The organism is Paenibacillus sp. JJ1683, assembly GCF_053006485.1.
The window spans coordinates 5491200-5548870 of record NZ_CM129820.1; the positions used below are offsets into that span (position 1 = coordinate 5491200).

45 protein-coding genes and 1 pseudogene (2 of these 46 cut by a window edge) are annotated in these 57671 nt (G+C 46.1%); 20 read left to right on the top strand and 26 right to left on the bottom strand.

All coding sequences use genetic code 11. The features are described 5' to 3' along the window. The 4 genes from ACUC6J_RS23700 to ACUC6J_RS23715 all read right to left on the bottom strand — a co-directional run. Window positions 1-940 carry the 5' portion of an ABC transporter substrate-binding protein gene (locus tag ACUC6J_RS23700; RefSeq protein ID WP_318300783.1) on the bottom strand. 728 nt of this gene lie to the left of the window's left edge, so the window shows 940 of its 1668 coding nt (coding positions 1-940); its start codon is at window positions 938-940; its stop codon lies beyond the left edge, outside the window. A 124-nt stretch (window positions 941-1064) separates the two neighbouring features. Beyond that, window positions 1065-2831 (bottom strand): sensor histidine kinase, encoded by a 1767-nt coding sequence (locus ACUC6J_RS23705; RefSeq protein WP_447249514.1) that lies wholly within the window; start codon window positions 2829-2831, stop codon window positions 1065-1067. Then, window positions 2828-4459: a response regulator transcription factor gene (locus ACUC6J_RS23710; protein ID WP_447249515.1), complete on the bottom strand. Its 1632-nt coding sequence runs from the start codon at window positions 4457-4459 to the stop codon at window positions 2828-2830. The genes ACUC6J_RS23705 and ACUC6J_RS23710 overlap by 4 nt, the downstream gene beginning before the upstream one ends. Before the next feature lie 391 nt (window positions 4460-4850). Continuing rightward, window positions 4851-5192, bottom strand: coding sequence for a cupin domain-containing protein (locus tag ACUC6J_RS23715; RefSeq protein WP_019688945.1), 342 nt, complete (start codon window positions 5190-5192; stop codon window positions 4851-4853). Window positions 5193-5407: 215 nt separating this feature from the next. On the opposite strand from ACUC6J_RS23715, the gene ACUC6J_RS23720 reads away from it, so the two are divergent. The 5 genes from ACUC6J_RS23720 to ACUC6J_RS23740 all read left to right on the top strand — a co-directional run bounded on the left by ACUC6J_RS23720 (window position 5408) and on the right by ACUC6J_RS23740 (window position 9396). Beyond that, a complete protein-coding gene (locus tag ACUC6J_RS23720) occupies window positions 5408-6643 on the top strand; it encodes an FprA family A-type flavoprotein (RefSeq protein WP_090888984.1) in 1236 nt (411 codons plus the stop codon). A gap of 33 nt (window positions 6644-6676) precedes the next feature. After that, window positions 6677-7870, top strand: coding sequence for an NAD(P)/FAD-dependent oxidoreductase (locus tag ACUC6J_RS23725; protein ID WP_447249516.1), 1194 nt, complete (start codon window positions 6677-6679; stop codon window positions 7868-7870). 2 nt (window positions 7871-7872) lie between these two features. Then, on the top strand, window positions 7873-8043 hold the full coding sequence (gene rd, locus ACUC6J_RS23730; RefSeq protein WP_016822672.1) for a rubredoxin: 171 nt from the start codon (window positions 7873-7875) through the stop codon (window positions 8041-8043). Between the two features lie 61 nt (window positions 8044-8104). Further along, entirely contained in the window at window positions 8105-8809 is a 705-nt protein-coding gene (locus ACUC6J_RS23735) for a Crp/Fnr family transcriptional regulator (RefSeq protein ID WP_044786998.1), read from the top strand. A 320-nt stretch (window positions 8810-9129) separates the two neighbouring features. Beyond that, window positions 9130-9396 carry a hypothetical protein gene (locus ACUC6J_RS23740; RefSeq protein WP_447249517.1) on the top strand — a complete coding sequence of 89 codons (267 nt, stop codon included), beginning with the start codon at window positions 9130-9132 and terminating at the stop codon, window positions 9394-9396. 80 nt (window positions 9397-9476) lie between these two features. On the opposite strand, the gene ACUC6J_RS23745 is transcribed toward ACUC6J_RS23740, so the two are convergent. The 4 genes from ACUC6J_RS23745 to ACUC6J_RS23760 form a co-directional block, all read right to left on the bottom strand. Beyond that, window positions 9477-11150 carry a glycosyltransferase 87 family protein gene (locus tag ACUC6J_RS23745; RefSeq protein WP_447250315.1) on the bottom strand — a complete coding sequence of 558 codons (1674 nt, stop codon included), beginning with the start codon at window positions 11148-11150 and terminating at the stop codon, window positions 9477-9479. Between the two features lie 271 nt (window positions 11151-11421). After that, window positions 11422-12132 (bottom strand): MBL fold metallo-hydrolase, encoded by a 711-nt coding sequence (locus ACUC6J_RS23750; RefSeq protein ID WP_447249518.1) that lies wholly within the window; start codon window positions 12130-12132, stop codon window positions 11422-11424. A gap of 225 nt (window positions 12133-12357) precedes the next feature. Next, window positions 12358-12996, bottom strand: coding sequence for an SDR family oxidoreductase (locus tag ACUC6J_RS23755; RefSeq protein WP_447249519.1), 639 nt, complete (start codon window positions 12994-12996; stop codon window positions 12358-12360). Between the two features lie 100 nt (window positions 12997-13096). Beyond that, the gene (locus tag ACUC6J_RS23760; RefSeq protein WP_044786969.1) at window positions 13097-13699 is read right to left on the bottom strand and encodes a TetR/AcrR family transcriptional regulator; all 603 of its coding nucleotides are present in this window, start codon (window positions 13697-13699) and stop codon (window positions 13097-13099) included. Window positions 13700-13938: 239 nt separating this feature from the next. Here ACUC6J_RS23760 and ACUC6J_RS23765 point away from each other — a divergent pair, with 239 nt between their 5' ends. The 5 genes from ACUC6J_RS23765 (at window position 13939) to ACUC6J_RS23785 (ending at window position 17511) form a co-directional block, all read left to right on the top strand. Further along, the gene (locus tag ACUC6J_RS23765; RefSeq protein ID WP_447249520.1) at window positions 13939-14679 is read left to right on the top strand and encodes an ATP-binding cassette domain-containing protein; all 741 of its coding nucleotides are present in this window, start codon (window positions 13939-13941) and stop codon (window positions 14677-14679) included. Further along, window positions 14676-15437, top strand: a complete 762-nt coding sequence (locus ACUC6J_RS23770; protein ID WP_016822665.1) for an ABC transporter permease — start codon at window positions 14676-14678, stop codon at window positions 15435-15437. The genes ACUC6J_RS23765 and ACUC6J_RS23770 overlap by 4 nt, the downstream gene beginning before the upstream one ends. A gap of 135 nt (window positions 15438-15572) precedes the next feature. Then, window positions 15573-15920 (top strand): KGG domain-containing protein, encoded by a 348-nt coding sequence (locus ACUC6J_RS23775; protein ID WP_013373683.1) that lies wholly within the window; start codon window positions 15573-15575, stop codon window positions 15918-15920. A gap of 302 nt (window positions 15921-16222) precedes the next feature. Further along, the gene (locus ACUC6J_RS23780; protein ID WP_447249521.1) at window positions 16223-16519 is read left to right on the top strand and encodes a hypothetical protein; all 297 of its coding nucleotides are present in this window, start codon (window positions 16223-16225) and stop codon (window positions 16517-16519) included. Window positions 16520-16608: 89 nt separating this feature from the next. Further along, the gene (locus ACUC6J_RS23785; RefSeq protein ID WP_447249522.1) at window positions 16609-17511 is read left to right on the top strand and encodes a helix-turn-helix domain-containing protein; all 903 of its coding nucleotides are present in this window, start codon (window positions 16609-16611) and stop codon (window positions 17509-17511) included. Between the two features lie 331 nt (window positions 17512-17842). On the opposite strand, the gene ACUC6J_RS23790 is transcribed toward ACUC6J_RS23785, so the two are convergent. From ACUC6J_RS23790 to ACUC6J_RS23820, 7 genes and pseudogenes are all read right to left on the bottom strand, one after another. Then, complete coding sequence (locus ACUC6J_RS23790; RefSeq protein ID WP_340865925.1) at window positions 17843-18346, bottom strand: hypothetical protein; 504 nt, start codon at window positions 18344-18346, stop codon at window positions 17843-17845. A gap of 76 nt (window positions 18347-18422) precedes the next feature. Further along, on the bottom strand, window positions 18423-18896 hold the full coding sequence (locus ACUC6J_RS23795; protein WP_447249523.1) for a copper amine oxidase N-terminal domain-containing protein: 474 nt from the start codon (window positions 18894-18896) through the stop codon (window positions 18423-18425). Window positions 18897-19490: 594 nt separating this feature from the next. After that, window positions 19491-19997 carry a hypothetical protein gene (locus tag ACUC6J_RS23800; protein WP_117288836.1) on the bottom strand — a complete coding sequence of 169 codons (507 nt, stop codon included), beginning with the start codon at window positions 19995-19997 and terminating at the stop codon, window positions 19491-19493. A 99-nt stretch (window positions 19998-20096) separates the two neighbouring features. Continuing rightward, window positions 20097-20927 (bottom strand): hypothetical protein, encoded by an 831-nt coding sequence (locus ACUC6J_RS23805; RefSeq protein WP_447249524.1) that lies wholly within the window; start codon window positions 20925-20927, stop codon window positions 20097-20099. Between the two features lie 1098 nt (window positions 20928-22025). Beyond that, entirely contained in the window at window positions 22026-22214 is a 189-nt protein-coding gene (locus tag ACUC6J_RS23810) for an Lrp/AsnC family transcriptional regulator (RefSeq protein ID WP_310591840.1), read from the bottom strand. Window positions 22215-22360: 146 nt separating this feature from the next. Beyond that, window positions 22361-22883: pseudogene (locus ACUC6J_RS23815) on the bottom strand (SDR family oxidoreductase); the annotation flags it as partial. 84 nt (window positions 22884-22967) lie between these two features. Beyond that, entirely contained in the window at window positions 22968-23912 is a 945-nt protein-coding gene (locus ACUC6J_RS23820) for an AraC family transcriptional regulator (protein ID WP_447249525.1), read from the bottom strand. Window positions 23913-24078: 166 nt separating this feature from the next. On the opposite strand from ACUC6J_RS23820, the gene ACUC6J_RS23825 reads away from it, so the two are divergent. The 3 genes from ACUC6J_RS23825 to ACUC6J_RS23835 all read left to right on the top strand — a co-directional run bounded on the left by ACUC6J_RS23825 (window position 24079) and on the right by ACUC6J_RS23835 (window position 32449). Next, a complete protein-coding gene (locus ACUC6J_RS23825) occupies window positions 24079-26277 on the top strand; it encodes a glycoside hydrolase family 52 protein (RefSeq protein WP_447249526.1) in 2199 nt (732 codons plus the stop codon). A 41-nt stretch (window positions 26278-26318) separates the two neighbouring features. Next, the gene (locus ACUC6J_RS23830; RefSeq protein ID WP_447249527.1) at window positions 26319-28577 is read left to right on the top strand and encodes an alpha-glucuronidase family glycosyl hydrolase; all 2259 of its coding nucleotides are present in this window, start codon (window positions 26319-26321) and stop codon (window positions 28575-28577) included. Between the two features lie 281 nt (window positions 28578-28858). Next, window positions 28859-32449 (top strand): family 14 glycosylhydrolase, encoded by a 3591-nt coding sequence (locus tag ACUC6J_RS23835; protein ID WP_447249528.1) that lies wholly within the window; start codon window positions 28859-28861, stop codon window positions 32447-32449. Between the two features lie 180 nt (window positions 32450-32629). Here the strand turns inward: ACUC6J_RS23835 and ACUC6J_RS23840 are convergent, their stop codons facing one another. The 5 genes from ACUC6J_RS23840 to ACUC6J_RS23860 all read right to left on the bottom strand — a co-directional run bounded on the left by ACUC6J_RS23840 (window position 32630) and on the right by ACUC6J_RS23860 (window position 39259). Continuing rightward, window positions 32630-32743, bottom strand: coding sequence for a putative holin-like toxin (locus ACUC6J_RS23840; RefSeq protein ID WP_016822651.1), 114 nt, complete (start codon window positions 32741-32743; stop codon window positions 32630-32632). Between the two features lie 257 nt (window positions 32744-33000). Further along, the gene (locus ACUC6J_RS23845; RefSeq protein ID WP_447249529.1) at window positions 33001-34029 is read right to left on the bottom strand and encodes an NADH:flavin oxidoreductase/NADH oxidase; all 1029 of its coding nucleotides are present in this window, start codon (window positions 34027-34029) and stop codon (window positions 33001-33003) included. Between the two features lie 320 nt (window positions 34030-34349). After that, the gene (locus ACUC6J_RS23850; protein WP_019688965.1) at window positions 34350-35654 is read right to left on the bottom strand and encodes an ABC transporter substrate-binding protein; all 1305 of its coding nucleotides are present in this window, start codon (window positions 35652-35654) and stop codon (window positions 34350-34352) included. A 106-nt stretch (window positions 35655-35760) separates the two neighbouring features. Further along, window positions 35761-37407, bottom strand: coding sequence for a response regulator transcription factor (locus tag ACUC6J_RS23855; protein WP_447249530.1), 1647 nt, complete (start codon window positions 37405-37407; stop codon window positions 35761-35763). Beyond that, window positions 37400-39259, bottom strand: coding sequence for a cache domain-containing sensor histidine kinase (locus ACUC6J_RS23860; RefSeq protein ID WP_447249531.1), 1860 nt, complete (start codon window positions 39257-39259; stop codon window positions 37400-37402). The genes ACUC6J_RS23855 and ACUC6J_RS23860 overlap by 8 nt, the downstream gene beginning before the upstream one ends. A 122-nt stretch (window positions 39260-39381) precedes the next feature. Here ACUC6J_RS23860 and ACUC6J_RS23865 point away from each other — a divergent pair, with 122 nt between their 5' ends. The 3 genes from ACUC6J_RS23865 (at window position 39382) to ACUC6J_RS23875 (ending at window position 42552) form a co-directional block, all read left to right on the top strand. Continuing rightward, the gene (locus ACUC6J_RS23865) at window positions 39382-40278 is read left to right on the top strand and encodes a carbohydrate ABC transporter permease (RefSeq protein WP_016822645.1); all 897 of its coding nucleotides are present in this window, start codon (window positions 39382-39384) and stop codon (window positions 40276-40278) included. After that, complete coding sequence (locus ACUC6J_RS23870) at window positions 40278-41108, top strand: carbohydrate ABC transporter permease (protein WP_447249532.1); 831 nt, start codon at window positions 40278-40280, stop codon at window positions 41106-41108. The genes ACUC6J_RS23865 and ACUC6J_RS23870 overlap by 1 nt, the downstream gene beginning before the upstream one ends. Window positions 41109-41361: 253 nt before the next feature. Beyond that, window positions 41362-42552 carry a GTP-binding protein gene (locus ACUC6J_RS23875; protein ID WP_447250316.1) on the top strand — a complete coding sequence of 397 codons (1191 nt, stop codon included), beginning with the start codon at window positions 41362-41364 and terminating at the stop codon, window positions 42550-42552. 57 nt (window positions 42553-42609) lie between these two features. On the opposite strand, the gene lepB is transcribed toward ACUC6J_RS23875, so the two are convergent. Further along, the gene (lepB, locus tag ACUC6J_RS23880; protein WP_025366156.1) at window positions 42610-43230 is read right to left on the bottom strand and encodes a signal peptidase I; all 621 of its coding nucleotides are present in this window, start codon (window positions 43228-43230) and stop codon (window positions 42610-42612) included. Window positions 43231-43562: 332 nt separating this feature from the next. Here lepB and ACUC6J_RS23885 point away from each other — a divergent pair, with 332 nt between their 5' ends. From ACUC6J_RS23885 to ACUC6J_RS23895, 3 genes are all read left to right on the top strand, one after another. Then, window positions 43563-44912: a right-handed parallel beta-helix repeat-containing protein gene (locus ACUC6J_RS23885; RefSeq protein ID WP_019688971.1), complete on the top strand. Its 1350-nt coding sequence runs from the start codon at window positions 43563-43565 to the stop codon at window positions 44910-44912. A 111-nt stretch (window positions 44913-45023) separates the two neighbouring features. Continuing rightward, entirely contained in the window at window positions 45024-46556 is a 1533-nt protein-coding gene (locus tag ACUC6J_RS23890; protein WP_019688972.1) for an MFS transporter, read from the top strand. A 47-nt stretch (window positions 46557-46603) separates the two neighbouring features. Next, complete coding sequence (locus ACUC6J_RS23895) at window positions 46604-47731, top strand: glycoside hydrolase family 88/105 protein (protein WP_016822640.1); 1128 nt, start codon at window positions 46604-46606, stop codon at window positions 47729-47731. A 74-nt stretch (window positions 47732-47805) separates the two neighbouring features. Here ACUC6J_RS23895 and ACUC6J_RS23900 read toward each other — a convergent pair whose 3' ends face one another. From ACUC6J_RS23900 to ACUC6J_RS23915, 4 genes are all read right to left on the bottom strand, one after another. Continuing rightward, on the bottom strand, window positions 47806-48762 hold the full coding sequence (locus ACUC6J_RS23900) for a polysaccharide deacetylase family protein (protein ID WP_019688973.1): 957 nt from the start codon (window positions 48760-48762) through the stop codon (window positions 47806-47808). Between the two features lie 201 nt (window positions 48763-48963). Then, complete coding sequence (locus ACUC6J_RS23905) at window positions 48964-51018, bottom strand: acyltransferase family protein (protein WP_447249533.1); 2055 nt, start codon at window positions 51016-51018, stop codon at window positions 48964-48966. Between the two features lie 166 nt (window positions 51019-51184). Further along, window positions 51185-52534 (bottom strand): sodium-dependent transporter, encoded by a 1350-nt coding sequence (locus ACUC6J_RS23910; RefSeq protein ID WP_016822637.1) that lies wholly within the window; start codon window positions 52532-52534, stop codon window positions 51185-51187. 162 nt (window positions 52535-52696) lie between these two features. After that, complete coding sequence (locus tag ACUC6J_RS23915) at window positions 52697-55249, bottom strand: DUF2339 domain-containing protein (protein WP_447249534.1); 2553 nt, start codon at window positions 55247-55249, stop codon at window positions 52697-52699. A gap of 598 nt (window positions 55250-55847) precedes the next feature. Between ACUC6J_RS23915 and serS the strand changes: the two genes are divergently transcribed. Next, window positions 55848-57137: a serine--tRNA ligase gene (serS, locus tag ACUC6J_RS23920; protein ID WP_447249535.1), complete on the top strand. Its 1290-nt coding sequence runs from the start codon at window positions 55848-55850 to the stop codon at window positions 57135-57137. A 108-nt stretch (window positions 57138-57245) separates the two neighbouring features. Here the strand turns inward: serS and hmpA are convergent, their stop codons facing one another. Then, window positions 57246-57671, bottom strand: partial view of an NO-inducible flavohemoprotein gene (hmpA, locus tag ACUC6J_RS23925; RefSeq protein ID WP_447249536.1) — the 3' end only. It continues 804 nt past the right edge of the window; the window shows 426 of its 1230 coding nt (coding positions 805-1230); its start codon lies beyond the right edge, outside the window; its stop codon occupies window positions 57246-57248.

The following is a 57671-nucleotide window of genomic DNA, read 5'->3' on the forward strand; positions in this document are numbered from 1 at the left end:
GCTTGGAAGCCTCCTGCAGGTTATTTAGAGACTGCCCTGCCTGCCAGCGATAATCGAAAAAGCCCAGCACCTTACCCGAGGTTAGCTTCGCCAAATATTGATCGTAATTGTCTACAAAGGAGGATTTATCGAATAGGCCCTCTGCGTTAAGCTGATTCAGTTCCTGGAGATACCGCTTTGTGATTTCCTCATCTCCATAATCCGTCGCCTGGTGTGTTTTCATATCAATAATCGTGCCGCCATCATTGGGATAGCCTGCCAGATGCATCGGTGCATTCGTAAGCGCATAAAACCTATCCTGCGTGGTTAACGCCAAGTACCCGGTTAATCCCTCGTCTGCATGCTTTTTCGCATAGTTTCGAATCAGAGCCAAGTACTCATCTAAAGTTTTTATTTTTGGGTATCCCGCCTCCTTCAACACTCTACGCTGTATCCAAAAAGCTCCCTGCTCTATATTAGGAGCAGACAAATAATCACCGACCACCGCACTGAACGGCAGGAAATAGATATTCCCATCCTCCGCTTTCATCAGATTGTAGTACGGCCCATATACACGCTTGATATTTGGCCCATATTTATCGATCAAATCATTCAGGGGAATAAAAGCCCCGGCATCCAGCAGTTTATCAATCGTGCCATCAGGTACAATCACGTCTGGATAGTCATTACTGGCAATAAACGTGCCGATTTTCGTATTCGAATCCCCTACCAAATGCTCCAGCTTCCAGTTCACGCCGGTCTGATCTTCCAGTATTTTTCCGATCCGCGTTTCATTGGTATTAATGTCTCTTCCCGCCGTGGCATTAAAATACGTGAATGTGACCTTCTCCTTGCTATCTCCCGACGCAGGCTCCTTACCCGAGCTCCCTGAGCAAGCAGCGATCATAGATGCCATCATAACCATTACCAGACTGATGATTCCGAACCTTTTGCTTGTCATGCCAGACCTTCCCCTTTCGGCCTCTTTTGTCGATTGTGTGTGAATACCAAATTGTAAGCACTTTCATTTTATAAAATGCCGTTCATTTTGTTCACCTGTCAATCTATAGGTGTTACTTAGGAAACTATAGGTCCCGATCCGCCGGAATCATTATACGAATTTCTGTACCCTCGCCGGGTGCGCTGCGAATGACCAGCTTAAAGCGGTTGCCGTAGTAAAGTTTTAGACGATAGATGACATTTTGCAGACCTATACGCTCACCCATTTCTTCCTGCCTTTGCATGTAGCCATATAAGCGCTGCACCTGTTCCGCAGACATGCCCACCCCATCATCCCGAACCGTTAGCATCAGTCGTTCTTCCTCATGCTCAAAAAGAATCTCAATGCGTCCCCCATGCTTTAGCGGCTCAATGCCGTGGATACTTGCATTTTCAACCAGCGTCAGTACGACCATTTTGGGAATCAAATTGTCCAGGTCTTCGGAGCGTGCCTGTACATCGTACTGTATTCGCTCACCAAAGCGATATTGTTGGATTTCCAGAAAACAACGGATCAACTCCAGCTCGTCCCGCAAAGTAACCCGATCCTTGTTCCACACCAGCGAATTGCGGAAAATCCGTGCCATATTATGAATAATGCGGGCTGTCTCATCCTCATGCTTCATCAGGCTTCGCATACGAATCGTCTCCAGCGCATTGAACAGAAAATGGGGGTTGATCTGGCTGTGAAGTGCATTCAACTGGGCGTGCCTACGCTGAATCTCCAGATTTTTTCGCTGAATATCGGCCATATAGACATCGTTAATCAGTCGTTTTATTTTTAGCGTCATCCGGTTAAATTCACCTGTGAGCTGTCCGATTTCATCACTCGACTCCATACCCGGAATGAGTTCAAAATGCTGATTTTTCACCTTCTTCACATGTTTCAGAATGCGATGAAGCCGCACGTTCAGCGAACGTGTAATCCAGATAATGATCAAGGTGGGCAGCAGCATATTCACACAGGTTAACAAGAGCGCAAAATTGCGAGGCTCCTGCATTTCATACAACACTTCATCGCTGGATACCGCAGCCACAATGCTCCAGCCGTTCAGATTATTCGTAAGCACATAATGAGTCTTGAATTCCATGGTGTCATTGGGTAGCTTGAGGGTGCTATAGGCCACGCTCTTATGATTTATATCAACCTTGGGGTCATTTGTATATTCGACTTCTCCCCGTTCGTTAAGCAGAAAGAGACTCCCCTGCAAGTTCAAGTTATTGAAAATCTCCCGAATGGATGACATTCGCAGCTCTATTTTCAGTATTTTTTCACGACCATTTTGGGAATAAAAATAGTTCATCCGTCGAATCAGGCTGAAGGGGTGTAGCTGCTCAGCGGTACTGTCGTCAGTACGGACAAATATAGGCTTGGACTGGCGTCCAGGCGGGATTTGGGTATACCAGGGGAAGCTTTTGACCCTCTCATCTATAAAGCTGATTCCCCCGGAATCCATTAGTGTTGGATTATCAGTATAAATCGTAATTCCACCTACGGATTGGTACACAGGACTGTAAGTATTGTTTAAGATACGACGTAAGTAAGAGTCATAGACAGCAATATAGTCAGCAGGGTGGGGATATGTTTCTTCCAGCACCTCATTGAGTCGATAATCGGTATAAAAGATAGACGAGATTTCCATCGCATCTTCAAATTCCCGGTAAAATTCAATTTTAATTTGTTCCAGTGCGCGCGTAATATCCTGAATACGCTGTTCTTTCACATTTTGCGAGGTAACATGGTAAAAGATCAGATTGGTCAGCACGATAGGTGTAAAAACACAGAGGAAATAAAGCAGCAGCATTTTATCTCGCAGCCGTATATGATCCAGGATAGTTCTCAGCCTCTTCATTCGCCGGACCTCTCTGGCTCGTACCCAGCACTTAGGCTATTGCGGTATTCACTTGGCGTGACGTGCGCCAGCTTTTCAAACTGAGTCACAAAATAGTCTGAACTGCCGAAGCCCACTCGCTCCGCAATTTCATAAATACGCAGGTCCGTCTGCCGCAGCAGGCGTTTCGCCTCCTGAACGCGCAACTTCAGCAGGAATTCGTTAAAGTACACCCCGTATGTTTTTCTGAACAATTGACCGAGGTATACCGGATTCATGTAAAAGTGAGCCGCAATACTTTTCAGGCTTATATTCTCGGCAGCATGCTGCTCAATATAAGCACGGATGTGCTGGATTCCTCCCTGCTGACATTCCTTGCGCAGCGTCCCAATATATTTTCCACTTTCTTCGGCAAAGGCTGTAAACAATCGTTGGAGTTCACCCAACGACAGATTCATATCCTGCCAGTTTATCATCGGTTTCAGTGACTGAAGTGAGCGCTCATTTCCCTGCATGTTTTGAATGACCCGCACGATACTAAGAACGCATTGATGCAGACTCATTTTCATAGCCTCAGGAGCATAATACTCTTCCCGAAAGCTGCTAAATAAATAACCTACGGTCGCGCGTAGCTCTTCCAATTGGAGTTCCTCGATCTGCTCTGTCAAGCTATCCAGTACGTCCTGACGAATGGTCCTATAGTGGAGGGATGGCATTTCATCCTGTAAATAGACAACAATACCGCTAGGGTCATGAATGTATTTATGAAGCACTGCTTCCTTTGCACTGGCAAAGGACTGCTGGATATCCCGCAACCGATTCACAGGACTTCCCGCATAAACGAATACCCGAATTCCCAACTGGTTTTTTAGTGACTCCATCCCCTCTATCTCCTGTTGTAGCGCTTTCATAAACAATTCTACTTTGGCTCCAAAACCCTCTAAAAAGAAGTCCGGTACGATAAGACCAACCCGGTTACGATGCTCATGGACATAGAGAGGGTACTTGCCGTCCATTAAACGATGAAGCGCTTGCTCTATAAGCTCCCTGAACTGGAAAAGCGATAGCATGACACCATCGTCACCAGAGCGCCAAGGATGCTGATCATTCAGCTCAACAAGTACATAGTACATACACGTGGCTTCTCCAAGTCGCAGCTGCTGCTCCCAATGTGTCACCACTGCATCATCCACTGGGTTCATCATCATCGTCTCTAACAGCCCGCCTGTAAGGTGGTGTTGATATCGCTGCGCGTTCTGTTGCTCACGGTGCAATCTTTCACTCAGCTTGCGCAGTGTAGCCGAAAAGTCCTCATCATCAACCGGCTTGAGTATAAAATCATGCACTCCATAGCGGAGTGCCTGCTGTGCATAAGTAAAATCACTGTAACCACTCATGATAATAAAAGCAGGATGTTGGGTACCCCGTTCGAGTACGGATCGAATCAGCTCTAATCCATCCAGCACAGGCATACGAATATCGGTAATGATCAGATCCGGGTGAAGACGACTGATTAGCTCCAGCGCATCCTCACCATTATCAGCTTCTCCCACGATTTCAAAGCCACAGGTTTCCCAATCCACAAGTTGAATTAGCCCTTTGCGGGTGAATATTTCATCATCCACCACAATGGCTCGATGCAGCTTCATAACCTGCCTCCTCCTTTCAATGAAACGTTATTTTATTAGGGTTGACTACTTCGCGGGCCTTGCACGATATCCCAGCTGGAGAAATATGGCCTTTGCAACGTATTGTGGCACTTCGAGAGCAGTTTGTACAGACGGGATTTCATCATAAGGTCGCTCCAAAGCGTGAAAACTATTGCCCCCAGCTGCTTCCTCGCCGAACACAACCGTGACCTACAGTGGCTTGTTGATGAACAGACATCCAGCGTTGTCACAGATACAGTCATCCAGCTCAGAGGGGAATGTATAGTCTATTTCGGGGTGTGGCTCTCCAATAAGAAAGCCGCTTGGTCATTTAAACCAAGCGGCTTTCTTATATTTGGATTGCGTTTTCTCTTCTTGTTATTTCTATACTTTATACATTTTGTGCGTAGCTTTCACTTGGCGTTTTGGTCAACACCACATGCAGGCTGGAGTTCGCTCCCGCACCACCACGATAGGAAAAGTGCTCATCTCCGGTAATATGGATCATATCCCCTTGGACAACTTCCGTTTCTTCACCATTTACAGTTACAGTACCGCTTCCTTCAAGAACGAGCAAATATACATTCGCTCCTGGATGATTATGTGTTGGCAGCTCAGCATGAGGGGTGAAGTTGAGAATAAAAATAACATTGTCGGCTTCCTTATGCACAATTCGTTTTGTAAATGCAGCTTCTTTATATTCTTGAAATTGAATAAGGTTTGATTTTTTCATGTGGATTCACTCTCCTGTTTGTAATTGGATTGGGCCTATATAGTCTTATTGTATTTGATTATTACGCTCGTCTTGTGATTGCGATCACAAACATAAATTTAAGTCATAAATACTTTGAAATATTCAAAAATTTGATTTCAATCATCTTTTTCACCATCACATCTAGCTAGAATTAAATTATGTTAGACAAACCAAAACAACAGGAGGTTATTCCTATGAAACCAGGATTTAAGCTGGCAAAGAATATATATTGGGTAGGAAAAATCGATAATCGTGAGGTACCCTTTCATCGGCTTACCCTATCTAAGGGTACAACCTATAATGCATACTTACTAAAAACCGGAAAACCAACCATTATAGATACCGTAGATATGGCGTTCGGTAGAGAATTTGCCGAAGCTGTAGCGGAATTGATCGACCCGTTGGATATTCAATATATAATCGTCAATCACACGGAACCGGATCACTCTGGCGGGTTGGCGGCCCTTGCTTCCAAGGCAGCAAACGCCACCATTGTCTGCACTGAGATTGCCGTTCCAGAAATTCAGCAGATGTACAAGCTCCAGCATCGGAACTTCCTCGTAATCAAGGATGGGGATCAACTCGATATTGGAGGCAAGACACTGCTATTTAAGGAAACACCTTACCTCCATACGGAGGAAACCATGATTACGTATTGCGTGGAAGATAAAATCTTGTTCCCTTGCGATATTTTCAGCACACACGTAGCTGTAGAGCATCTATTTGCCGATGAGGCCGGCTTTGATATTACCGAGGATTTTATCGGATACTACCAGGCTATTATTCATCCACATCGCAGATATGTGCGTACATTAATCGAAGCTGTATCTGACTTGGATATTGAGATGATTGCTCCTTCCCACGGCTTCGCGATCCGACATGATATTGCCAAATTTATTGATTTGTACGCATCGATGAGCACCGAAACCAAGGATGATAAAAAAGTAGCGATTGTTTATGCCACCTTAAAAAATAATACTAAAAAAATGGCAAACATCCTGAGAGATTGCTTTTTGGAGAACCAAATCAAGGTGGAGCTATGGGATGTAGATAAGGCGGATAAAACCGAGATATTAAAAAGTATTGCCTCAGCGGATGCTGTTTTCGTCGGTAGCTCTACCAAATATGCTGACATGACAGGCAAATTGGAAGAGTTGCTGCAACAAATGCAAAAGATGAATTTGGAAGGTAAGCTTGCTGCCGCCTTTGGTTCCTACGGCTGGAGCGGTGAAGCCATTGAGGTCGTACAAGATTACTTGAACGGTACTAATATGAAAGTCCAGAGTACTTCAGATGTAATCAAGTCAACGGGTATGACGCATGTGGAATTTCCGGTACGCATTCGCTTCTCTCCTACAGAAGATGAAAAAGTGAAAAAAATAAAAAATGCTGCTGAATTTGTCTCAGATCTGCTGCTTAGTGTTATTTAGCGCAGAAAGCTAGAGGAATAGGAGAGATGCCGAATGGATAACCAACATTACGTTATAATCGGAGGCGGCGTGGCCGCTATCAACGCGGCAAAAGCAATTAGAGATCATGATGAGTTAGCCGAAATTTCGATTTACGGGGAAGAATCCTCCCTTCCGTATAACAGAGTCAAGCTTTCCAAGGCGCTATTTACTGACTTGCATAGCGACAAAATCCTGATCAAAAAAGAAAAATGGTTTGCCAATCAGCGGATTAAGGTTTATTCCGGCATAAAGATCACCGCGATACACGCAGAGGACTGCACCATCGAAACAATAAATGGACAAACCGTTGCTTATGACAAGCTGTTGCTGTGTACAGGAGCCCATAACCGTAAGCTTGTGCTGGACGGGGCTTCACTAAGGAACGTTCACAACATTCGGTTTCGACAAGATGCAGACAGACTTAAAGCGGAATTGCGAGAGGGAGACCGGATATGTATCGTCGGGGGCGGTATTCAGGGTGTAGAAACCGCCTGGTCCTTCCAGCAAGCCGGATATGCCGTCACCATTCTGGAAGCTTCGCAACGGCTGATGCCCCGTCAGCTAGATGAAAAGGCATCCGCTATTTTGACCCGCCGAGTAATCGAACAGGGCACCCAGGTATGCCTTGGACAAGGCGTAAAGCGTATTACCGGCACGGAGCATGTAGAGGGCGTAGAACTGCAGGACGGCACTGTTATTCCCTGTGAACATGTCGTGTATTCTATCGGCATTGTACCTAATACGGAGCTTGCTCGCCAAATCGGTCTTGATATCAGACAAGGCATTCAGGTGAATGCGCAGATGGAGACCAGCTTCCCCAATATATATGCGGCAGGTGATGTAGCCGAGTTCCACAATAGAGTAGATGGATTATGGGAAAGTGCTATGGAGCAAGGGAAAATAGCAGGCACTAATATGGCGGGTGCCTCCGCAGCTTACCAGCGTCCCATTCCTGCCACCCTGTCCAACAGCTATGAATGCCCCTTGTTTTCCATCGGTCTGGTAGATGAACAGGCCTGCGACAACAGCCTGACCCGTGAAAATCAAGTTTCTTATACACGTATGTTCATACAAAACGGCTCTATCTGTGGCGCGATTGGCTTCGGAGATGCTCTTGCTTCACTTCCATATAAAGCAGCCATTACCCAAGGACTCAGTCCGGACGCACCAGAGCTTACAAAAATTTTAGATGACAAGGAGAATTAACAATGAAAAAATATGTATGTCAGCCCTGTGGATACGTTTATGATCCTGCTATAGGTGACCCTGATGAAGACGTGATGCCAGGTACAGCGTTCGAAGACCTTCCAGAGGACTGGGTTTGTCCAGTCTGCGGTGAGGATCAAAGCCATTTTGCCCCTATAGATGATACAAAATAACAAGAACACACTATACTTTTTAGTTTCCGGTTGATGAATGGAGTGAATGAATGTGAATGAAATGTCCTGCCCCTGCCAGTGCGAACAGGAGCCCTGTGCCCGCAAAGTGCCTATCTTTTCCTCTTTATCCTGCGAAGATTTATGCAAGGTTAGCTCCATGATCCGGCACCGAAAATATCAGAAAGGCGAGGCCTTGATTGTCGAGGAACAGGCATCGGATACGCTGTACATTATTAAAAGCGGGCATGTCAAGCTGCTGAAGATGACACCTCAGGGGAAAGAGCAAATTCTGCACATTCTGACTACTGGCGATTTTTTTGGTGAGTTGAACATATTTAATAACGACGAGCTGAGTAATTTTAGTGCGTACGCCTTAAAGGATACTGATATTTGTATGCTCACCAAGGATGATATGGAGGAGTTGATCCGCAACAATCCCGATATCTCTTTGAGACTGCTTAAAACGATTACCAAACGCTTGGCACATACTGAAAACCTGGCTCAAAGTCTGGCTACCAAAGACCCGGAAATCCGTATTGCCTACATGATTCTCGAACTCGGACATAAATACGGCAAGCCAGACGGCTCCAATATTAAAATAAATCTCCCCCTTTCACGCGAAGAGATGGCTAATTATGTGGGTGTGACACGTGAAACCATCAGCCGCAAGTTCGGAAAATTTGAACAACTGGGGATTATTCATATCAAAGGTACACGAGAGATTACCATCTGCGATGTACAGAAACTGAACGAATATATGGATTGAGACACATAGATATCAGGTTACTCTGGCATGAGGACAAAAAAACCGCCCCTGCAAAACAACAATAGAAACCGTAGGCCTGTTTTTGCGTAGTAATACAAAGTTTATGAGCCTGAAATCAAGCCAAGATTTCTGTTCTTCACGCTCTTTATAAAATAAGCAAAATGGAGAGGAATAGATATGGCGGATCACCAAACCGGCAAAGATATTTTTCGAGAATGTTGCTCTAGGATTGCTGCGGCCTGTGAGCCTTGCGGATTCAAATACTATAAATCCAGGAGAAGCATGGTGCTAATCTCGACGAGGTGCTTGAACAAGCCATCTTGACCGGATGGTTTTTGCCACAGTCGAATCCCATGGAGTTTTATGTGCTGGATGTTCTGAATCTGGTGGTTGATTTCGGATCGCCGGAACAGGTAACCGCATGTGCGCACCGATACATCCGCCATTTACCGGAGGAAATGCAGGACACATTCAGGAAAGAATATGAAGCCTACCAAAGGGATGGACAGGCTGCAAGCACGATAGCATTCCGCAAATTGATCCCTCTTATGGTGGAGAGAAATATTTCCTTACCCGCAGTGAAATGAAAGGATATTGGCACGCCGTATTGAGACTATGCCTTCATCGCTGAAGATGGGCGATCACCTGTGTGGTGACCGCCCATCTCTCATTCTGCGGATAAAGAAGCTATATTGGTGGCCTTGGGAAGCGCAGCCTGATTTGTAGCCGGTCTGGAACAATCCCACACTATCTTGACCAAATATACAAACAACAGCACGTTTAGCAATGATGTCACACACAAAATAATACCGTAATGATCCTGAGAATTGGAGCTATAGAAAATATCAAAGGTGTTCAGGAAAATCGTAAGACTGAATCCACCCGCAAGCCACAAAAATCTGCGATCTCGCAAATACAGGTACGCCAGTACAGCTAACGCGGCCGCAGGGAACAGGTACCGTTCATGCATGCTGGAAGCGAAGGTAAATACACCTGCAATGAGTACCAGTGCAGCTGCTGCTGCGAACTGTGGTTTCCGACTGCGGATATACATCCACCATGTAAACAAAGTCACCAGCACAATGCAGATCATACCCCATGTATGGTAACTGAACAGGAACAGCGTTGTAGTGTCCTGCGTATAATTGCCACCAATGAGTGCGAAGAAGTTATACGCGTTCACCGAAGCATATGGATATTCGCCAACTGTCCCCTTATATAAATCAAGCAGCCATAATGGCTCCTGCCCCCATGAAAATGGCAATATAACCAGAATAGTTGTCACAACGGCGCCGCCAATGGACAACAGCCAAGGCTGTATTTTGCGCTGTCTCAGCAGCTCGAAGAACAGAACCGGCCCATAAATAATCCCCTGTGGCTTCATTAATACCGCTATCGTAAACAATACAGCGGACCAGCCAATTCGGTTTTCCACCAGCAGCACAATCATGCCTACAATCAGCATGGTAAAGAATGAATCTACCTGCCCCCAGAAGGTCGAATTGATAAATACAGCCGGGTTAAACACGTAGAATATGGCCAATCCGAGGCTCACTCCATAGCCGACCCGTTTGCTTGCCAACCGGTACAGCATGTACGCTGTCACGATATCGGCTAATATATTCGGAAGCCGCAGCAATACAGACATATAAGGACTAAAAGCATCCGTAGAGCCGATTTTACCGATCACATATAAAATATAAATATAGAACGGTGGATAGTCACTGGAACCATTCGTGTAAAAGCCTGACAAGCTATTCGCTGCTGTCGTAGCCCAGTTTCGGAATAGCATTAAGTCCATGTGACCCGAGATCCATGGGGCGATCGCCATTCTTAAAAAGAACCCCACACCCAGCACAGTCCATAGCATCAGTCCCCGGTTACGTTCCCCGAGCTTCCATTCTTGAGCCCGAAAACGGTACGCAATAAACACGAACGCACCGAAGAACAAAGCGGCGAAAATCACCATCGGAGTAGCATAGGCAGATGAAGAATTTCCATTTCTTCCACCACCCATACCACCGCCAGGACCTCCCATGCCCATTCCAGATCCTTTACCGGACATACTACCGGAACCTTTATGCTGTCCGTCTCTAGCAACACCACTGCCGCCCGATGCAGACGTATCATTCCCGGCCGTTGTGCCTTTGTCACTTGATATCGATGGATTCTCAGTGGAAGAATTGGTCGCCTGACCTGTCGTTCCCTGATTCTTGCCGTCAGAGCTGTTCGTCGCATCCGTAGATGCTGAGGACAAATTCTGCTGGTCCTGTCCTACATTTCCTGTTCCACGGTTCCCCGCAGTCTGACCGTCAGAGGAACGTTGCCCCGGCCCTCCCATACCTCCGCCTGGTCCTCCTCCAAACCCGCCGGATGGACCTTGCCTCACTGCCGCAGACTGAGACGCGGAACTACCTGAGTAACTCCATAACGACACGATACTAACGGCAGCACACAATATGAGACTAAATAGAAGTATATATTTCAGACCGTTCGCTTTCCAAACGTTCAAATCCGATGCACCTCTCTCTGTTTCTATTTTCCTCATATTGTATCTGCCTTAGCTTAGGACTTTGTGAGTTCTGGCTGAATGTTGGCTGAATACGGAATCATCACACTGAACATTGCTGTTCCATCTCCATGATCGCTCTTTCCAGCTGAGATTGTGGATGCTTCAGCATGTTGCCATGACCGGCTGCTAATAGAGACGGATTGTAAGATGCCAGTTTTTTGGCGCTTGCCAGCGAAATTTCCTTATCCCAGGTAGCTAGTGCCGGAAAAGGAAACAGCGGCTTGAGCCTTCCCGCCACCGCAACACCGCCCCGAATCTGGAAAGCATCACCTGCAATCAACGCACGGGTACGGGTATCCAAAAATCCCATCGAGCCCGGCGTATGCCCCGGTGCGCTGATCGCCAGCAGCGAGCCCACGTTATCCCCATCCTCCAGTAAAACATCAGGCTGGGCAAGGATATTCTTCGGCACGCTACCCCGAATAGGAGTGTCCGGTTCGCCTGCCTCCAACGATACATCACCCTTCAGCAGCCGAGCATCCCGCCTTGAAATGAATACTTGTGCCTCAGGATACCTTGCCTTCAGCTTATCCAACGCACCTACATGATCCCCATGCGCATGGGTAAGTACAATGCGTACAATCGGCTGCCCAATCCGCTCCGCAGCCTGTTCAATACCCTGAGCACTGTATGGCAATCCGGCATCGATCAGGGTAAGCCCCTCTTTCTCCTCCACCAAATAACAGTTCACCGGGAACAGCCGGGGCATAAACGTCAATTGATACAGGTGCTGCACCTGAACGATACGCATTTTGTCTCATCTCCTCGTTTTGATTTTAAACTAATTCTGTTAGTATTATAATTAACATAATTAGTTTTAAGCAAATTTTTTCGTAATATGCCCATCGGAACGTTGGTTTTTTTGTTATACGCAGCGCTAAAGGAAAGGATTATACAAAGCAAAAAGCAGACCCGGAATCCTGCCTCTGGGTCTGCCTTTGTCCTTATTATGCACATATCTTTCAATTCATCAGCTCTACCGGATGGCCTCAGCAATAGGCGTACTGCCGGACACCAAATCAATCGCACGATGATACGTCTGTTTTTCCTCCAGTGCTGCTACCACCGTTGCCGCTACATCCTCACGTGAGATGGTATGGCTGGTGAGATCCCCACCAGTAGCAACCTTGCCAGTACCCTCATCATCTGTCAGCCCGCCTGGACGAAGAATCGTGTAATCCAGATTGCTCGCTTCCAGCAAGCGATCTGCATAATGCTTTGCCACATAATACGGCTTAATCGATTCGGGCCACTGCTCCCGGTTCTCCGCATGTAGAGCGCTGACCATAATAAAGCGCCGGATACCCGCTTGCTCAGCGGCCTCCATCGCCTTGACTGCTCCATCAAGGTCGATGAGCAGTGTTTTATCCGCTCCTGTTTTGCCGCCGGAGCCTGCCGTGAACACGACAGCATCGCTGCCTTTTATAGCTGCAGCAATTTCATCAACTGTCCCTTCAAGGTCAGCTACTACCGTTTCTGCTCCCAAACGTTCAAGCGCTTCGGCCTGATCCGGTTTGCGAATCAACGCCTTTACGCGATGCAATTCATGTTGCCCCAGTAGGCGAACGAGATGTCTGCCTACTTTTCCATTGGCACCAATCACCAATACGTTCACTCTTATCCCTCCTGTATTCACGGTCTCTCATCTACTTTATACTGATATATTTTACCCTTTGAGTCCAGGACGCAATCATATGGGCTATATCAGATTGAACTCAGTTTTTTTCTGAATGCTCCACATCTCGCTTATGCTGTAACACGCGAAGACCTGCCCAAAAGGTGTCCATCATCACTTCGATACTCCGATCCACATCCACAGGTAAACCAAAACCACCCTTTTGTTCAAGCGAGGCAAAACCATGCAGAAGACTACGGAATCCCCTCGCTGCATGAATGCAATCTGCTTCGTTGAAACCGTAGCCACTGGATAGCACGGTAATGACAAGTTCCGCTACGCGATCCGCTGCATGTCTCAGCTCGGTATCATTTCGGTCGGTTGTATACAGCATCGCTTCATACAAACCAGGTCGCTCGCGCGCATACTGCATATACGCTCTCCCCATAGCAGTCAGCGCATCTTCGCCTGCTCTGCCTACGGCTGCGCTCATCAATGCCTCCTCTAACTTTTCGAGGCTGTGTAATGCCAGCACTTGACGCAATCCGTTCAACCCGTCCACATGGTTGTACAAAGATGGAGGACGAATATGCAGCTTTTGCGCCAGCGTAGTGAGCGTGACATCTCCCATCCCTCGTTCATTGGCAATATCCTCAGCAGCCTTCAGGATATCTTGTAGCTTTACTCCATGTCTAGGTGACATCATCCTGTCCCCTTTCGTTGAATTCCTATGTAAGGTGATTTTCGTACTATACAGACTAAATTCTTATTTCATCTTAACTAATCCTGTTAGTTTATACAAAGAAAGTACCGTTTGCAACAGTTCCAACCTCCGGATTTTTTAAGAGAAGAGCCTATAGGATATTACTGATATAATACAAAGAGATTATAGAGCGGATCTGATATCTTTTCCGATTCCCTGCAAAGGAGCTAACTATATCTATGGAACCCAAGCCACTTCCAGCTATTGAATTCAATCACATCACCAAATATTTCACCGGATCGGGGCAGCAACGTGCTGTCCTGAACGGGATTACAGCAAAGGTCCCTCGCGGAAAAATCACGACACTGGTCGGTCCGTCAGGCTCTGGTAAAAGCACACTGCTTTCATTGTGCAATCTCTTGCTAACATCGGATGAAGGAGAAATCAGCGTCCTCGGCAAGCCTATAACCGAGTGGGAGATCCCTGAACTGAGACGAAAGGTAGCATTGGTTTTTCAAGATGCTCCCATGCTTCAGGGGACGGTCCTCTACAATCTCCAGACTGTAGAGCGGCTGCATGGTACGGTACTGGAAGATCCGGTTGGCCTGTTAGAGCGCGTAGGGCTTACCCGTGACCTGCTGGAACAGAAGGCGCAGGAGTTGTCCGGTGGACAAAGACAGCGCTTGGCCTTGGCACGGACGCTCGCGAACCGTCCGAATATTTTACTACTGGATGAGATTACTTCTGCGCTGGACCCCGCCTCAGTCAAAGAGGTTGAGGAACTGCTGCTTCAAATGAACAAAGAAGAGGGAACAACAATGATCTGGATTACACATCATATGGAACAAGCCCGCAGGGTAGGCCACGAAACATGGCTGATGATCAACGGAAGACTGGTAGAGCAAGCGGATACGGAGACATTTTTCAATAATCCACAGCATAGTGAAACCCGCAAATTTGTAGCAGGAGAATGGGTATGACGATTGTTGCCTTGATTCTCTCTCTTGGTTTTGTATTTATCGCCATCGTCATGTCCAAGTCCTTCAAACTCGGTTTGGACCGAGACATTATTATTGCCACGATCAGAGCATCCGTTCAGCTACTGGCGATTGGATATGTATTGCATTTGATTTTCGGGATGCAAAGCTACGGATTTATCGTATTATTCATTCTGCTCATGATCACTGTAGCTTCTCAAAATGTTGCACGCAAAGGACGGTTTATCCCTCGTCTCATGTGGAAGTCATTCCTGACGTTGCTGTGTGTGGAAATCGTTACACAGGCATTCCTGATTGGCCTGCATATCATTCCGGCGACAGCCCGGTACATGATTCCGATTAGCGGCATGATCATTGGCAGCTCCATGATTTTGTCCAGCCTGCTGGTATCACGGCTCAAGTCGGAAGTCCTACTGCGCAAGCCTGAAATCATGCTCATTCTCGCACTGGGGGGAACCCCGAGACAAGCCATCTTCCCTATACTGAAGAATTGCATACGTTCCAGTATGATTCCAACCATTGAGGGGCAGAAAACACTCGGGCTTGTTCAGCTTCCCGGTATGATGACCGGACAAATCATTGCAGGTGCCAATCCGATTGTCGCCGTGCGTTTGCAATTGCTCATCGTATTCACTACCATGACCTCTGCCATTTTGACCAGCGTGCTGCTCAGCCTATTCATTTATCCGACATTATTTACCCGCCAGCAACAACTGCGCACAGAGTCTTGGGAGGTCTGATAGAGACGGATACACCTAGTTATTTACCAACCATTTTCCATATATCAAAATAAAATAGACATGTTTAATTCCTGACACGAAGGTTAATAGATACACGTAGAGGCTTTACTAAAATTCGATGAGGAGTGATTGAACATGGCTAACAACAACCAAAATGGCAAAATGAGTCGCGAAGAGGCAGGACGTTTAGGTGGAGAAGCTACTGCTAAAAATCACGACAAAGAATTTTACCAAGAGATCGGCGAAAAGGGTGGCGAGGCCACATCCAAAAGTCATGGCAAGGACTTCTATCAGGAGATTGGTGAAAAAGGCGGCGAAGCCACTTCCAAAAACCATGGCAAGGAGTTCTATCAGGAAATCGGTCGCAAGGGCGGTGAAGCCCGTGGCAATTCAGACCAAAGTGATAGCGACGGGAAAATGAGCAGGGAAGAAGCAGGCCGCAAAGGCGGCGAAGCTCGCGCCCGTCAACGCAAAAATAACTAAGATTGATTAGGATACGTTGTCGGTGCAGTTACAACGCAAAGGCACAGACTGCATAGAATGCGAAGTAAGTGAATGTTTATGTTATAAAAGCCTACCTGCCGGTGTTCCGGTAGGTAGGCTTTTTGTGTGAACAGTTACTTTTATCAAAAGACCACTTTCAACATCCGATCATACGTCATACAATATACATATTCAGGTTAAATAACCATCCTACATATATTATTACAAATGAATGAATGGAATAGTCAGATTCTTTTCTCTTGTCGTCTTACTTATTACGTGGATTATGGGGTGGTGCGCGAATGTTGATTACAAAGAATAGAACGATTGCATCTATTTTAAAAGTTATATTTTTTTCACTGATTTTTAGTTGGCTTTATTTCAATTCCGGAAGTCACCATGCTGAAACTGCTAAATTAGTTAAAATTACAGACGATTACTTAGTCATACAGAGTGAGGCTTCTAACGGAGGTGAATATAAAGAATTATATATTTCCTCAAAGTCTGTCATCCCTCCGCTGGTTGTAGGAGAACAATATTATTTCGTATCTGATCAAAGGTACTTTCAACACCCATATATCCGTTATGGAGAGAAGTAAATTGGAACGAGCCAAAAGTGTGCATGCAACTCAAGTCAAATACTCCTGCATTCCGGCTGCTAAGATGGAGTCGAAAGGAGGGAACCCCCGTGTACGAATGGAACGAAATGGTCCAGCTTATGATTGATTGGATTGATAATAATCTTACTTCAGCACCATCATTGTTGAGAATGTCCAATCAGTTAGGCTATTCCCCTTACTACTGTACAAAACAGTTTCATTCTCTAACAGGAATGACGTTAAGGGATTATGTATGGATGCGCAGGATTAGTCGTGCAGCCCTTGAACTCCGGGACAGCAATGTCCGCATCCTCGATGTTGCCGTAAAGTACGGGTTTTCTTCACAGGAAGCTTTTACACGAGCATTTGTAAAAGCGTTCGAGGTAACTCCGGCTGTATACCGGAAGGAGCCCCGTCCTATTCCATTAGCCATTCGCGCCGAGGTATTCTCTCCTTATCATTACCATTTGAAGGAGCGGAATAAGATGGTTAAGGAGCATTTACAAGAAGCCGAAGTCAAAATTGAGCATATACCAGCACACAAATTTATTGGAATCTGGGATATCTCTTCTCGAAACTACGGCGATTTCTGGAGAAACGGCCATAATTGTGATGAAATTTGCGGAACCCTGGAAAGTATGTCTCACCTTAAGCTTCCCGGACAATTGGGTCAAACTGCAGGCTGGTTCTATCATAATGATCAAAAGGGCTATCTGTATGGAATACTGGTTGCTGCTGACTACACTGGAGAGATTCCAGCAGGTATGGAGTGCCGAAACATCCCCGAATCAGATTACCTGGTGTTTTTCCACCCGCCCTTCCATTATTTGAAAAACAATGGAGATGTTATGAGAGTGGTGGAGGAAAAAGCTTGGAGCTTTGACCCACGCAGTATGGGATATACATGGGATGAGGAAACGAAGCAGGATTATCAACGGCATTTCCCTGAGGGATACGGCTACGCAGTGTTACGTCCTGTAAAAGAAGTGTAGTAAAAAATCACCAGAAGCCGCCACGATCTCAGGATGCGGGTAATCGTCTCGCGGCTTCTCTTTTAAAAGGAATGGAGGTATAGGCTATGAAGTCCTTTCGCTTTTGGCTGGTCCTAGTCTCTTGTATAGTTATTGCTGTAAATCTTACAGGGTACGACGACTATAATATACTATTGGCTATGATTAGCCCGTTGGTTTGGATGTATGAATCTTTTCAATTTGTGCGAAAAGCACATATCCCTATAGCCGTTGTATACTTTACTACGATAGGTTTCTGGTATCTCATTGGATACGTTGTCGATCGTTTGATTAGAAAATCAAAAAATTAAAATCAATTGAAATTATTTTCCAAATCATCATCTACCTTCTCAGGCTCGTACTCGACTGTTTTATAGTCAGGTGAAGAAGGAATCATATTGACCACAACATTCCTCATTTGTAGCTTGTACTTTCCTTCTTCAAAAGCAAGAATATGCTTGATAGGAGGTAACTCCATATCCTTATACTTCGTTATCGAAGAAACAACAATCTTGGAAGGGTCAGAATCATCCACAGACATGATACGATAATCTATCGGTGTCCCTTGGGCTTTTAGAAAATTAAGTCGTGCCCTCTCTGTTTTAAAACGATAATCATCAGACAGTGAAAGCATCTTATCGTAGTCACGACTCATAGAAGCGTTCATATATTCTGAAAATGTAGAGACAGCAGCCTCTTTGGGCTTATCGGGAAGTTTATAAGGTTCCTTATCCCCTCCAAAACCAGTAGCAACTACGGTCAAAATCCCTCCAAGAACAATCAAACAAGCCAACTTCTTATGTAGCGCAATCTTCAATTGATAAAACCTCCCTCATTGTAAATTTCACCCTTCATTTTCAGTCCTATACAGAGATGCTATTTTTCAGATTAAGTCAATTTTTGCTTGAATGTGTGTTGGTAATGTTTATATGTATAGTTTCGTTTTTTAAAGTACTATCTACGGTCGCGCCCATAGCCTCTGAAACCCATCTGAGAGGCACCATCACACGATTAGGTGAGACTGGCATAACAGGCGCATTAGGCATTATTTTTTCTATATCATTTACATAAGCTACTTTACTGCCAATAGTCAGACGTACGATTTCGCCATGCTCAGAAAAGATTGTAACCTCCTGCTTCTCTCTATTCCAGCTTACACTTCCGCCCAAACTCTCAGATACAAATCGAATAGGAACATATGTTGTATTGGTTGCTCGTTCGATATAAGGGTTTGCATCAGATATGACTTCAACATTGTTTACTGTAAGGACAAAATTGTACAAATATTTAGGAAGTGCAGCATTTGCTCGATCTACGATTACAAAGAAAATCACAGCAAAGAATATGGTATGAACTGCTTTCTTCAACGTATGATATCTCCTTTTTAAGTAAAAACAAATTTATAAAACTCTTTGAAATTTTGTAAGAGGAATGCTTTTGTGAAATTAGCCCTTAGCTGCCTCACATCAAGATTTAAAAATACACACAAAAAAAAGACGAATCGACAAATAACGATGATATCCTAAATAGAATCAGACAGATTGGGGCTATGGCTTTGTAAGGATATAGGTGAGGAAAGAACAATTAGCGTGGCAGAGCGGTCATGTTACCAAATTATCTCTGAATTCCTCCAATCGTCTCATCAATTCCGTCATCTCTTTTAGTAGAAAATCATTACTCGCCACTGTTTTTATGACATTCAATAACTTCGGGAGAGGATTGGCAAAACTCAGCAAATAAATTGCGGTGATTTGCCTCCATGAGCACATAATTTATGGTTTGATTTCCTATTTTCTCAGATAAAAGTTTGGATATCCTTAGAGATATACAGTACGGCATGCTTGGCAGCGAGAATGCTTTGAACTTTAACCCTAGCAGTCTGAGATACGAAAGAGATGAAGGAACAAGCAGGATTCCCAACGGTATTTCCCTGAGGGTTCTCTGTTAGTTTTAATTTCAAATTACATATCAAAAGATAAAAAATATATTTTGTTATCCTCTAAGTTGATAACACTAATTATCACATTATTAAAACTAAAATCATAAACATCACTCCCCATAATTAAACCATTCGTGCGACTATTTCTAATCGTATAGTAACCCTTGGTTGCTTTCAAAGGTAAAAGCTCAGCTATTTTTTCACTTGTGATGCCTTTGATTTTTTCCATTAATGGACCACTTAACTCTGTAGGTAACGGTAGTTTAGACCAAGATTTCAATTTTCCTCTTCTGATTAATTCCTTCATCTCTTCAGAGTTAGTTTGATAAATATACAAACGATATCCATCCCCAAGTGCTCCATAGGATTCATCACTAAACCAGATACTGGTCTCTTCGGGTAATTGAATTCCCAACTTATCGTAAAGCCACTCTACTTCTTTGTTCTTTTTTGAAAAAAAAACATAAAACAATCCGACCAAAATCAGAACGGAAATTAATGAAAATATGATCAGCTTTTTATTTCTCACATTTAACGTCCCCTAGCTAAATAATTCATGCACCATTCGCTTATAGAATGGTGCATTTATATCAACCTTTTTGATCATTCTATTAATTAACTGAACGATCTAGAACCTCATTACTACAGTATAGGGCACGATAACACCCAATGTCTGCGCCAAATACATTGTATTTACAGCAGTCCCAGCTATACCATTATACTCAGGATTAACATCATAATCATATCTATCTGTGATTGTAATACTTCCATTTTTCCAGCTATAATTATATTTATGAAGAGCATAATATAAATCATCATCTTTAGTCGTCGATCCTTTGGAGAAAGTCGCGCTGCCCGAGCCAGAAGGTCCCGATACTTGTACTTTATTTCTCAATCTTGCGTACTCTGATGTTCCATATGTTTGACCAGCGAAATAAGGAGTGTATTGGCCTCCAGTGGATCTGTCTTTCGCATATGTTAACAATTCGGCCGCTAAATAATATTGCCGGACATTGAAATAAGCAATCACTGTGCTCACTGCTGGAGAAAGTACTGGATCTTGAACACCAGATTTTGAAAACTCCCCTTCACTTTTATTCCCCTGAGAAAGATAATTTTCATACTCTGCAATATTTTTAGTATAACTTTGAATTAAATCTGTTAACTGAACCTTACCCTCAGGACTCGTTTCTTTGTCTAAAAGCGATTCGAGTCTTGCTTTCTCTTTCTCCAATTCTTTTAATACACTCGTGCCCTGACTCTCCATGTATTTTTCAACTGAATCTATATTTTCTGTTAATTTTTTTTGAACCTGGGCATTAGATAATTGGTTTGATACAGTATTGTTATTAATGTCTTGATCAACATATTCCTGAGCACCTACTTGTGCAATTCCCGTTGTTGCAAATAATAAGAAAGCACAACCTACGATAAAAGGCTTGACCATCATATTCTTCATCTTTAATTCCTCCATATTATCTAGAATAATTGCACTTAGGACATGGCTCTATTGGAGAGCGGTTACTATAAAACATCCTCCCTACTGAATAGTAAGCGGATGTTCGGTTAGTACCAAGAAAAGCATGAAACTGTTTTTCATCCCATCTTTCCTTTTACACAATGAAGCTGTTGATAAGAAAACTAGTCCTTTTCCATTCCAGCCCTCCCTCAATATACCTTTTTCTAGATACTTATGTAAAAAAACAAAGAAGATATTTTTAATGTATCATTTTTCAATACATTAGTAAGGTTTGGTTATTTTGTTTTATGTCTTACATAATTATAGGTCATCTCACTTCGTTTTGTTAACTGTCCAAGTATCAAAAGTAAAAGAAGAACAATATTAAGCATTTATCAAAGTAGGAAATGCAGAATATCAACGTATCCAATCAGGGGCCTTCATTTTAAGTCCATAGCGCTCCCAATCTAATGGGATAAATAAACTTAGTTGAAACATTAAAAAATCGGTAAAGTGAAGCAAAAGAAAACCTTCATTTAAGCTGGCCAACAATAGAACAGTTGAAACTTAGTTTATTGAATTTGGGGTGTATTTTGAAACATCCCTTTGGGTATGGAGAAGTATACAGAAGTAATTTGTAGCAATACGGTACGGTTAAATGGCTAACGTATTTCAGATCTCTACTGTTACGTACAAAAGTGATCGCAGCTGCCTACCATTAAAAAGACTCCCATACAAAAGAACGAATCAGGCGACCCGAAAAGTTACCGAAATCTAGAATAGTTCATTCAGATGCACTCGGCGCAAGGACGTTAATACTACACCGAAATAGCTTGAACAACCCAAAGACGCGCATCTCAACTTGTAATACGGCAGTTCAGCCAAGCTACGATGATGTTCTAAATAGAATCAGGCAGATTAGGGCTTATAACTTTGTACGGTATAGGCGAAGAAAGGACAATCAACGTGGTAGAGTGTCTCACGCTTTCTGCATTCATTCTCTGAATCCTCCAAAAGGGGCATCGAATCCGTCATCAGTTTTAGCAGAAAATTATGCTCGCCTCTGATTTTATGACATTTAGTAACTTCAGGAGCGGATTAGCAAAACTCAGCAAATAAATTGCAGTGATTCGCCTGCATGAGCACATGAGCCAGGATAGACTTTCCCACTCTCTCAGGTGAAACTATGACCCGATATCCTGTAATCATACCTTTATCCTCCATGCGCCGCACTCGTTCTGTTACAGCCGGCTGAGAAAGTCCAACCTTCTTGCCCAGCTCAGTCATGGCATGCGGACCTGATTTTGCAGTATCTATAGTACTTTATAGCCCACCTAATCCATTCCGCTACTTCTCCTGTAAAAAGAAAACCAGTCCAACACATTGTAAGTGTGTATTGGACTGGTGGATATGCACACGTCAGCTTCCAGCAATTAGATCAGCGTATAACCGCCATCTGCGAACAGCACGCTTCCGGTGGTGAACTTGTTAGTCATCAGGTACAACACTGTATGTGCGTTTTCCTCATTATACCCCACTCGCCGTAGTAAGGTTACTTCCTTGTATTCCTCAAAAGCCTGCGCCCGCTGCTCTCCCTCGGGGCCGTCCCGCCAGATCGTGCCGGGAGACACCACATTGACCCGTACCGGAGCCAATTCTACCGCCAGCACCTTGACCAAGCTTTCAATCGCGTCGTTAGCCGCTCCATAGGTAGCACCAAATCCCACTGAAGGCTCCGGACATTAGAACGATCGAACCAGCCTTGGAAATATGCGGTACTGCATGCTTGGCGGCAAAATACTGCGGCCAGAATTTCCCCTCGAATGGAGTCTTCGCCTTTTCCGTATCTATGGTGATCGGACCACGTGTATAGCTCGCACCTGGAGTAAACAAATGATCGAAAGCGCTGACCCTTTCAAAAAACGCCTGTACTTCCTCTTCTTTTTGATTGTTCAATTAAAAAGTCTTTATGTAAATTCATATCATTATCATCTACTTTATAAGGATTGTATTACAACTATTTTATAAGCATATATATTTTTATTCGGGTGAACTTTCAAGGGCTATATTCTTGCGGTAGGATGTCGGCGACTGACCGGCCCAGCGTTTGAATTGCCTGCTAAAATGTGCAATATCCCCATAGCCGAGCAAATCAGCAATTTGCTGCACTGACCATTGCGGATCAGCCAGCAGCAGCTTCGCCTCATGCAAGACAAGCTCGGATAGATACACCCGCGGAGATACGCCAAAAACGCTACGGAATACACGATTACAATGAGATACGCTAATACCCAGTTCGGATGAAATACCCTCGATCCCATCCTGTTTTTCCAACGAGCCGGCCTGTCTATAAGGCTGATTGACCCTGCCCTGAAGACGACTTGCAATCTGATGGGCAAGCTCTGCCTGCACATATCCACGCCCTGGCAGATGAGCGGCTTCACTGGATACAGCCTCCCACAACGTTGCGAACAGTTCGAACACAGCAGATTGAATCCGCATACGCTTTGCCACTGAATCACCATCTATACCTTTGTCCTCAAGCGCAGAAAGACCGAGCAGCTTGCCTAGCGCTGGTCCCATCTGCTTCGCTACTGTGCCATCCGCTGGAAAAAGTACTTGCTCCAAACGACTCAGGAGCGAAAGAAACAATTTATCATCAATGTCGAAATGCATGCAAAAATACGTAAACCCCTCTCCGTTACTACGGCTGGAGTGGACAATTCCTGGGCGCAAAAGTATCAGATCACCTTGTCGCTGGATGAAGCTGCGACCATCCACAACCATGATCTGTTCTCCCGCAAGCACGATGTTAATTTCATATTGCGGATGTTGATGTGGCGGATAGCTCCAGTCTCTTCCGACACTTCGTGTATGAATGGCAAACAGATTGACCGTAGTCCGCACATCGGGAAAGAAGAATTCCTCTCCGGCGACCGTAAGGCCTGGATCATGGGGCCGCTTTGGTAAACGTGGTGACGACATGTTTTTCCTCCTAGCTTACTTACATCGATATACTTCAGTATATCGTTTCCAGCGCGATTTGGATAAATAGTTGAGCGATTTGACAATGGTTCCTCGGCACATGTCATGCTAGGCTCTAATTAAAGTTAGCCAAAGCCACATTTTATCATGAAAGGGGTTTCAATATATGTCGAAAAATATATTTTATAACACGCAGCATGCACCTATCGGTTCATTCTCCAGCTTTACACTTGGGTTTAAGGGTAATCGCGGCGGACTCGGCCTGGAACTGGGCAAGCCTGCTGATGAAAATGTATACATCGGGCTGCAATCCAGGGATGGAGGATCGTATGAGGCGCTTCCCTTTTTTGCATCCATACAGGATGAAAGTACCCGCTATGATGTGGAGAAAAAGGATAAAAAAACGGAGCCTCTGCTCGTTGCCTTTGCCGATCAGGACATCACCCGTGAGCTAAAAGCAGGAACCGATACATGGCAGGCAGGCGATTTGACATTCCGGCTGTACTCCCCCGTTCGCCCGGTGCCCGAGCCGGGAATTGCGGGCATAGATGAGCTGCGGGCAGCGTTGGTTCCGGCTGTATTTGCCGAGCTGACGATCGATAATACACAGGGTGCTGCTGCACGGAGAGCCTTTTTCGGCTACCAGGGCAGTGACCCGTATAGCGGCATACGCATTATAGGAGAAGATCCACGCAGGGACGCTATGGATTCTACCCGATTGAAGGAAAGACTCACAGGCATCGGCCAAGGACGAAGCACTGCTATTGTGACCAACAGCAGCGAAGCGGTACCTGCCAGCGGATTTGCGATGGAGAAGCTACTTGGGGAGACCATGGCTGATAACTTATCCTTTGGCTTAGGTGCAACGGGTGCGCTCCTGATGGACGTTCCCGCAGGGGAGAAGCGCACGTACGCCTTCGCTATATGCTTTTATCGCGGCGGCATTGTGACAACAGGCATTGAAGCATCTTATTACTACACCCGGCTGTTCAAGGACATCGAAGACGTGGGAAGCTATGCGTTGAAGCATTTTACCAACCTAACCGCAGCCTGTGTTCAGGCGAACGACTGGATCGAATCGGCGAGCTTGAGTCTGGATCAGAAATTTATGCTTGCTCAGGCCATTCACAGCTATTACGGCAGCACTCAATTGCTCAGTCAGCAAGAGGATGGCGAACCGATCTGGATTGTGAACGAAGGCGAGTACCGAATGATGAATACACTCGATCTGACGGCAGATCAGCTTTATTATGAATTGATTTTGAATCCATGGACGGTGCGCAACGAGCTGGAGTGGTTTGTCCAACGGTACAGCTATCGGGATGAAGTACGCTTCCCGGGGGAGGAACAGGCCTATCCCGGTGGGATCACGTTTACACATGATATGGGCGTGGCCAATGTGTTCTCCCGGCAAGGGTATTCCTGTTATGAGCTGGCAGGGATTGACGACTGCTTCTCTTACATGAGCCACGAGGAACTGGTGAACTGGCTTTGCTGCGCCACGGTATATATCGAGCAGACACAGGATCAGTCATTTACGACACGTATGCTGCCTGTCTTGTGCGACTGCTTTGAAAGCATGCTACGGCGGGATCATCCAGACCCGGCGCAACGAAACGGCTTAATGGGTCTAGACAGCTCAAGAACCCAGGGAGGGGCAGAAATTACGACTTACGATAGTCTGGATGTATCCCTGGGTCAATCCCGCAATAACATTTATTTAGGCAGCAAATGCTGGGCGGTATATGTTGCGCTGGAAAAGATATTTGCCTTAAAGGGGCTTAACTCCCTTTCACAGGAAGCTGGCTTACAGGCAGACAAATGCGCAGCTTCAATCACCACTCACATGACTGACAAGGGCTATATTCCTGCAGTCATTAAGGAAGGCAACGACTCGCAAATCATTCCTGCCATTGAGGGGCTGATCTTCCCCTATTTTACAGGATGTGAAGATGCGCTTAAGAGTGATGGGCGGTTCGGTGGATATATCCAGGCACTTCGACGCCATTTGCAAACCGTACTGGTACCAGGAGTTTGTCTATTTGAAGACGGAGGCTGGAAGCTATCCTCGACCAGTAACAACTCCTGGTTAAGCAAAATCTATCTGTCACAGTTTATTGCTCGTGAGCTACTGGAGCTGCCTTGGCAGGAAACGGGGCAGGCGGCTGACGCAGCCCATGTCTCATGGCTCCTCCATCCTGAAGAATCCTATTGGTGCTGGAGCGACCAAATGCTCTCCGGTATTGCCCACGGCAGCAAATATTACCCACGCGGGGTTACCGCTATTTTGTGGCTGTATGAAGGCAAAGGGAATCGGCTGACCCTCCCTCAGCATATGAGTCAAGATGAGAAACAGCATGCCTGAGACGAACGAACCCTCACTCGTCCAAAGGAGGCCCAAATAATATGAGCAAGCGGATGAATATGCCAAGCGAGAGCGGCTATGACGCTTGGTTGCACTACCATCGCGACCAATTTGTAGAAAAGATGCCTGCTTGGTGCAGAGTCATCGTAGTTCATGAAACAGATGATGAAGTGCTTCAGACGGCTGCGAGTGAGCTTCGGCAAGGATTGGCTGCCATGTTCGGACAGCAGCCGAAGATAAGTACCGCTCCTGTCCATGTACCATTCGTTGCGCTGGGTACGTTCCAGGACCATCCATGTGTCGCAGAACGGTTTAGTGCAGAAGAACAGGCAGAAGTGAGCGCAGAAGGCTACCGAATTCGTGGAGTAGAAGTGCCGAAACTTGCAGATTCAACTGGGCAAGATCACGATGATATCAAAGGACAGTGCGTTACAGTCGCGGGTCAGACCTCCAAAGGAGTATTGTACGGAGTCTTTCATTTGCTGCGCTACCTGCAAGGAGGACTAGACGGCAATCTGAAGCCCACTGCCGGGGAATCATTGCACGCTCCCACTCTAGACCTGCTGTCTAATCCGGGTAACTCCATTCGCATGATCAACCACTGGGATAACATGGATGGTAGTGTTGAACGTGGATATGCCGGGGCATCTATTTTCTACAACCATAATACCTTTACTACAAATATGGAGCGCCTTCGAGACTATGCCCGTCTACTCGCTTCTGTAGGCATTCAGGCGTTATCCATTAACAATGTGAATGTCCATCAGGTAGAAACTGAGCTGATCACAGATCGGTTTTTACCTGATGTAGCCAAAGTAGCAGCCGTATTTCGCGCCTATGGTATCCAAATCTACTTGAGCATTAACTATGCCAGCCCGATACAGCTCGGTGGATTAACCACAGCCGATCCTCTGGACCCCGGTGTAGCTGAATGGTGGCAGACCAAAGCACAGGAGGTTTACGCAGCCGTTCCCGATCTGGGTGGTTTTGTGGTCAAGGCCGATTCTGAAAATCGGCCTGGTCCCTTCAGCTATGGGCGCCATCACGCCGATGGAGCCAACATGCTGGCGGATGCGCTACGGCCCTATGGCGGGCGTGTGATTTGGCGCTGCTTTGTCTACGACTGCAAACAGGACTGGCGTGACCGCAAGACGGATCGGGCTCGAGCGGCCTTTGACCATTTTAAACCGCTGGATGGGCTGTTCCGGGAAAATGTCATTTTACAGATCAAAAATGGCCCGATGGATTTTCAAGTGCGGGAGCCAGTATCCCCCCTATTCGGCGCGCTGAAAGCCACTCAGGTACTGCTGGAATTTCAAATTGCGCAGGAGTATACCGGACAACAAAAACATCTATGTTATCTGGTTCCGCAATGGAAGGAAGTGCTCGATTTTGATACCTACTCACAGGGAAAAGGCTCCACCATCAAACGTATCGTGAGTGGCGCTTTGCATAGCAACAGCGGTTCTGATTCTCCTCGCAGGGAGACTATGGTCCATGCAAACAGCGGTAGTTTCCAGGAGGAGCCAACACATCATGTTCCCAAGCACAACAACTTTGGAATAGCCGCTGTTTCCAATATTGGTGCAGACACCAATTGGACCGGGCATTTGCTCGCCCAGTCCAATCTTTACGGCTACGGCCGGTTGGCATGGAACCCGGATCTATCCGCAGATGAAATCGCAGATGAATGGGTTCGGCTGACATTTAACAATAAAGGTAAGGATGACGATGATACAGAGTTGATTCCTACCATTAAGCAGATGCTGCTCGATTCATGGAATATCTACGAGTCCTACACCGCCCCCCTTGGGGTCGGTTGGATGGTTAGTCCCAATCACCACTATGGGCCGGATGTAGACGGGTACGAATATTCGATGTGGGGCACCTACCATTTTGCCGATTGCCAGGGGATCGGAGTAGATCGGACGACTGCAACTGGAACGGGCTATGCAGGACAATATTTTCCTCCTGTTGCCGGGATCTACGAGTCTACAGACACCTGTCCGGATGAACTGCTCTTATTCTTTCACCATGTCCCTTATACGCACACGCTCCACTCTGGCCAAACGGTCATACAGCATATTTATGATACTCATTTTGAAGGTGCAGAACGTGCAGCCCATCTCCGAGATACATGGGTTAGTCTGCGTGAGCAAATAAATGAAAGGGTGTATGAACAGGTGCTGGCGCGACTAGAGCATCAGGCTGAGCACGCCAAGGAATGGCGGGATCGAATCAATACGTATTTTTATCGTAAAAGTGGTATTCCCGACGAAAAAAATCGCCCTATCTATTAAGAAGGTTGTCTCATGCAATACTTGCATACACACTGGGGTTTTCTTTCCCTTATTTTATTGCGGGAATTTACTATCTATAAAAGACACGCGTCTTATTCAGACCTGTGTCTTTTTTGCCTGGTCTAATTTAAGCACACGGTTGCTAACGCAAAATGTCATATTTGTCCACCTTGAGTGTGCAATAAATTCTTCTTTTTATGCAACCGCTTGCTCTATACTATTTTTGTAGACGTTTACAAAATGTTGTCGAATTAGACTATGCTTTGGGGAGGATGATCGGTTTGACCTTGTATCGAAGTCTATGGAAAAAAGGGTGTATGCTTCTACTAAGCCTTGTGCTGTCTCTGACCGCCTTCATTGGCTCACCCTCTAATACGGCGAGCGCCGCGGTTGCAGATGATTTTCAGGCTTCCGTTATGGGACCACTGGCGAAAATAAACGACTGGGGTTCCTTCAAAAAGCAACTGCAAACGTTGAAAAACAATGGCGTGTATGCCATCACTACCGACGTCTGGTGGGGCTATGTAGAAAGTGCAGGAGATAACCAGTTCGATTGGAGCTACTACAAAACCTATGCAGATGCCGTGAAAGAAGCGGGACTGAAGTGGGTTCCTATTATCTCTACGCATAAGTGTGGAGGAAATGTGGGAGATGATTGCAACATCCCACTGCCAAGCTGGCTGTCAAGCAAGGGTAGTGCAGATGAAATGCAGTTCAAGGACGAAAGCGGCTATGCCAATAACGAAGCCCTTTCCCCATTGTGGAGCGGGACTGGCAAACAATATGACGAGTTGTATGCCTCATTCGCTCAAAACTTTGCCGGGTATAAAAGTATCATTCCCAAAATTTATTTAAGCGGCGGTCCTTCCGGGGAATTGCGCTATCCGTCCTACTACCCGGCAGCGGGCTGGAGTTACCCGGGACGGGGCAAGTTCCAAGCCTATACTGAAACAGCCAAAAATGCATTCCGTACAGCTATGAATGACAAGTACGGATCATTGGACAAGATTAATGCTGCTTGGGGCACCAAGCTTACCAGCCTTAGCCAAATCAATCCACCGACCGACGGGGACGGATTTTACACGAACGGCGGGTATAATTCCGCGTATGGAAAGGATTTTCTGTCGTGGTACCAAAGTGTGCTTGAGAAGCATCTAGGTGTCATCGGAGCAGCTGCCCACAAGAACTTCGATTCTGTGTTTGGTGTCCGGATTGGGGCCAAAATTTCCGGTCTGCACTGGCAGATGAACAATCCTGCTATGCCGCACAGCACAGAACAAGCAGGTGGATATTATGATTACAACCGTCTCATTCAGAAATTCAAGGATGCCGATCTAGACTTGACATTTACTTGCCTGGAGATGAGTGACAGTGGCACAGCACCGAATTATTCGTTGCCGTCCACCTTGGTTGATACCGTCTCCTCCATCGCGAATGCCAAGGGTGTTCGCCTGAATGGTGAAAATGCACTGCCGACAGGCGGCAGCGGCTTCCAAAAAATCGAGGAGAAAATCACGAAGTTCGGTTATCATGGGTTTACGTTATTGCGCATCAGCAATCTCGTCAACAATGACGGCTCACCAACCGGTGAGTTGAGTGGATTCAAACAATATATCATCAGCAAAGCCAAGCCTGACAATAATGGCGGTACAGGCAACAAAGTAACGATATACTACAAAAAAGGCTTCAACTCGCCTTACATTCACTACCGCCCGGCTGGCGGAAGCTGGACTGCTGCTCCTGGTGTGAAAATGCAGGCTGCCGAAATTAGCGGCTATGCTAAAATTACCGTCGATATCGGTTCTGCCTCGCAATTGGAAGCCGCCTTTAACGACGGCAATAACAACTGGGACAGCAACAACACCAAAAACTACTCGTTCAGTACAGGCACTTCTACCTACACGCCTGGTAACAGCGGCAATGCAGGAACGATTACATCAGGCGCTCCAGCGGGCACAAATCCCGGGGATGGCGGCGGTACAGCTAACAAAGTAACGGTATACTACAAAAAAGGCTTCAACTCACCTTACATTCACTACCGTCCGGCTGGCGGTAACTGGACTGCTGTGCCTGGGGTGAAAATGCAGGACGCCGAGATTAGCGGCTATGCTAAAATTACCGTCGATATCGGTTCTGCCTCCCAATTGGAAGCTGCTTTTAATGACGGCAATAACAACTGGGACAGCAACAACACTAAAAACTACCTTTTCAGCACTGGCACTTCTACCTACACACCCGGCTCTAACGGAGCCGCAGGAACTATCCGAACAGGGGCACCTTCAGGGAGTGTCCTCAGCGTAGTGACTTCTACCTACGCAACCGACCTCAACGAAGTTACAGGACCTATCCAAACAGAAAAACTTTCAGGTGTATCCTTAAACGTAAGCACTTCTACCTACGCACCCAACTCTAACGGAGTTGAAGTAACAGCTCAAACGGAGGCGCCTTCGGGCGTCTTCACCCCTATGGATCTGGGTACTCTCTCCAAGCCCACCTCCCTCAGCACAGACTGGAGCAAACAGAGCATTTATTTTATCATGACAGATCGTTTCAGCAACGGTGATCCATCCAATGATAACTACGGTGGCTTCAATTCCAACAACAGTGATCAGCGCAAGTGGCATGGTGGCGATTTTCAAGGTATTATTAACAAACTCGACTACATTAAAAATATGGGGTTTACCGCGATCTGGATTACTCCAGTAACGATGCAAAAGAGTGAATACGCTTACCACGGCTATCATACGTATGATTTTTATGCAGTAGATGGGCATCTCGGAACAATGGACAAGCTCCAAGAGCTGGTTCGCAAGGCACATGACAAAAATATTGCTGTGATGCTGGACGTAGTTGTGAATCACACAGGTGATTTCCAACCGGGGAACGGATTCGCCAAGGCTCCTTTTGACAAAGCAGACTGGTATCATCACAATGGTGACATTACAGGCGGGGACTACAACTCCAACAATCAATGGAAAATCGAAAATGGTGATGTAGCTGGACTGGATGACCTAAATCATGAAAACCCCGCTACCGCAAACGAGCTTAAAAACTGGATCAAATGGCTGCTTAATGAGACAGGCATCGACGGGCTGCGGGTGGATACCGCCAAGCATGTACCGAAGGGTTTTCTAAAGGATTTTGACCAAGCTGCCAATACCTTCACCATGGGTGAAATTTTCCATGGCGACCCTGCTTATGTGGGCGATTACACCCGATATCTTGATGCTGCACTAGATTTTCCGATGTATTATACAATCAAGGACGTGTTCGGACACGATCAATCCATGAGAAAAATCAAGGATCGCTACTCCGATGATCGTTACTATCGCGATGCTCAGACCAACGGTGTATTTATCGACAATCATGATGTAAAACGTTTCCTGAATGACGCATCTGGCAAGCCGGGTGCTAACTATGACAAATGGCCACAGCTCAAGGCCGCTTTGGGCTTTACTCTGACATCTCGCGGGATTCCAATTATCTACCAAGGCACAGAGCAAGGCTATAGTGGCGGAGATGATCCCGCCAATCGGGAGAATATGAATTTCAACACCAACCATGACCTGTATCAGTACATCGCTAAGTTGAACTATGTGCGCAACAACCACCCTGCTCTGCAAAACGGTAGCCAAAGGGAAAAATGGGTGGACGACTCCTTTTACAGTTTCCAGCGCTCTAAAAATGGCGACGAGGCCATTGTATTTATCAACAACTCCTGGAATAGTCAAACCCGCACAATTGGCAACTTCGATAATCTGTCCAACGGAACCCGCCTGACTAACCAGCTGAGCAACGACTCCGTTCAGATTAACAACGGCTCGATCACCGTAACTCTCGCTCCAAAGGAAGTTAAAGTTTTCACCAAGTAACAGTCACATTCAGTTACATTGATTATTCAGATGTGCTAAAATAAGTTATAGAAGGATATGCTAAAAAAGAGCAAGGATGCTGGTAACATCCCTACTCTTGGCAACAGCCGCTTTGAAGAGCGGTCGGCTGTTCAAAGGCGATCTAAAGAAATAGACCGTTTTCCCCTTGAGCAGGGCGGTCTATTTCTTTTTGTTTTGGTTCAGCGCAATAACAATCGTAACGATTAACCCGATCAACGCTATTAATAGCGTGCCGAACATCATCATTAATGTCAGAGCATCCTTAACCTCCACAAGCATCACCTCCCTTCCGGGAGACTTAGCCGACCGCCCACCTAAGCCATTCTGTTGTTACTGGAATTATAGCACGTAAATCCGTCCTTTTGCACAACGTTTTACAGCTTTATTAAACTAATCTTATGTGAACACTCATCGTCCTTTGTTGCTTACACTGTAACATCTGTCCATAAATACAAAACAGGCACCCGACGAAGCGTACACTTCGTTCCAGGTGCCTGTTTATATATAAACAACGTGGGAATACTTAGGCCTCAGTAGCCACGTTGATATTGTTCAGGTACGGAGGGCTTTTCGCCGCGCAGCGCCACCGCTGCATGAATCGCCCAATAAGGGTCGCGCAGCAATCCGCGTCCTACAGCGACCAGATCGGCATCCTCATTGCCGATTACAGACTGCGCTAAGGCTGGGTCATCCAGTATGCCGACGGCGATTACTGGGATGTTCAGCGCCTCGCGGATTTGGCGAGCAAACGGCACTTGATAGCCCGGGTAGTTGCCTGGTTTTCTGGCTCCAGCCGGGCCTTCTCCGCCCGAGCTGACATGGATCATATCTACGCCTGCAGCCTGATATGCGCGGCACAGCTCAATAGCATGATCCACATCGTATCCACCATCTACGTATTCCACCGCGCTGATGCGGAAGATTAACGGCATACCCGCAGGCATTTGCTTACGCACAGCCTGAACGACTTCTACGCCGAAACGGGATAAATCCTTACCATACTCGTCATCCCGTTTGTTCGTAACTGGCGAGTGGAATTGGTGAATCAGGTACCCGTGTGCACCGTGAAGCTCGATTGTATCCACGCCTGCTTGAACCGCCCGGCGGGCAGCGTCTCCGAATTTTTGTACCATACCACGGACTTCCTCTGTGGTCAGTGCGCGTGGCTGTTTATAATTTGCATCCGGGTATGCAATGGCCGAAGGAGCCACCGGCTCTGCTGCATCCTCAGCTTTACGGCCTGCATGAGCAATCTGAATGCCAACCTTGGCCCCGTGCGCATGAATACCGTCGACCAGCTTCTTATACGCCGGAATATGTTCATCTGACCAAAGCCCCAGATCGTAATCCGTAATCCGCCCATCCGGTTCCACGTCCGTCATTTCTATAATAATCAGACCCGTGCCTCCAATTGCCCGGCTTAGGTAGTGGACATGATGCCAATCATTCGGAATTCCGTCCTTGGCTGTCACCGAATATTGGCACATTGGGGCCATGACCACACGATTTTTTAACTCCAAATCTTTGAGTGTGTACGGTGTAAACAACGAAGTCTTCAAAACGCTCATCTCCTTTTTATCTCTACCACATAACTAAAAATGCGTTCCAAATTACACGGTCTATTATAAGCATAATCGGCACAGTCCAAACGAAACAAAGAGATTCCCCCAACCAGGGTATCCCTTCGTATTTGCACCTTGCAGTCATTATGTATATCGTAAGATTGTAGATATATTGCACAAAACCTATTATCCACAACTTAATAACTTTTTGCAAGTAAATATTTAAATATTATTAAATATTTTTTTGTCTACACTTTTCCCGGCTCTTAGCCATAACACAAAAAGACGCCCTTACGGGCGCCTCTGCGAAACCAATTTTATTGCGCTGAGCCTAATTGGACCCATGCCTTCTCAATCTCTGCAACCGCCTGATCCTTGTTCATGTTACCACTGATATAAGCCTGCATCAGCTCACCAAATTTTTGGTGGAATGTATCCAGCGAGTAGTTGACAGACAGATCACCGGACTTGGATGTTTTCAAAATGCTATCCATTTCCTTAGGCATTTCCAGATCAGGAAGCGGTGCATCCTTAATTGGAGGAATCACCTTCGCTACCTGGGAGAACCAGTTCTTACCGTATTCCGAAGTGTACAGCCAGTTGAAGAATTCAATCGTTTCTTTGGATACTTCGGAGTCCTTGTTGATACGTAGCGCCTGATCCGCACCGGTAATGATGACCGATTGGTCCGCTTTGTCACTCACCGGATATCCCATGATGCCAATCTTGAGATCAGGGTTAATTTTCTTGATCGCTTCCTCATCCCACGCACCTTTACCCGTCATAAATGCAGCTTTTCCAGATGCAAAATCACTTACTCCCGCATTGCTGTCCCGTTCCAGCGGCTTATCTGTACCATGTTTCACCGTCAGATCAATGAAGCTAAAGAAGTTGTTGTAGAGCACTGGATAGTCCTTGATTTTTGCTTTACCTGCAATAAAATCATCAACGAGCTGCTTTGGCTCTACCCCGGCATCCTGCGCAGCAGCATCTACATAGTGTTGGAAGATATGCTTCCATACCCACCACTCTTTATATGCATTAGCAAATGGAGTAATGCCCTTCGCCTCTAGCTTGGTAACAGCATCCTGCATCTCGGCAATCGTCTTCGGCGGAGAGGTTATTCCAGCCTTGGTAAGCAAATCTTTATTGTAAATCAAAGCAAACAGGTTCCCCTTGACTGGTAATCCCAGCACTTTGCCGTCACTGGAACTCATATTGGCCCGGACGGCATCCGTCATGGCTGCTGCCAGCGGTTCATTGGTCAGATCAGCGCTATAATCAGCATAGGTGTCGATGTCACCTCCGGCCGTGGTCTGGAACACATCCGGTGTACTGCCTGAAGCTATTTTTGACTTGAGAATGGTGTTGTAGTCTGCCTGCATGATCTCCAGATTGATCTTTACATTAGGCTTGACCTTTTTATACTCCTCAATATACGCGTTAAAGGCATCAGTATACTCAGGTGAGGCTGTAAACATGTTAATTGTAACCGTTTTCAAATCATCTTTGCCGCCAGCGCTTTCTTTAGCCGCATCTGTGCCACCACTACTTCCACATCCGCTCAACAAACCGACCGTCAAAAGCAAACTGCCGGATAACGCCATCATCTTCTTTAACATGGATACTCCCCCATCTGTTTGTGATCAACGTTCATGCGCTCATTCTAAAAAATATTGCCTCATTTAAAAAGGCAGATTAGTGAAGCGTTAAGGGTAAAAAAGTGGTTTATTGCAGGCTCACGCGATACTCTGAAGGTGACACCTGATAATAATTGCGAAAAGCCTTGCTGAAATAGTTTTTATCCTTGTAACCGAGCATATCGGAAATTTCCTGAATTTTCAGGCTGGAATCACCCAGGAGCTCCTTCGCCTTGTCCATTCTGACCTTCTGTACATATTCGTGAATGCCGTAACCAAATTGCTGCTTGAACAACTTCATCAGATATTCCCGACTCAAAAAATAGGTTTCGGCAAAAAACGAGATTTTGATATCTTCAAAATAGTATCGCTCGATGTATTTTTTGATCTCTGTAATATCAAAGGGTTGGTTACCCGCCTGTGCATGTTGGACCCCGGCAATGTAGAGCTCCAGTATCTGGTATAGTCTCTGGCTGTAGTCGGCAAAGCTCGCAAAATCAGCAGATAGCTCACCTTCAATCACACGACCCAATTCCCCCAAAGTTCCCTCCTGATTAGACGCGGACATAGGCGTACCCAGCTCAATCGCTGCTTCTCTCAATAAAAAATGGAACTCCCGCAGCAATCGATCCGCATCCTGTAAACGGAAAACAGGACCAGCTGCCAATTGTTTCAGTAGATCGCCCAGAAGTACCTTTGCTCGGTTGGCCTGGCCGGTCTGAGCATCCTTTTGGATCGACAACAGCCGATCCGTCCATGGCATTTCCTCTGACGTCCCCATTTGCCGGGGTACCGTATGGAGAATAGATTCCCCTTCCAGCTTCAACACATCTGTATTGTGAATGAACCTCTTGGCATCCCTATACGCAGAAGCCAGCTCCACTACGTCTGAACAGAGCTTGCCCACTCCGGCTGCTACCACCATACTGAACAGCCCATGCAGGTTCGCAATCGCCTTCTGTGCCACTTGTGCCAGTAGGAGGGACATATGTTCTTCTTGTCCTGGGGCCAGAGTACAGATCGATACGACCTCACGCTCTCTTCGCGGATGGGGGAAGCTAAAACAACGCAACCGTTCATCTGATGTCTGCGCTAATACATTAGTTACCGCAAAATCCATCAGGTCGACATCGCCATGAAAACGAGTCCTGCGAATCTCATCCCTGTTCAGTAACCGTAGCACGATCACCCCAAAGCGGTTCTCCGCCCGATCGGCTCCAATTAGTGGGAGCAACGACGTATTGGCCTGCCTTTTAAAGCTGCCATCCAAAATGGATACATACAGCTTCTCTTTCAGCTTCGGTAGTGACATATTCAGCGTAATGCTCTGGTTGATGAATTCGTCTTGGCTTTGCTTGCGGCTTTCCAGAATGTCCACCGCCTTGCGCAGGGCCTGATTCAGATCCTGGCGGTTGATAGGCTTGAGCAGATAATCTACTACCCGTGATTGAATCGCTTGTCGCGTAAATTCAAAGTCGTTGTAGCCACTAATGACAATGGCCAGCAGATGGGGATATGCCTTTTCGATCACACGAAGAAATTCAATGCCGTTCATCTCCGGCATTTTCATATCCACCATCACCACATCGATAGGGTGCTGACCGAGCAGTTCCATCCCCAACCTTCCATTTGTCGCCTCATAAATATGTTCGATACCCAGACGATCCCAGTCTCCAACAATACGAATGGCTTCTCGTAACGGTTCTTCATCGTCAATAATCAATACGTTATACATGGTCGACTCCTTCCCGGGGAATTTGCATTCTCATTTCCGTTCCCGTTTCATCCGTAAGTATGAATAATCCTGCCTGATCTCCATACAAAAGCTTCAACCGTGTGTTCAAATTCTTCAAGCCAATATGCTCGCTCTCCCGCTCTTCCCATTTTTCGTGGAACGAATCCAACACTATTTTCAGCTTGTCCTCTGAAATTCCAGGTCCGTTGTCCCTGACTGAAATTGTAGCGTCTGTAGCACCCGATTCGGCTGAAATGACGATCAGAATGTCACTTGATACTTTTTCTAATGCATGCTTGATAGAGTTTTCTACCAACGTTTGCACGGATAATCTCGGAATTGGCAGCTCCATCAGCGTGTCCTCCCATACCACTTCGACCTGAAGTCTCGCCCCGAATCTTGCCTTTTGCAGACCTATATATCGTTCAATATGCTTGAGCTCCTCGCGGGCAGCTACGATATCCTTGCCGTTGATGGAATACCGCAAAGTTTGGGCCAATGCATCCACCATATCCGCCATATCGAACATCTTCCGCTTTAATGCCTGTGTAGATATGGCTTGTAAGGCATTGTACAGAAAATGGGGATTAATCTCAGCCTCCAGCGCCTTGAGTATGGCATTCTTTTCGACCAGCTTCATGCGATAGCGCTCATTAATAAGTTCTTCGGTTCTTTGGACCATTTCGTTAAAGTGCAGCGACAAATATGCAATCTCGTCATGCCCCTTCACAGGAGCCCTTGCCTCAAAATCTCCGGTGCTGAACCGTTTCATCTGGGTAGATAGCTTATGTAAAGGTCGGGTAATGGCGTTCGAGGTCAAGGTCACCAAAATAATAGACACACCTAAAAATAAAGCCCCGATGACATAACTCCAATTCCGTGTGGTCGTAGCTGCCTCATAAATTTGGCGATATGGAATCGGCTTGATGAGCTGCCACCCGTCCTTTTCACCTGCATCATACACGACCAAATACTCCTGGTTGCTGTTGCTGTCTGACCACGTTACTTGTCCGCTTCCTCCCTCTCCGATCTGGGCCAATACGCCAGAATCACGCATTCGTTCATACAGCGGAAGGCTGTTCACATAAAAGGGAACCCGCTTGGGGCTGATTAGCATCAGTTGATCCCCTTTACCCAGTGGAATATTCCGCATGATTTCATCTACGGCGCTCGTGTTGTAATAAAAGGACAACACTGCCTGCGGGTGACGGGATGCAATCGATCTCAGCACTCGATGGTAAGCCATAAAGCTGGCTTGTGGCGCCACATAGCCCATATCAGAGCGAGACTCCACAAAGGATTGAAAAGATTCGTTAGCAGTGCTAGCCATCGCCTCTTTATACCAGGGAAGCTTGGGAATATCCGTGTTTATTCCTTTGCGTACTGTAATATTGTACGTTTCTCTAGTCACCACGTAGTATTGATGCCGATCCGCCACATACAGATAAATCGCTTCCAGATCATTGCGGGAATAGAACATGTTGCGCAAGTAATTTTCAATGACCATTCGTGCAGCGTAGTCCCGGTTCTCATTGGCAATCGCGTTCATGATATCGTTATAACGAAGCTGTGGAAGGGCCAACTGCTGCATTCCCTCCAAGTAATCCTCCAAATTCTGATTGACCAGCAGCAGATTATTCGTCGTGCTGGCGATGCTATGATTGACCGACTCCTTTTCAATCATCTGATAGGAAATAATCGTGAGTGAGCCCACCACCAGAATAATCACCGAGGTAAAAAGTAGAATGAGCTTGTTCACTAATTTTTGCGTAATCCGCCTCCACATGGAACGAAGAATTGTTCCTGTATGCCCTGACATCATGATAACCGCTCCTTTTGAAAGCGTACACATTTTTACCCTCAACTGTTTTCTTAAATCCATTGGTCCGGCCCTAGGGGCTATCCTATACTTTCATTATATCTTAAACAGCTTGGAGCGAAAGACCGGAAAATGCTGAGAAAAAGAGGTGCGTTATGCTGAAAAAAAGGGGAACATGGGGCGACAAGGGCAGTAAGCTGGAATTTGGTTTGTTCACACTGCCCGTAATTTTGTGCATTACAATTGCATTTTATATTCCGTTTTTGATGACGATACGCTATTCCCTGACTAAGTGGAACGGCATATCCAAACATCCGAAATTCGTAGGTCTGGATAACTTCAAGCAAATCCTGCTCGGAGACGCTAACTTTGCACATGCAGCCTGGTTTACGATCAAATATGCCATTCTGTACATTGTATTGGTAAACGTGCTGGCCATTTTGCTGGCGCTCGTCCTCGACATGAAGCTCAAAAGCTCGGCCTGGCTGCGCGCGGCTTTCTTTATTCCTTATATCCTCAGCCTCGTCATTGTCGGCTTTATATGGAAATTCATCTTTATGCAAGGTTTTGAGTCACTGGGGCACAGTACAGGCTGGGGCATCTTCCAGCTCAGTTGGCTAGGCGAGGAAGGGCTCGCGTTTATTTCCATTTTGGCGGTATCCATCTGGCAATCCATTGGCTTTTACATGGTCATTTATATTGCAGGCTTGCAATCTGTACCTGAGGATCTAAAAGAGGCTGCCATCGTGGATGGGGCAGGGCCGATTCGGAGATTTTTCAGTATTATTTTACCGATGCTTGCGCCCTCGATTACGATCTCGGTCTTCATGGCACTGACCAACTCGATCAAGGTGTTCGACGTCATTTTATCGCTGACTGGCGGTGGGCCAGGAGGTACGACATACAGCATTGCGTATGATATTTACCGAGATACGTTCCAAAACAATCTGTATGGCTACGGAACAGCCAAAGCCTTGATTTTATTCGTTGCAGTGCTGGTCATTACGATTATTCAATTGTCTATTTTCAAACGCAGGGAGGTTGAAGCCTGATGCAACGCAGCCGTACGGGACGTATTTTGCTGGAAGCGGGCATGATTGTATTGTCGCTGTTATTCTTGTATCCGCTGTTTCTCGCCATTAACAATTCGTTCAAAAGCTTCGCTGAGGTCATGACCGACGTCATTGCGCTGCCCAAGCAGCTTTCGCTGGATAACTACGTATACGTATGGAAGTTCATTGACTATCCACGCTTATTTCTGAATAACACGATTATTACTGTGCTCGGGCTGGCAGGCATTGTGCTAATATCCTCCATCGCTGCCTATAAGCTGGCACGGACGAAAAGCAAGTGGAGCTCCGCCATTTACATGCTGTGCATTATGCCGATGCTGATTCCATTTCAGTCTATTATGCTGACCGTCTTGCGCCTGACGAAAGACTTGAATTTGGCAGATAGCACTTGGGGACTTGGCCTGCTGTACTGGGGTTTTGGAGCCCCATTGGCAGTGTTTATCTATCACGGCTTTGTGAAAGGCATTCCGGTCGAGATTGACGAAAGCGCCAAGATCGACGGAGCCTCAGGCTTTCGGCTTTTCTTTTCCGTCATCTTTCCCTTGCTGAAATCGGTCACCGCTACTATTGTTATTATCGACGTGATGTGGATATGGAACGATTTTCTGCTTCCGCTGCTCATGGTTAACGGCTCACCCAGCACCAAAACGCTTACGCTGGCTGCCTATACCTTCGTTGGCCAATATACATCAGACTGGCAGTATGCCATGACCGCAATGGTAATGGCTGTGCTGCCCTCCATTATCGTATTTATCTTTCTGCAAAAATACATTGTTAAAGGCGTAGTGGCCGGGGCCGTCAAAGGCTGAGGCAACTACACCCCTACAGATGACCCACAGAGGACTTGCGTAAAGTTTACGCAAGTCCTTTTGACTGATTGGCTCCACCTTCCTTGACATTTTTCCACATAAATGATTTACTAATTTCATTATTCGTAATTATTACGATTAAGTTATCAAACAGAAAGTGCTGCTGCTTTCCTATCTCGCATTACAGTTACTACTGCACAGTCAACATTTTATGAAACTTTCGAAGGGATGAGTGATTACGTTGGCAAACGCTATGGAAAGAGATGAGAAAATACCGGTCACGGTACTAAGTGGTTACCTCGGTTCCGGCAAAACTACACTGCTGAACCATGTACTGAATAACCGGGAAGGCTTACGGGTAGCTGTCATCGTCAATGATATGAGTGAGGTTAATGTGGATGCTGATCTCGTTCGCGACGGTGGAGGATTATCCCGTGTGAATGAGAAGCTGGTGGAAATGTCCAACGGTTGTATCTGTTGTACCTTGCGCGAAGATTTATTAAAAGAGGTAGAGCGACTGGCGCTCGAAAAAAAGTTTGACTATATTCTTATTGAATCCACAGGTATAGGTGAGCCCATTCCAGTGGCCCAAACCTTTAGTTATGTAGATGAGCAAAATGGAATTGATTTGACCAAGCTGACCCGATTGGACACAATGGTCACTGTCGTGAACGCGCCAGAATTTTGGAAAGACTTCTACTCTAGAGACTCCCTTAAGGATCGTGGGCAGGAAGTGGCTGTGGAGGATGCACGTGGCATCGTTGATCTGCTCATAGAGCAGGTGGAATTTTGTGACGTGCTAATCATTAATAAATGCGATCTGGTATCCTTAGAGGAACTCGAACGATTGGAAAAGGTGCTGCGCAGCATTCAACCGAACGCCAAAATCATCCGTTCCGAATACGGCAGAGTGGACCCAAAGGAGATTTTAAACACGCATCGCTTTGATTTTGAAACTGCTAGTCAGGCGGCGGGTTGGATACAGGAAATGAACAAGGATGAACATGTACCGGAGACAGAGGAATATGGCATTGCTTCGTTTGTGTACAAGCGCAAAATCCCATTTCATCCCGAACGTTTATTGAAATGGCTGGCTCAATGGCCTACTGAGGTTGTACGTTCCAAGGGATTAGTGTGGCTCGCCACGCAAAACCGTACTGCCTTTACATTCAGTCAGGCGGGTAGCTCCAAACAATTCGCACGCGCAGGACTATGGGTGTCTGCTTTGACTGAAGAAGAACGACAATACTATCTCGGTGAAAATTTTGAAAAAACACCCGATTGGGATGAGAAATATGGCGACCGGGTTACCAAACTCGTATTTATTGGTATCGATATGAACCGGGAAGAAATCGAGCGTAGCTTGGATAAGACACTGCTAACCCCTGAAGAAATGGAACAGGATTGGCGCAAGTTGCCTGACCCGTTTACGAAAAACATATAATGAGTTTGAAAAAGCGCCTAAAGTGAGCAACTACCTCCCATCTTAGGCGCTCTGGCCTTATTTATGCTTAACCCATTGCGCGTTATCGATCGGCCAAAAGATCACATCCGCACGTCCGACAATATCCTTGATGGAAACAAAACCAATTGCACGACTATCCCTACTATTATTGCGGTGGTCACCCATTACAAAAATATACCCATCAGGAACCTTGGAATCGGTTATGGTACCGTTTGGAAAGTCCACATTGTTATATAATTCTCCCTTGGCGTGAGCATCTTGGATAGCCTCTTGAATGTATGGCTCCTCTACTTTCTTACCATTCACATAAAGATGATCACCTTGATACTGAATCGTATCTCCAGCCACTCCAATCACACGCTTAATAAAGTCCTTTTGTTCCTTTTTTACATGAAATACAACAACCTCACTTGCCTTGGGGTCACGAAAATCGTAAATCACCTTATTCACGACCACTCGTTCATCTGTTTTGAAATTCGGTTCCATGGATGCTCCCTCAACAATAAATGGCGCAAATAACAGCCAACGTATAATGAACACGAGCACAATGGCAACAATAATTGCCTTAAGCCAATCGATCATCTCCTTGTTCATTCGCGGTCGCTTTTCCTGCAATGGTTCAGAAGTTGAACTTGTCAAATGCTTCCCGCTCTCCATGCGCTAAACCCACCTTTTCTCACAGTTTTATTCCTATTATATGTATAATGTTTAATTATAATCAAATTTTCCCAGTCTAGCAAAACTGTATTTTTAGTTGAAACAAAAGTGTGAACTTTTTTTCACAATATTAAAAAAACAATAAAAAACTGTTGATGCAAACGTTAACATATATTACACTGTGCATATACTTCTTAGAGCGTTTTGGACTTATGATAGATCAATCTGTCCCCCCAGGAGGTGTCCTGTTTTTTTAATGGAAAGACAGCATGAGCGACTTTTATATGTGCTATCTTCTTTTAAAATATGAGCTCAGATAAGGAGGAATTTACATGTTTAAACGGAATGATCGTTCAAAAAACGGCTTTAACGCTCTAAGACTCGGTGTTTCTTTTGTTTTTGCTTCTTCTTGTCTTATTGGAACCGCTTACGCGGATATTCCATCCAACAACCTCCCCTCTACCACACTCACAGAGGAGGCAGTTAGTGCAACCGATTCAACAACTGTTTCCACCACGTTAGCGGCAGGCGATTTGTATGTGGCTCCAAATGGTAACGTGTCCAATCCGGGTACCATATCTAGTCCTACCACCCTCGAAGCAGCACTGACACAAATTGCTCCTGGCAAAACCATCTACCTGCGGGGTGGTAAATACGCCTACTCCTCAACGATTACAATTCAGCGTGGAAATAACGGCAATAACGGCTCACTCAAAGGATTAGTCGCTTACGGTAGTGAAAAACCCGTACTTGATTTCTCTGCTCAGGCCTTTGGTTCAGCTAATCGGGGACTTCAGCTTAACGGGGACTTCTGGCTGGTGAAAGGTCTTGAAGTCAAAGGTGCCGGAGATAACGGTATCTATATTGGCGGCAGCAATAACCGAATTGAAAACGTCGAGACCCACCACAATCGGGATACCGGGCTCCAACTCGGACGCTACTCCCCTAACGCTTCCACCAGTGAGTGGCCTGCAAACAATTTGATTTTGAATTCCTACTCTCACGATAACGCCGATCCCGATAATGGCGAGGATGCCGATGGCTTCGCGGCTAAACTGACTGTAGGATCAGGCAATGTGTTCGATAACTGCTTGGCAGCATACAACGTAGACGATGGCTGGGATCTGTACAGCAAAACGGAAACAGGCCCTATCGGTGCCGTAACCATTTTGAACAGTGTGGCCCATCACAACGGGCAAACCTCTGATGGAACGTCTACTGCGAACAGTGACGGCAACGGCTTTAAGCTGGGTGGAGACAAAATCAAGGTCAACCATATTGTAAAAAACAGTATTGCTTTCCAAAACAAAAAACACGGTTTCACCTACAATAGCAACCCTGGCACCATTACTTTGACCAACAATACTTCATGGGACAATGGACAAAGCAATTTCGCCTTTGATAAGGGTGAACACGTGTTCATTAACAATCTTTCTTTCGAGGGAACAGCAAGTGATAAAACAAGTGGTACGGATCAAGATAACTCTAACGTCTGGTGGAAAAACAAAAAAACGACGAATGCTAAAGGTCTCGCAGCCAGTGCAGACGACTTTGTTAGTCTCGTGCCTTCCATCACTCGAAGTACAGACGGTTCCATCCAGCTGGGTGATTTCCTTAAGCTGGCCAAAGGAAGCGATCTGATTGGCTCGGGTACTCCGAGCGGAAATATAGGGGCACGGTAAAAGCCCCACCTAATCAGGACGCCTGGCCCATCTACCAACCTAGACCATTCTGCATAATATAGCGACCGGTGATTGTCCTCATAACCAGACAAAATATGAGGTGAACAGATCATGGAACGAAAAATCACATTGAAACATACACTTGCCTATGGAAGCGGTAACATGCTGGGAAGTGGTGCACTTGCTATTAGCGGTGCATGGTTAATGTACTTTTATACAACCTTTTGCGGACTGTCTCCTGTTCAGGCCGCAGCCATTTTCTCTGTTGCCAGCATCATAGATGCGGTCAGCAATCCGATCATGGGCTTTATCAGCGATAACTTTCACCGAACCCGCTTAGGTCGTAAATTCGGCAGACGCCGTTTTTTCATCATGATGGGTATTCCGCTGATGCTCGTGTATCCGATGCTTTGGATAGATGGGTTGGGCTTCTGGTATTACCTGAGTACGTACGTGCTGTTTGAACTAGTGTACACCTCTGTCATGGTGCCGTATGAAGCACTAGCGTCCGAGATGACCCGGGACTTCGGTGCACGCTCCAGATTGACCGGATGGAAGGCCATGTTTGGTAAAATCGCCAATTTTGCCGCCGCTTTTATCCCTGGTCGCTTTATTGCTGCGTACGGCAAAGACTCTCCATTGCCTTTCTTGTATACCGGTCTTGTTTTTGCAGCAATTCTGCTGATTGCCATGGCATTCTTGTACAAAAACTCCTGGGAGCGTCCAAGTGAGGAACTACAAAAGGAACTGGAAGGTGAAGCTCCGCTTTCCTTTATAGATTCCATGAGAAAGTTGTTTGTCGATATTTCCTCTACTTTTCGGGTCAAGACGTTCCGTCATCATCTCGGGATGTACCTGGGCGGCTTTTCCGCTGAGTGGCTGTTTACTTCAGCTTTTACGTACTTTATTGTTTTCTCCTTGTTCCAAAGCTCTGAAATGGTATCCAATCTGAACAGCTTTAACTCTGTCATTCAATTGATTTCTACCTATTTCTTCATCCAATTCTGTGTGCGTAAAGGGTTTCGTATGCCTTTCATCGCCGCACTCGTCGTCGTTTGCTTTAGCGTAGCAGGTTATGGTCTGCTCTATCTCACAGGAGCCTCTAATACGATGATGTGGCTATATGTCATCACACTGTTCATGGGGCTTGGTACGGGTGGCGTCTACTACATCCCTTGGAATCAATACACATTCCTTGCCGATGTGGATGAAGCGCTGACTGGTCGCCGCCGGGAAGGTATTTATGCGGGTATGATGACTTTTGCCGGAAAAATGGTGCGGGCTGTTGTCGTTTTCATTCTCGGCTGGGTGTTACAGCACTTTGGCTTTGTATCCGGAGCTGAAAGTCAGCCAGTCTCTGCTCAGCACGCTATCTTCTATGTACTCGTGGTGGGTACTATTGTTCTCGCGATCATCGGGATGATTGCTTCTGTCGTAATGAAGCTGGATATTGACAGCCACAAGAAGCTAATCGCCGAGATTGACCGCCTCAAAAACGGTGGCTCCATGAAATCAGCCAAGCCAGAAGCTCGAAAAGTGTTCGAACAACTAACAGGCTTCAGCTACGATCGGTGCTGGGGCAACAATAATGTGGGCTTTAAGAACAAACCCGTTGATCCTAAGACACACACTCCGTCTATGTAACAACAATAACATTACAGATTAAACTTTACTGAAGAGGTGACTGTATCATGGCAAATTCAACATCGCAACCAACAACAAATCCTACAAAAACAGATTCCTGGGCTGTACGTATGAGCGATTCCGTGATTAAACGGAGTCCGGAATTTTATGAAAAATGGGAATATGACCATGGCGTGATTTACAGAGGTTTGGAATGGGTTGGCGAATTGACAGGCGATCCCAAGTATATGGAATATATAAAAAAACATATGGATCACTTTGTTGATGAAAATGGTGTGATTCAGCGCTATAAAGTAGATGAGTATAATATTGACCATGTGAATAACGGCAAGCTGCTCTTCACTCTGTATCGTGCCACAGGCGATGAACGCTATAAAAAGGCAGCCTTCCAATTACGCAGTCAGCTGGAAAAACATCCACGCACAAGCGAGGGCGCATTCTGGCATAAGCAAATTTATCCGTATCAAATTTGGCTTGACGGCTTGTACATGGGTGCCCCGTTCTATGCTGAGTTTATTCGCGAATTCGGAGATCCGTCAGAGTTTGACGATGTGACCCTGCAATTCAAGCTATGCTACAAGCATACGCGTGATCCTGAAACGGGTCTGCTCTATCACGCTTGGGATGAGAAGCGGGAACAGCATTGGTGCAACCCGGAAACCGGCTGTTCCAAAAATTTCTGGGGCCGCTCAATGGGCTGGTTTGTCATGGCACTCGTCGACGTGCTGGACTACATTCCAGAAGATCATGCAGATCGTCCCGTCTTGATTGATATGCTGAGAGAAACACTGGAAGCCTTGCTGAAAGTGCGTGATAAAGAAAGCGGCGTCTTTTATCAGGTGCTCAACCTGGGCCATGTGAAAGGCAACTATCTGGAAGCATCTGCTTCCTGCATGATTCTATACGCTATGGCCAAAGGTGTTCGCAAAGGTTATCTGCCAGAGCATTATCGCCAAGAAGCAGAAATCATCCGTAAAGGTATTATTGATGAATTTATTACGATTACTGAAGAAGGACTTGTGAATCTGAACAAAACAGTACAAGTAAGCGGTCTAGGTGGTAAAGATCGCCGGGATGGTACCTTCGCTTACTATATCAGCGAGCCGATTATAACTAACGATCCTAAAGGTATCGGAGCTTTCATTCAGGCGATGGGTGAAGCAGAGCGCATCTAAATGATGCGGACTATGTACTTTTAAATAGCACAAAGGACGGTGGCGATGAGCCCCGTCCTTTTCTCATATATATCTTACTTCATAACCTTAAATTCATATCCCTGTTTCTTCAGATATTCTATAATTTGCGGCAATGCTTTGGCTGTTTCTTCTTTACCATAAGTGTCATGCATGAGTATGATCGCTTTTTCTCGGCCTTTGACTGACCTCATAAACTGATTAATTAGTGCGGGTGCTTTCTTGGATCTTCCCTCTGCATCCTTCGTTAATACATTCCAGTCCACCTGATGGTAATCCTTTTGAAGTAAAACCTTATCCAGAGCAGCCATTCCCTGTGGATCTCTTCTGTTCCATGTCATGTGCCCCCCGGGGAATCGGATCATTCTGGTGGAGAATTCTGGTCCCAGAATGCTTTTTAGAACCTGATTGTTCTTCTCGATCTCCTGCATAACATGATCCGTATTTACTCGTCTGTTCGGATATAAATACTTATAGTTATGTGAGTACGTATGGTTTCCTATCGCGTGACCCTCTTTGACAATTCTTTTGATAAGGTTCCGGGTATGCTCATTCTCATTGGCTTCTTTTCCTACAATAAAAAAGGTTGCCTTGACCTTTTGCTTTTTCAGAATGTCTAATATTTGGGGTGTGACCGTCACAGATGGACCGTCATCAAAGGATAAGTAGGCCACCTTTTTACCATCGGCTCCATCAGGCATCTTTCCTAGCATTTGCTGATTTAAATATTTTTCAACAAAGGCACCGTCTTCTACACCGGGATCATTTTTTGGAGAGGCTGCTTTATCGTTTGCCCCTGCGCTGGCTTTAACTTTGGATGAGTCCTTGGATACAGAATCTGTTTTTTTAGCAAGCTCCTGAGTCGGCGCATGTGGTTTGCTATCTGAGACCTTTATCGCAATAAAAGTAATGCAGCCTGCCACAAATAATACAATAGCAATCAGCATCAGCCTTCTTTTGTTCCTCTTCAAGCGGTGCTCTCTTGTTCTACTATGTGAATAACCCTTTTCCATTAGATTATGTACCTCCACCCTAAAATAAGAAAAACCACCGGAGCAGGGTGAAAGCGCACCTTACAACGAACATTGGAAAACCGGGAGGTTTGGCCGATGAAAGTTTAAGGTTGCACTTCAACCAGGGGACGGACAACCTACTCCCGGTGGTTTCTTATCTTGCATTTGCATAATTTATGAATATCATTGCGGTTCTGTTCATTAAGATTGCTTCGTTAGGGCCTGAGCCAGTAAAGATGCATAGGCTTTAGCGCCTTTAGGTTTTAAATGTACTCCATCATGCTCAAAATATGAGTTTTTACCGGAGCTTGCTGCATACCAGTCAATCATTGTAATTCTTGGGTCTTGGGATGCAGCCTCAGCAAGATGCTTGTTCACAATGCTCTCCCAAGGCCGAGGTACACGGGTATTCACAAGTATAATATGCTTTGTATCCTTCAGACTGGCGAGCAGATTAGATAGCTGGTCCTTGGTAAAAGCGCCGTTCGTACCCAGCTCAATAATAACCGTCTTGCCCAACTGTCCGTTCTGTCTCAGTTGCTCCAGTACGGCAGGCGCTTCCGCCATCTGGCGGCCGATCCGCCCATCTACAACAGCCCCCGGGAAGTATTCCTGAATGTACGACTGTACATCGAGCATGACAGAGTCTCCAATAGCGGTCACGCTCGATCCATCGCCTGTCATAGGCTTAGCTTGTTGGGATGTGGTCGAAGGTTCCGTCTGCGTCGTAACGCCATCCGTAGTACCAGCCTTGACTGCCGTGTCTTTAGGCGTCTGGGCTTGAGATGGAGTCTTACTGTCCTTGGCTCCTTGCGGCTTGGTGGCTGTAGACTCCTTGGAGGCTACGGACACCGTTCCGTGAAGCGGCGGCATCGCCTTTGCCTTGGCAATTGGCTGCTCATCACTAGATGCTGCCTGCAACGTTGCATCAGGGGATACCACGTACAGGTGAACGGTACCCACACCAATACCTATGCAAAGCATTGCTGTTGCGGTTGTAGAGATCCATCTCCACCGCATCTGCCGACGAACCGCTGAACGAATTCCTGCAATCCAGTGCCGGAATCCATCATGCCGAATCGGTTCCTCGATATATTTAAACGAGAGAGACGCCAGCAGTATGGTAGCCAGCAAATGTATAACGATACGCACCACATGAACACCATCGGTATCCACCTGAGGTGTCGTTAGCGTGATAACTGGAAAATGCCATAGATACAGTCCGTAGGAACGGGCGCCGATCCAGCGCAGCGGCTTGCGTCCAAGCAGGCGACCGAGATGGCTCACCGGGTGTGCCAATGCTGCAACCACAATAGCAGTGACCACCGCAATCCCCAGCAAGCCGCCGCGGTACAGAGCTGGGTCATATTCATTCGAGGCCCACGCCCAGTGGCATAGCAGCAGCAAGCTGATTGCACCGACGCCATCTAGAAGCAAGCGCGCCTTCGCCGAAGCATGCTCTTTCAGCTTGCCGCTTGGCCATACCAAGGCCAGCGCCGCACCAATCAGTAGAGCGAAGCCGCGTGTGTCCGTGCCATAATATACCCGGCTCGGATCGCTTCCCGGTACGTAAATCACGGCCATCAGGAGCGCAGATATTAACGCCAGACAAATCACCCATCCGGCCAGTACAATACGCTTGGGCATGTACTTCAGCCCAAGCGCCAGCAGTAAAGGCCACAGGATATAAAACTGTTCCTCCACCGCCAGCGACCACAGATGCCCAAGCGGAGAAGGAGGACCGAAACTTTCAAAATACGAAACCTGATGGAAAATAAACCACCAATTGCTCATATACACCAATGCGGCAGGTACATCTCCGCGCAAGGCCGTAAGCCGTGACGGATCGAAGAGCAACGAGCACAGGACAATGACAGCCACCACCGTCAGCATGGCAGGCAGCAATCTTCTGGCACGACGCACCCAGAAATCTTTCATTTTAAAACTATGATATGTATCCCACTGACTGACTAGAATATCTGTAATCAGATACCCCGACAACGTAAAAAACACGCCTACACCCAACAAACCACCCGGCAACCAATCCGGATTCAGATGATACACAATGACTGCGATGACCGCCAGCGCTCTTAAACCATCCAAACCTGGCATATAACGACGTTGTGGCGACAACCGATTAGACTTCATTTCAGCCGCCGTCCTTCTTGCAAATTCGAACTCTCTGTCTGTTTCAATGCTCTTCTGCCCTTTCCCTCTCCTGCACATCGTCTGTGCGATGCCCTGTAGCCTTTTCATTCATTATATAAAACTTCATAATCGTAATGATTTCATTGAAGTTAAAATTAATGACAATGTTTTTATTATATCATTCCTTTCCACAGTTAGGTAACCACTGATAGATATACAAAAAAAGGTATCTCTTCCCTTAGGAAGAAAATACCTTTTTTTTAATTCGTGTCTATTAAAATTTGATGATCCCTGAAGTATGAAGGAAGACCAACAACATCAGGATCGGTGCAACATACCGAAGGCCGAACAACCATACACGGAACCAGAAAGGCTTGAGATTGGCATGCTCGCCAGCAGTTTTCCAGTAGTACCCTGTGAATATAACTATCAGTAAGCCGCCCAATGGCAAGAAGATGTTGGACGCTGTGAAGTCAACAAAGTCAAAGAAGGATTTGTCGCCCACCTTTAACTCTGGAACCAACCCCATCGACAATGCAGAAGGGACACCCAGCAACAGACACAGGATCGATACGATGACAACCGAGCGTACCCGGCCCCAACGGAACCGCTCCATAACATAAGCTACGGGTACCTCCAGCAGGGATACCATAGAGCCTAATGCTGCAACCGCCAGCAATACGAAGAACAAACCGCCGAAGAAAGCTCCGAAAGGCATGGCAGAGAATGCAGCCGGTAAGGCAATAAAGACCAAAGACGGTCCTTGGGCAGGGTTAATACCAAAGGAGAAGGTTGTAGGGAAAATGATCATACCTGCGATAAACGCATAGATTAAATCCCCGCCACCCACTGCCAGCATAGCTCCCCCCAGCGATTGTCGACGATCTACATAAGCACCATATGTGACCATGATCCCCATCCCCAGTGAGAGGGAGAAGAAGGCATGTCCCAAAGCAACCAATGCAGATTCTATACTTAACTTAGAAAAGTCAGGATTCAAAAAGAAGGATACACCCGCACCAGAACCTGGCAGCATGAGAGCGTTAATCATCAGCACGAGCAACAGGATGACCTTAGCAGGAATCAAAATTTTATTGAACTTTTCAATTCCGTTCGATACCCCAAGGGTAACCACGACTGCTGTAAATGCAAAAACAATTAACAACCACACCAACGGTGCATAGCCGGAGGAAAATGAAGCAAACTGACCAGCAAAATCATTATTCGAAAACAGACTTCCGCTAAATGCCTCTACGGCATAATGCAGTGTCCATCCTCCTACAATGGCATAGAACGACAAAATAACAAACGGCACGATAACAAACATAATGCTCATCTTGCCCCAAATTGGATGTCCGCCTACTTTCACCATTGCAGAGGCAGCACTTCCTCGACCTGCACGACCAAGCGCAAGCTCTGCTAAAAGTACAGGCAAACCAACAAGCAACAAGCAGACAATAAACAACAAGAAAAATGCAGCTCCGCCATATTGTCCGGTAATATACGGAAATTTCCAGATGTTACCTAGTCCTGCCGCACTCCCGATCGCTGCCAAAATGAATCCAGCCGACGAGAAGCGTTCATTCTTATCAGACAGGTTATTCTGCCCCTTGCCCAAATTCATGGTATCCCCCTCATTCTCTCTACTTACGCATAAACTTGAGCATGCGTACATAAATAATTTTTTCTCATTATAGCGTAAGTAGGATGTAAGGTCATGCATAATTTTTCACTATTACCGGATTTATTTTCATAATGTTCGGTATCTACACAATACAACAAAAAACTACATTTTTTCTTCAGTATCCTTCTTTATAATGGTCTCTCCCATACGATTGGATACTTTTTGGTAAATATACGAAATGGCCAGCAATACAACCCCAAAGGAGAAATAGGCTACAATCGTACTTCCCGACGTTAATAGGTGTAGATCGTACAATAGCAGCTTACCTGTAGCTAGCAGAGTCAAGCCCAACCCAAATCGGCGGATGTAGACCACTCGCTTGAGGAAGCCGTATACAATATACAAAATAGCCAACAGCAGATACACCAGACTGAACACAAGACCTGCGTCTCCCAGACGGAACTGAACTCCGAGAAAGGCGGTAATGATGCCCAACAAATATACCCCCATAATGACCGGATACAGCTCATTACTTCTATAATGTCGCGTCATCAGTGCGTTTAGGAAGTCCCTGCTGCTGAAGAATACCAGTACATTAAAGGCTACCAGTACAATTAGCGCAACGTAATCAGCAGCCGTATTCTGCGCATAATCCTCATGCAAGGTTGGAATCGCTACGGTAACCACCAATGCCAGCGCGTAGCCTATGACGTACAATGCCAAGCTATAATATTTAATCACCCGATCGTACAACAGCTTCACTTTAGGCAGGAAATAAGCTAACACCAGGGATACGCAGGTGAACAACAATACCTTGTACAAGGTGTAATGTGCAAACTCATCGGATACGACGATGTTATACCAATGCCCAGCTTCGTACAAAAGATAGAGGTACACGTTCACCAAAGCTACATACTTAAATCCTTGCATGATATGCATTTCGTACAAACGATTGTTTTTGAAAGCATTCGGACGACTATATTCAATCGCATAGAAGACAGTAACGATCAACATTCCCAGTGTAATGAGCGTATATTTAAGCCCAAAATAATCTGTCTCAAATCCTGACAACAGATATATAGGGAAATCAATGAAAAAGAATGCGCCCAGACACAATCCTAGAATGCCCCATCCTGCACGCTCCAATTCTTTCAAGCGGTAGCGATGTCCATACAATGTAAGAAGCACAGCTTCGATTAACCAGCCCATCGACAACCATCTGACTCCAAACTGGAACGGAATCATGAGAATGGCAAAGGTCAATGATGTCGCATAAAACAGTATTTTGGTTTGCTTCTCCTCTGGAATATATCGCCGAACCCATTGGCCCAAGCCCCCATACACCAAGCAAAAGACGAGTGCCAGTAATCCTTTGTAATCATCCAGACCTGCATCGCCGAACAGGGAATACAGAACGGAACAGCTCACAACTGTATTCAGGGCCAACAAGGAGAAATCCAGCCATGATAGTTTTGTTTTGAGTCGGAACGGCACCCACAGTGTCATCCCGAGATACATCGCAAATGTAATGATTGCATATAGCATGCTGGCTATGGTGCTGTCTGATAACCACGCGAGTACAACCATTAATGGGGTATTGAGTAGAAAGCTGATATATTGCACGATGACCCACCGTTTGCGGAAGGATACAAGCAGGATTAGCAGGTTCAGCAGGAATAGATAGCCCATCGCGATATACACGGCGTTTCCTTCCAGCCCGTTTGCTGCCATATAGGAGAACAACGGAAGATATCCCCCTACTAAACCGAAGGAACATATCGTTCGAGATTCATATCTTAAGGACAACAGCACAGCGGTCACCGTAACTAGAACGGACAAGCCTATACCTGTATACATTCCTATGATTTCTAGCAAAAAGTAGCTATAAAAAATGGACCCGTACAGTACAGAAATACCGCCGCCCAAGATACCGAGCGCAAAGGTCTGCTTCTGCTTGCGATACAACCACTCGCCGCCGCCCAGCATCAGCGCTCCTAGCAAAAAGAACGCAACGCCCTTCATATTCCCTGTAAACCAGTTTGAGTATGAGTATTTAAAAGCGGCTCCCACACCCAAGATAATGAGCAAAATCCCCAGCTTGTTAATCCAGTTCAATCCCAGCATCATTTCAAACTGATTCTGCTTCATGCGCTTCTGCATCGTTTCTTCGCTGATCTCTTCTTCTTCGAGCTGATGAAGCTCGTTTTCCGTCTGATGAAGCAATTTGCGCTCTGCTTCCTGAAACCGCCTGCGTTGCTCCATGATCCGGTCACGAATCTCCTCCGAGAACAGTCTCAGTCTAGCGACGATCTCATCCTGATCCTCTTTAAGCTCATGAGTGGTTTGCTGAATAAGCTGGTCCACCCGGTTTTTAGCCCCATATTCAATGGAAGTCAGCCGGTTTTCCCCTTCTGCGGTTCTGGAAGCAAAATAGGTCTCCAGCTTTTCCCGCGAAATGCGAATCATATTCGCCTTTTCGCTCAACATCTGCTCCGTCAGCGCAGTACGCAGCTTTCCATTTTCCTGCTCAATATGTCGTACCCGCTCTTCCAAGTGAATGCAGCGAGCCTGATAATCCTCGAACTTTTTTCGCAGAACCTCGTTTTCCAAAATGATATCTGAAGCTTCGTAATCTGCGATTAATGTTTGATACTCCTTGAGCAGCTTGTTCTGTTCTTGGCGGATCGTATGTAAACGATCTTTAAAATCCTCCATGTTTCCCTCCATCGCTGTCGTTTTGGTAATCATTACATTTTACATGAAATTAAAATAGCATTATAGAGACTATAGCCCATTTTGAACGCTGAATTAAGGCTATTACTTAAATATTCTTCCAGTTTCATTATCACAGATGAAGTAGAATGGAAATACATAAGAAATAAAGCCTACCTTTCCCCTTCGCAAACATGAAATCGGCTTTTTACTTATTTCCACTTATCTTAATCGCATTGTGTATTTATTTTTATTGGAAAGATCATGTTGAAAAAAGGAAGTAATCCAGTGTACTGACTCATGCCCTTGATTAACCTGCCAAAAATTCGTATACTTACAAAAAAGCAAACGACATTGTGCCTGTGAAGAGCATCCAACTCGGAGGCGTTTACGCCAAGGATTATACGTTAGTGTACGATATGGCGATATGTTCCTAAGTAAACCGGACCCGCCCGTTAAAGCGGAGCAAAGTGGATTGGAGAGTCATGACTTCTGTCATGCTGTCCGGTCAATTTGGGTGGCACCGCGAGATCAAAGCGCTCCTCGTCCCATGTGGATGAGGGCGCTTTTTGTATTTTTATCCGAAAAGGAGTGCGGTGTCATGTTAGATATCAAGTGGATTAGAGAGCATCAAGAGCAGGTTCAGAGAGCGGCAGACGACAAAAGAATACAAGTATCGGTCGCAGAGCTGTTAACCCTGGATGATCGGAGAAAGCAGCTGCTTCAGGAAGTGGAGCAGCTTCGCCAGATGCGTAATCAGTGTAGTCAGGATATTGGGGCGCTAATTCAGGCCGGGAAAAATGAACAGGCGGATGAGGCTAAGCGGCAGGTCAAAGAAATTAACGGACGGCTAGATCTTCTGGAAGCCCCGCAACAGGAACTAGAGCAACAATTTCAACAGCTCTTGCTTCTAATGCCTAATATCGTATCCCCGGATACGCCGCGAGGCCAGTCGGATCAAGATAATGTAGAACTGGAACGGGTCGGAACGATACCTGACTTTGGATTTGAACCCAAGGATCATATGATGCTCGGCCAGCTTCACAACCTGATCGATGTGCCTCGCGGTGTCAAAACAGCCGGTACCCGTAACTATTATCTGACGGGAGCTGGGGTCGCGTTGCACCGGGCTGTACAGCAGCTTGCTGTTGATCTGCTGAGCGAACGAGGATTTCAGCTGCTGGACGTACCATTAATGGTACGCTCTGAGGCAATGCGCAGCACTGGCTTTTTCCCGCTTGGACTGGATCAGACGTACCGTATCGCTGGAGAAGATCAATGGCTTGTAGGCACCTCGGAAGTTCCGCTGGTCTCGTATTACAGCGGTGAGATTATGGACGTTACAGACCCGATTCGGCTGGCGGCGGTATCCGTATGCTTCCGCAACGAGGTTGGCTCGGCCGGAAGGGACGTGCACGGACTGTATCGTGTGCACCAGTTTGCCAAGGTGGAGCAGGTCATCATCTGCGAAGCGAGTCTGGAAGCTTCAGAGCAGATGTTTCAGGAGATTACGCGCAATGCGGAAGATCTGCTTCAACTGCTGGAGCTCCCCTACCGTAAGATGGCTGTCTGTACAGGCGACATGTCGCAAAAAACCTACAAGCAGGTGGACATTGAGACATGGATGCCTAGCAGACAGGCTTACGGCGAAACACACTCGTCGTCCCAGTTGCTTGATTTTCAGGCGCGTCGTTCCAACATCCGGTACCGTAATGCGGACGGCAAGCTACAATATTGTTACACACTTAACAATACAGCGGTCGCTTCGCCTCGGATCTTGATCCCGTTGCTAGAGCATCACCAACAGGAGGACGGTTCGATCCGCATTCCAGAAGCTTTACGCCAGTATATGCCGCAGCATATAGAATTTTTGCGTCCTCCCATGTCATGAAAATATGGGCACACTTTGAAGAAGCGTAGAGCCAATGAGTAGGATTTCCTCATAGTCATAAACACAAAAAAGACGAAGGACAACCATCCTTCGCCTTTTTTTAATGTCTCACTGCGCTTCTGCTTCCCATGCACTAGCAGGGCCAAAAAATTCATAGTGGATATCCGATGCAGGGATATTCCACTCTTTCAACAGGCCGTATACCGATTGCATGAATCCCACAGGGCCACAAAAATAATACTGAGCGTTACGTTCCGGTATCACGGATTGCAGCCAGGCCAGATCCAAACGTCCTTCCTTGTGAAAAGCCTGGGCTAGACGATCCTGCTCGGTTGGTCTGCTGTAGCACCACCGAACGGCCGCCTGTGCATGTGTGGCAACCAGCTTTTCCACCTCATTACGCAGAGCGTGGTTATCTCCGCTGACTGCTGCGTGGACAAAAGTGACGGGCCGATTCGGAGCAGTTTCCACCAAGGAAGCCAGCATGCTGAACATCGGGGTGAGCCCGACTCCACCGCTAATCAATACAACAGG

What these genes read in the sequence shown, in the direction of transcription:
- ACUC6J_RS23705 (WP_447249514.1), bottom strand. Translation starts at nt 2,831, where the DNA reads ATGAAGAGGCTGAGAACTATCCTGGATCATATACGGCTGCGAGATAAA.
- ACUC6J_RS23710 (WP_447249515.1), bottom strand. Translation starts at nt 4,459, where the DNA reads ATGAAGCTGCATCGAGCCATTGTGGTGGATGATGAAATATTCACCCGC.
- ACUC6J_RS23715 (WP_019688945.1), bottom strand. Translation starts at nt 5,192, where the DNA reads ATGAAAAAATCAAACCTTATTCAATTTCAAGAATATAAAGAAGCTGCA.
- ACUC6J_RS23720 (WP_090888984.1), top strand. Translation starts at nt 5,408, where the DNA reads ATGAAACCAGGATTTAAGCTGGCAAAGAATATATATTGGGTAGGAAAA.
- ACUC6J_RS23725 (WP_447249516.1), top strand. Translation starts at nt 6,677, where the DNA reads ATGGATAACCAACATTACGTTATAATCGGAGGCGGCGTGGCCGCTATC.
- rd (WP_016822672.1), top strand. Translation starts at nt 7,873, where the DNA reads ATGAAAAAATATGTATGTCAGCCCTGTGGATACGTTTATGATCCTGCT.
- ACUC6J_RS23735 (WP_044786998.1), top strand. Translation starts at nt 8,105, where the DNA reads ATGTCCTGCCCCTGCCAGTGCGAACAGGAGCCCTGTGCCCGCAAAGTG.
- ACUC6J_RS23745 (WP_447250315.1), bottom strand. Translation starts at nt 11,150, where the DNA reads ATGGGAGGGCCGGGGCAACGTTCCTCTGACGGTCAGACTGCGGGGAAC.
- ACUC6J_RS23750 (WP_447249518.1), bottom strand. Translation starts at nt 12,132, where the DNA reads ATGCGTATCGTTCAGGTGCAGCACCTGTATCAATTGACGTTTATGCCC.
- ACUC6J_RS23760 (WP_044786969.1), bottom strand. Translation starts at nt 13,699, where the DNA reads ATGTCACCTAGACATGGAGTAAAGCTACAAGATATCCTGAAGGCTGCT.
- ACUC6J_RS23765 (WP_447249520.1), top strand. Translation starts at nt 13,939, where the DNA reads ATGGAACCCAAGCCACTTCCAGCTATTGAATTCAATCACATCACCAAA.
- ACUC6J_RS23770 (WP_016822665.1), top strand. Translation starts at nt 14,676, where the DNA reads ATGACGATTGTTGCCTTGATTCTCTCTCTTGGTTTTGTATTTATCGCC.
- ACUC6J_RS23775 (WP_013373683.1), top strand. Translation starts at nt 15,573, where the DNA reads ATGGCTAACAACAACCAAAATGGCAAAATGAGTCGCGAAGAGGCAGGA.
- ACUC6J_RS23780 (WP_447249521.1), top strand. Translation starts at nt 16,223, where the DNA reads ATGTTGATTACAAAGAATAGAACGATTGCATCTATTTTAAAAGTTATA.
- ACUC6J_RS23805 (WP_447249524.1), bottom strand. Translation starts at nt 20,927, where the DNA reads ATGAAGAATATGATGGTCAAGCCTTTTATCGTAGGTTGTGCTTTCTTA.
- ACUC6J_RS23810 (WP_310591840.1), bottom strand. Translation starts at nt 22,214, where the DNA reads ATGACTGAGCTGGGCAAGAAGGTTGGACTTTCTCAGCCGGCTGTAACA.
- ACUC6J_RS23820 (WP_447249525.1), bottom strand. Translation starts at nt 23,912, where the DNA reads ATGTCGTCACCACGTTTACCAAAGCGGCCCCATGATCCAGGCCTTACG.
- ACUC6J_RS23825 (WP_447249526.1), top strand. Translation starts at nt 24,079, where the DNA reads ATGTCGAAAAATATATTTTATAACACGCAGCATGCACCTATCGGTTCA.
- ACUC6J_RS23830 (WP_447249527.1), top strand. Translation starts at nt 26,319, where the DNA reads ATGAGCAAGCGGATGAATATGCCAAGCGAGAGCGGCTATGACGCTTGG.
- ACUC6J_RS23850 (WP_019688965.1), bottom strand. Translation starts at nt 35,654, where the DNA reads ATGTTAAAGAAGATGATGGCGTTATCCGGCAGTTTGCTTTTGACGGTC.
- ACUC6J_RS23855 (WP_447249530.1), bottom strand. Translation starts at nt 37,407, where the DNA reads ATGTATAACGTATTGATTATTGACGATGAAGAACCGTTACGAGAAGCC.
- ACUC6J_RS23860 (WP_447249531.1), bottom strand. Translation starts at nt 39,259, where the DNA reads ATGTGTACGCTTTCAAAAGGAGCGGTTATCATGATGTCAGGGCATACA.
- ACUC6J_RS23865 (WP_016822645.1), top strand. Translation starts at nt 39,382, where the DNA reads ATGCTGAAAAAAAGGGGAACATGGGGCGACAAGGGCAGTAAGCTGGAA.
- ACUC6J_RS23870 (WP_447249532.1), top strand. Translation starts at nt 40,278, where the DNA reads ATGCAACGCAGCCGTACGGGACGTATTTTGCTGGAAGCGGGCATGATT.
- ACUC6J_RS23875 (WP_447250316.1), top strand. Translation starts at nt 41,362, where the DNA reads ATGGAAAGAGATGAGAAAATACCGGTCACGGTACTAAGTGGTTACCTC.
- lepB (WP_025366156.1), bottom strand. Translation starts at nt 43,230, where the DNA reads ATGGAGAGCGGGAAGCATTTGACAAGTTCAACTTCTGAACCATTGCAG.
- ACUC6J_RS23885 (WP_019688971.1), top strand. Translation starts at nt 43,563, where the DNA reads ATGTTTAAACGGAATGATCGTTCAAAAAACGGCTTTAACGCTCTAAGA.
- ACUC6J_RS23890 (WP_019688972.1), top strand. Translation starts at nt 45,024, where the DNA reads ATGGAACGAAAAATCACATTGAAACATACACTTGCCTATGGAAGCGGT.
- ACUC6J_RS23895 (WP_016822640.1), top strand. Translation starts at nt 46,604, where the DNA reads ATGGCAAATTCAACATCGCAACCAACAACAAATCCTACAAAAACAGAT.
- ACUC6J_RS23900 (WP_019688973.1), bottom strand. Translation starts at nt 48,762, where the DNA reads ATGGAAAAGGGTTATTCACATAGTAGAACAAGAGAGCACCGCTTGAAG.
- ACUC6J_RS23905 (WP_447249533.1), bottom strand. Translation starts at nt 51,018, where the DNA reads ATGAAAAGGCTACAGGGCATCGCACAGACGATGTGCAGGAGAGGGAAA.
- ACUC6J_RS23910 (WP_016822637.1), bottom strand. Translation starts at nt 52,534, where the DNA reads ATGAATTTGGGCAAGGGGCAGAATAACCTGTCTGATAAGAATGAACGC.
- ACUC6J_RS23915 (WP_447249534.1), bottom strand. Translation starts at nt 55,249, where the DNA reads ATGGAGGATTTTAAAGATCGTTTACATACGATCCGCCAAGAACAGAAC.
- serS (WP_447249535.1), top strand. Translation starts at nt 55,848, where the DNA reads ATGTTAGATATCAAGTGGATTAGAGAGCATCAAGAGCAGGTTCAGAGA.